The organism is Streptomyces sp. NPDC057543, from assembly GCF_042801895.1.
Lineage (GTDB): Bacteria > Actinomycetota > Actinomycetes > Streptomycetales > Streptomycetaceae > Streptomyces.
Genome location: NZ_JBHVFF010000030.1, coordinates 1 through 44418 on the forward strand (window position 1 = coordinate 1; position 44418 = coordinate 44418).

At 70.7% G+C, this 44418-nt stretch carries 38 protein-coding genes; 21 read left to right on the forward strand and 17 right to left on the reverse strand.

Features of this window, described 5'->3' with window-relative positions:
* Nucleotides 1-29 precede the first annotated feature (29 nt).
* Both ACFU8Q_RS08040 and ACFU8Q_RS08045 read right to left on the reverse strand, forming a co-directional pair.
* On the reverse strand, nt 30-521 hold the full coding sequence (locus ACFU8Q_RS08040; RefSeq protein ID WP_384449445.1) for a nuclear transport factor 2 family protein: 492 nt from the start codon (nt 519-521) through the stop codon (nt 30-32).
* 40 nt (nt 522-561) lie between these two features.
* Nucleotides 562-1419 (reverse strand): LLM class F420-dependent oxidoreductase, encoded by an 858-nt coding sequence (locus ACFU8Q_RS08045; RefSeq protein ID WP_384449448.1) that lies wholly within the window; start codon nt 1417-1419, stop codon nt 562-564.
* A 410-nt stretch (nt 1420-1829) separates the two neighbouring features.
* On the opposite strand from ACFU8Q_RS08045, the gene ACFU8Q_RS08050 reads away from it, so the two are divergent.
* Nucleotides 1830-2606 (forward strand): SDR family oxidoreductase, encoded by a 777-nt coding sequence (locus ACFU8Q_RS08050; RefSeq protein ID WP_384449450.1) that lies wholly within the window; start codon nt 1830-1832, stop codon nt 2604-2606.
* An 81-nt stretch (nt 2607-2687) separates the two neighbouring features.
* Here the strand turns inward: ACFU8Q_RS08050 and ACFU8Q_RS08055 are convergent, their stop codons facing one another.
* Together ACFU8Q_RS08055 and ACFU8Q_RS08060 are read right to left on the reverse strand one after the other, a co-directional pair.
* Nucleotides 2688-4331, reverse strand: a complete 1644-nt coding sequence (locus ACFU8Q_RS08055; protein WP_384449453.1) for a class I adenylate-forming enzyme family protein — start codon at nt 4329-4331, stop codon at nt 2688-2690.
* A gap of 114 nt (nt 4332-4445) precedes the next feature.
* Entirely contained in the window at nt 4446-4898 is a 453-nt protein-coding gene (locus ACFU8Q_RS08060) for a hypothetical protein (RefSeq protein ID WP_384449456.1), read from the reverse strand.
* Nucleotides 4899-4925: 27 nt separating this feature from the next.
* Between ACFU8Q_RS08060 and ACFU8Q_RS08065 the strand changes: the two genes are divergently transcribed.
* From ACFU8Q_RS08065 to ACFU8Q_RS08105, 9 genes are all read left to right on the forward strand, one after another.
* Nucleotides 4926-5234 carry a hypothetical protein gene (locus ACFU8Q_RS08065; protein WP_384449459.1) on the forward strand — a complete coding sequence of 103 codons (309 nt, stop codon included), beginning with the start codon at nt 4926-4928 and terminating at the stop codon, nt 5232-5234.
* 317 nt (nt 5235-5551) lie between these two features.
* Nucleotides 5552-7165 (forward strand): ABC transporter substrate-binding protein, encoded by a 1614-nt coding sequence (locus ACFU8Q_RS08070; RefSeq protein ID WP_384449462.1) that lies wholly within the window; start codon nt 5552-5554, stop codon nt 7163-7165.
* A 448-nt stretch (nt 7166-7613) separates the two neighbouring features.
* Nucleotides 7614-8582, forward strand: a complete 969-nt coding sequence (locus tag ACFU8Q_RS08075) for an ABC transporter permease (RefSeq protein ID WP_384449464.1) — start codon at nt 7614-7616, stop codon at nt 8580-8582.
* Nucleotides 8575-9609: an ABC transporter permease gene (locus ACFU8Q_RS08080; RefSeq protein WP_384449467.1), complete on the forward strand. Its 1035-nt coding sequence runs from the start codon at nt 8575-8577 to the stop codon at nt 9607-9609. Before ACFU8Q_RS08075 ends, ACFU8Q_RS08080 begins: the two co-directional genes overlap by 8 nt.
* The gene (locus ACFU8Q_RS08085; RefSeq protein WP_384449470.1) at nt 9606-10619 is read left to right on the forward strand and encodes an ABC transporter ATP-binding protein; all 1014 of its coding nucleotides are present in this window, start codon (nt 9606-9608) and stop codon (nt 10617-10619) included. The genes ACFU8Q_RS08080 and ACFU8Q_RS08085 overlap by 4 nt, the downstream gene beginning before the upstream one ends.
* Nucleotides 10616-11623 carry an oligopeptide/dipeptide ABC transporter ATP-binding protein gene (locus tag ACFU8Q_RS08090; protein ID WP_384449472.1) on the forward strand — a complete coding sequence of 336 codons (1008 nt, stop codon included), beginning with the start codon at nt 10616-10618 and terminating at the stop codon, nt 11621-11623. The genes ACFU8Q_RS08085 and ACFU8Q_RS08090 overlap by 4 nt, the downstream gene beginning before the upstream one ends.
* Nucleotides 11620-12864 carry an NADH:flavin oxidoreductase gene (locus ACFU8Q_RS08095; protein WP_384449475.1) on the forward strand — a complete coding sequence of 415 codons (1245 nt, stop codon included), beginning with the start codon at nt 11620-11622 and terminating at the stop codon, nt 12862-12864. Before ACFU8Q_RS08090 ends, ACFU8Q_RS08095 begins: the two co-directional genes overlap by 4 nt.
* 74 nt (nt 12865-12938) lie before the next feature.
* Nucleotides 12939-14357, forward strand: a complete 1419-nt coding sequence (locus tag ACFU8Q_RS08100) for an amidase (RefSeq protein WP_384449478.1) — start codon at nt 12939-12941, stop codon at nt 14355-14357.
* A 133-nt stretch (nt 14358-14490) separates the two neighbouring features.
* On the forward strand, nt 14491-15945 hold the full coding sequence (locus ACFU8Q_RS08105) for a glyceraldehyde-3-phosphate dehydrogenase (protein WP_384449481.1): 1455 nt from the start codon (nt 14491-14493) through the stop codon (nt 15943-15945).
* Nucleotides 15946-16197: 252 nt separating this feature from the next.
* Here ACFU8Q_RS08105 and fusA read toward each other — a convergent pair whose 3' ends face one another.
* Nucleotides 16198-18297 (reverse strand): elongation factor G, encoded by a 2100-nt coding sequence (fusA, locus tag ACFU8Q_RS08110; protein ID WP_384449484.1) that lies wholly within the window; start codon nt 18295-18297, stop codon nt 16198-16200.
* An 822-nt stretch (nt 18298-19119) separates the two neighbouring features.
* Here fusA and ACFU8Q_RS08115 point away from each other — a divergent pair.
* Nucleotides 19120-19752, forward strand: coding sequence for a class I SAM-dependent methyltransferase (locus tag ACFU8Q_RS08115; protein ID WP_384449486.1), 633 nt, complete (start codon nt 19120-19122; stop codon nt 19750-19752).
* Nucleotides 19753-19773: 21 nt separating this feature from the next.
* Here ACFU8Q_RS08115 and ACFU8Q_RS08120 read toward each other — a convergent pair whose 3' ends face one another.
* Together ACFU8Q_RS08120 and ACFU8Q_RS08125 are read right to left on the reverse strand one after the other, a co-directional pair.
* Nucleotides 19774-20100, reverse strand: a complete 327-nt coding sequence (locus ACFU8Q_RS08120) for a hypothetical protein (RefSeq protein ID WP_384449488.1) — start codon at nt 20098-20100, stop codon at nt 19774-19776.
* Between the two features lie 122 nt (nt 20101-20222).
* Nucleotides 20223-21122: a DUF2510 domain-containing protein gene (locus ACFU8Q_RS08125; RefSeq protein ID WP_384449491.1), complete on the reverse strand. Its 900-nt coding sequence runs from the start codon at nt 21120-21122 to the stop codon at nt 20223-20225.
* A gap of 165 nt (nt 21123-21287) precedes the next feature.
* Between ACFU8Q_RS08125 and ACFU8Q_RS08130 the strand changes: the two genes are divergently transcribed.
* The 5 genes from ACFU8Q_RS08130 to ACFU8Q_RS08150 all read left to right on the forward strand — a co-directional run bounded on the left by ACFU8Q_RS08130 (nt 21288) and on the right by ACFU8Q_RS08150 (nt 26037).
* The gene (locus tag ACFU8Q_RS08130; RefSeq protein WP_384449494.1) at nt 21288-22067 is read left to right on the forward strand and encodes a crotonase/enoyl-CoA hydratase family protein; all 780 of its coding nucleotides are present in this window, start codon (nt 21288-21290) and stop codon (nt 22065-22067) included.
* Between the two features lie 106 nt (nt 22068-22173).
* Nucleotides 22174-22908, forward strand: coding sequence for a FadR/GntR family transcriptional regulator (locus ACFU8Q_RS08135; protein ID WP_384449496.1), 735 nt, complete (start codon nt 22174-22176; stop codon nt 22906-22908).
* A gap of 152 nt (nt 22909-23060) precedes the next feature.
* Entirely contained in the window at nt 23061-23828 is a 768-nt protein-coding gene (locus ACFU8Q_RS08140) for a (Fe-S)-binding protein (protein ID WP_384449499.1), read from the forward strand.
* Nucleotides 23825-25408, forward strand: a complete 1584-nt coding sequence (locus ACFU8Q_RS08145; RefSeq protein WP_384449502.1) for a lactate utilization protein B — start codon at nt 23825-23827, stop codon at nt 25406-25408. The genes ACFU8Q_RS08140 and ACFU8Q_RS08145 overlap by 4 nt, the downstream gene beginning before the upstream one ends.
* Nucleotides 25405-26037 (forward strand): lactate utilization protein C, encoded by a 633-nt coding sequence (locus ACFU8Q_RS08150; RefSeq protein WP_384449504.1) that lies wholly within the window; start codon nt 25405-25407, stop codon nt 26035-26037. The genes ACFU8Q_RS08145 and ACFU8Q_RS08150 overlap by 4 nt, the downstream gene beginning before the upstream one ends.
* A gap of 41 nt (nt 26038-26078) precedes the next feature.
* On the opposite strand, the gene ACFU8Q_RS08155 is transcribed toward ACFU8Q_RS08150, so the two are convergent.
* The 6 genes from ACFU8Q_RS08155 to ACFU8Q_RS08180 form a co-directional block, all read right to left on the reverse strand.
* Nucleotides 26079-27983: a DUF2264 domain-containing protein gene (locus ACFU8Q_RS08155; RefSeq protein ID WP_384449506.1), complete on the reverse strand. Its 1905-nt coding sequence runs from the start codon at nt 27981-27983 to the stop codon at nt 26079-26081.
* Nucleotides 27980-29029, reverse strand: a complete 1050-nt coding sequence (locus ACFU8Q_RS08160; protein WP_384449509.1) for a hydroxyacid dehydrogenase — start codon at nt 29027-29029, stop codon at nt 27980-27982. Before ACFU8Q_RS08160 ends, ACFU8Q_RS08155 begins: the two co-directional genes overlap by 4 nt.
* Before the next feature lie 37 nt (nt 29030-29066).
* Nucleotides 29067-29945, reverse strand: a complete 879-nt coding sequence (locus ACFU8Q_RS08165) for a carbohydrate ABC transporter permease (protein WP_384449512.1) — start codon at nt 29943-29945, stop codon at nt 29067-29069.
* Nucleotides 29942-30946: a carbohydrate ABC transporter permease gene (locus tag ACFU8Q_RS08170; RefSeq protein WP_384449515.1), complete on the reverse strand. Its 1005-nt coding sequence runs from the start codon at nt 30944-30946 to the stop codon at nt 29942-29944. The genes ACFU8Q_RS08165 and ACFU8Q_RS08170 overlap by 4 nt, the downstream gene beginning before the upstream one ends.
* Before the next feature lie 79 nt (nt 30947-31025).
* The gene (locus ACFU8Q_RS08175) at nt 31026-32384 is read right to left on the reverse strand and encodes an ABC transporter substrate-binding protein (RefSeq protein WP_384449518.1); all 1359 of its coding nucleotides are present in this window, start codon (nt 32382-32384) and stop codon (nt 31026-31028) included.
* A gap of 102 nt (nt 32385-32486) precedes the next feature.
* Complete coding sequence (locus ACFU8Q_RS08180; RefSeq protein ID WP_384449520.1) at nt 32487-33653, reverse strand: substrate-binding domain-containing protein; 1167 nt, start codon at nt 33651-33653, stop codon at nt 32487-32489.
* 456 nt (nt 33654-34109) lie between these two features.
* Between ACFU8Q_RS08180 and ACFU8Q_RS08185 the strand changes: the two genes are divergently transcribed.
* Nucleotides 34110-34877 carry a sulfite exporter TauE/SafE family protein gene (locus ACFU8Q_RS08185; RefSeq protein ID WP_384449522.1) on the forward strand — a complete coding sequence of 256 codons (768 nt, stop codon included), beginning with the start codon at nt 34110-34112 and terminating at the stop codon, nt 34875-34877.
* Nucleotides 34878-34981: 104 nt separating this feature from the next.
* Here the strand turns inward: ACFU8Q_RS08185 and ACFU8Q_RS08190 are convergent, their stop codons facing one another.
* Together ACFU8Q_RS08190 and ACFU8Q_RS08195 are read right to left on the reverse strand one after the other, a co-directional pair.
* Nucleotides 34982-36511, reverse strand: a complete 1530-nt coding sequence (locus ACFU8Q_RS08190) for an amino acid permease (RefSeq protein ID WP_384449525.1) — start codon at nt 36509-36511, stop codon at nt 34982-34984.
* Nucleotides 36512-36616: 105 nt separating this feature from the next.
* Nucleotides 36617-37624, reverse strand: a complete 1008-nt coding sequence (locus ACFU8Q_RS08195) for a hypothetical protein (protein WP_384449528.1) — start codon at nt 37622-37624, stop codon at nt 36617-36619.
* A 443-nt stretch (nt 37625-38067) separates the two neighbouring features.
* Between ACFU8Q_RS08195 and ACFU8Q_RS08200 the strand changes: the two genes are divergently transcribed.
* From ACFU8Q_RS08200 to ACFU8Q_RS08210, 3 genes are read left to right on the forward strand one after another with little or no spacing between them, the layout of a single operon-like run.
* Nucleotides 38068-39501: an FGGY family carbohydrate kinase gene (locus tag ACFU8Q_RS08200; RefSeq protein ID WP_384449531.1), complete on the forward strand. Its 1434-nt coding sequence runs from the start codon at nt 38068-38070 to the stop codon at nt 39499-39501.
* A gap of 19 nt (nt 39502-39520) precedes the next feature.
* The gene (locus ACFU8Q_RS08205) at nt 39521-40975 is read left to right on the forward strand and encodes an NAD(P)/FAD-dependent oxidoreductase (RefSeq protein WP_384449542.1); all 1455 of its coding nucleotides are present in this window, start codon (nt 39521-39523) and stop codon (nt 40973-40975) included.
* Nucleotides 40972-42228: an FAD-dependent oxidoreductase gene (locus tag ACFU8Q_RS08210; protein WP_384449534.1), complete on the forward strand. Its 1257-nt coding sequence runs from the start codon at nt 40972-40974 to the stop codon at nt 42226-42228. The genes ACFU8Q_RS08205 and ACFU8Q_RS08210 overlap by 4 nt, the downstream gene beginning before the upstream one ends.
* 7 nt (nt 42229-42235) lie before the next feature.
* Here the strand turns inward: ACFU8Q_RS08210 and ACFU8Q_RS08215 are convergent, their stop codons facing one another.
* Nucleotides 42236-42718, reverse strand: a complete 483-nt coding sequence (locus tag ACFU8Q_RS08215) for a hypothetical protein (RefSeq protein WP_384449537.1) — start codon at nt 42716-42718, stop codon at nt 42236-42238.
* A 102-nt stretch (nt 42719-42820) separates the two neighbouring features.
* Between ACFU8Q_RS08215 and ACFU8Q_RS08220 the strand changes: the two genes are divergently transcribed.
* Nucleotides 42821-43615 (forward strand): cobalt-precorrin-6A reductase, encoded by a 795-nt coding sequence (locus tag ACFU8Q_RS08220; RefSeq protein ID WP_384449539.1) that lies wholly within the window; start codon nt 42821-42823, stop codon nt 43613-43615.
* Here the strand turns inward: ACFU8Q_RS08220 and cobF are convergent.
* Nucleotides 43584-44339, reverse strand: coding sequence for a precorrin-6A synthase (deacetylating) (gene cobF, locus ACFU8Q_RS08225; protein ID WP_384449545.1), 756 nt, complete (start codon nt 44337-44339; stop codon nt 43584-43586). The two genes, ACFU8Q_RS08220 and cobF, sit on opposite strands and share 32 nt — an antisense overlap.
* Nucleotides 44340-44418 lie beyond the last annotated feature (79 nt).

Below are 44418 nucleotides of genomic sequence, written 5' to 3' on the forward strand. Positions count from 1 at the left end.
GGCCGGTGACGGCATCGACGCGCGTCCGTTCAGCCGCGTGCCTTCTCGCCCCGCACCCCGTTGTGCAGCAGTTCGGGGGAGCCGGGGCGCCCGTCGAGGATGCGGTTGGTACGGGTGGCGACCCGCCAGCCGGTCCCGGTGCGCCGCAGATGCCAGTGGTTGGCCGTGGCCCGGCGGACGACGTACCGGCCCTCCTCGTGCACGACCATCAGCGAGTGGCACACCGCGACCGCCTCGTCGCCGTCGACCGTGATGTGCGGGGGGCCCACCACGTGCGCGCAACCTCCTCGGATCCAGCCCCGGTGGGCATCGGAGCGCACCATCGCCCGGATCTGCTCCTGACCGGCGAGGTAGACCTCGTCGATGTCGTACACGCCGTCCGGCTCCCAGAGCGCGGCGACCTCGTCCGCCGCCCCGCTGTCGACGAGCGGCCCGTACGACGCCATCAGGCGGGCGATCGCCCGCTCGTCCTCCAACTGCCGAAGCCGTGCCTCGAGCGCGGCGATCCGGTCATCCGTCATGGTTTCTCCTTGTCGCAACGGGGGCGGAGATCCGCGCAGTTCAGGTGAGATCGGCAGCGATCGCGGCCAACGCCTCGACCTGCTCGACGTAGTGGGCCGCCGACCCGGCGGCGAGGGAGACGCTCGCCAGCGTGGCGCCGGCCTCGGCGACCTTCCGCAGCGCCACCGCCGTATGCTCCCCGGCCCCGGCCGGATCGAGGGGACGGCCCGCGCTGAGGACGACCTCGAAGCCCTCGGGCAGGTCGGCCGCGTCGACCATCTCCCGCAGCTTCTCCAGCGGGAGCCCGAAGGGGACCCAACCGTCGCCGTACGTCGTGGCGCGGCGCAGCGAGCGCGGCGTGCGGCCACCGATCCACAGCGGTACCCGCTCCTGCACGGCATGCGGCTCCACCATGAAGCCCTCGAAGTCGAAGTGCGCGCCGTGGTAGGCCGGTTGGCGCTGCGACAGGCCGGCGCGCAGCGCCGCGACGGCATCGTCGGCGATCGCGCCACGGCCCTCGAAGGCCGCGCCGAGAAGGGCGAACTCCTCCTCCAGGCTGCCGACACCGAGCCCCAGGACGAGGCGGCCGCCCGAGATCCGGTCGAGGGTGCCGTAGCGCTTCGCGATGGCCAGCGGATGGTGGTAGCCGAGCACCAGGACCTGAGTGGCGAACCGGATGCGACGGGTGCGGGCGGCGAGGTAGCCGAAGGTGGCGAGCGGGTCCCAGTAGATCCCCCCGCGCTGCTCGGCGATGCCGGTGGGGACGGCCACGTGCTCGGAACAGGTCAGGTGGTGAAAGCCGAAGCGGTCCGCGGCCTCGGCGATCGCCCCGAGCTCCTCGATGCCGGCGGTGCGCTCCCAGGGGGAGTGGGCGCCGGGGACGGCGGTGACGACGGGACTGGTGATTCCGAGTCGCATGGGCACCTCTTTCGTACGGTACGGAGCTCACATCCAAACCGGTGAGGCGGGCACCGGGCGGGCCTCGTCCCGGTGGGCGGGAGACGTTCGCCGCATCCCGCTGTTCCGCTTTTCCGCCGTCCTGCCGTCCTGCCGTCTCGCTGTTCCGCCGTCCCGCTGTCCTGCCGTCTCGCTGTTCCGCTGTCCCGCTGCCCCGCCGTCCTGTCGTCCCGCTGTCCCGTCGTGCCGCCATGCCGTCGGCTTCCCGGTCACTGGGAACGGCCGCCCCCGGCTCCCGCACGCTCCCCGTAGCGTCGGGTGCGGACCCGAGTCCCGGACGAACGGTCCGGGATGCCCAGCCGGGCCGGCCCGCGCCGGGCTCCGGTCGGGCGGCGGTCCGCACGCCCGACCCTTCGACATGAGGAGATGCCATGACCCGCTGCGTCGTCGTGACCGGAGCCGGCTCCGGGATCGGAGCGGCCCTCGCCGCACTGCTACGGGCGCGGGGCGAGCGTGTGATCGGGGTCGACCTGCGGGGCTCGGAGATCGAGGCCGACCTGGCCACACCGGAAGGCCGTGCCGCAGCGGCCGTGGCCGCGGCGGGGACGGCCGGCGGAGTCGTGGACGCCGTGGTCACCTGCGCCGGCACCTCGGTGCCCGGCGAGGCCATGGTGACCGTGAACTACTTCGGCAGCACCGGGTTCGTGACGGCCCTGCAGCCCGCGCTCGCCGCATCGCCGGCCCCGCGCGTGGTGCTGATCGGGTCCATCTCCGGCACTCAGCCGTCCGACCCGGCCGTCGTGGCGGCCTGCCTCGCCGACGACGAGGAGACCGCCCTGATCCATGCCCGGGCGGCGATCGCGGACGGGCGGGAGTGGCAGCTCTACCCCTCGTCGAAGTCGGCGCTGGCCCAGTGGGCCCGGCGGACCGCCGTCGCCGAGGGGTGGGCCGGTGCCGGCATCCCGGTGAATGTGGTGGCCCCCGGCGTGGTGCTCACCCCGATGAGTGCGGGACTCTTCGACGATCCGGCGATGAAGCGGGCGATGGACACCGCCGTCCCGATGCCGCTGGGCGGCTACATGGAACCCGAGGCCGTGGCCCGGGCGGTGGCGTTCCTGGCCTCGGCCGAGAACACCCACATCACCGGGCAGGTGCTCTACACAGACGGCGGAGCAGAGGTGACGCTGCGCGGCCCGTCGGTGTTCTGAGCACCCGCGGCGCCGAGGTCCCTCCCGCCGTCCCGGACCGTGCGGGACCGGGACACCCGGGGAACCTCGGCGCCGGAGGCGTCAGGGCCGCACGGACGCGCGGATCACCTTGCCGGTCGCGTTGCGGGGCAGGCTCTCGGTGGTGAGCCGCCAGCGCGTCGGGACCTTGAAGTAGGCCAACTCGCCGACGGCGTAGGCGCGCAGGGCCTCATCGGTGACCGCGGATCCGGCCCTGGTCACCACGACGGCCGCCACTTCCTGGCCCAGGTCGGGGTGCGGGGCGCCGAGCACGATGCACTCCATGACGTCGGGGTGGGCGCTCAGCACCCCCTCGATCTCAGCGGGGTAGACGTTCTCCCCACCGCGGATGATCAGGTCGGAGCGGCGCGTGGTCAGATACAGCCGCCCCTCCCGCAGGCGGCCGATGTCGCCGGTGCGCAGCCAGCGGTCCTCGCCGATCGCGTTCCCGGTGGCCTCCTCGTCGTCCCAGTAGCCCAGCATGTTGAAGGCGCTGCGTACGCACACCTCGCCCTCCTCCCCCTCGGGAAGCACTTCGCCGAGGGGATCGCGGATCTCCAACTGGACACCGGTGACCGGTCGGCCGAGCGATCCGGGTGCCTCCGCGAGGTCCTGGGAGGTGGCCACGGCGATGGCGGTACAGGACTCGGTCAGGCCGTAACTGTCCACGAGTGAGTCCTTCGCGAAGGGCAGTTGCTCGCGCAGGCGCTCCTTGAACCGGGGTGAGGAGGGTGCGGAGGCCAGCGAGAACGCGGTCAGCGAGGACGTGTCGTACCCGCTGATGTCGCCGTGTTCCAGGAGCCGGTTGGCCATCGTGGGGACGGCGCCCCAGTTCGTGATCCGCTCACGCTCCACCATGCGCAGCACGGCATCCGCGTCGAAGGCGCCTTCGTACAGGGCGATCTTGCTGCCCGTCGCCAGGCGCGGCACGACCAGGTTGTGCAGGCCGGCGATGTGGAACAGCGGCAGGGCGAGCAGATGGACGCGGTCCATCGGGTCCAGCGGCTCGCCCAACGCCTTCAGCAGGGCGTCGTTCAGCCGGTGGTACTCCACGACGGACAGCAGGTTGCGGTGGGTATGGACCGCGCCCTTGGGGCGGCCGGAGGTGCCGGAGGTGTAGAGGATGACGGCCGGGTTGTCCTCGGCGACGTCCACGGAGGGCAGTGGCCCGTCGTCGTACGCGGTGGCGAAGCGGGGAATGTCCTCCGTGACCGAGAGCACCGGCACTTCGACACCGGCGAGCAGGGCGGCCCGCTTGGCGTCGGCCACGACCAGGGAGGGGGCCGCGTGCCCGATGCCGTACTCCAGCTCGCGCGCCGACCACCACGCGTTGAAACCGACCACCACGGCGCCGATCGACACCGTGGCCCAGAACGTCTGGATCCACTCGACCGAGTTGGCGGCGGCGATGGCGACCCGGTCGCCCTTGGCGACGCCGTGCTCCTCGCGCAGTACCCGTGCCAGCGAGGCCACCTGAGCGGCGTGCTCGGCGAACGTCAGCCTTCGGTCCGCCGTGACGACGTACTCCCGGTCGGCGAAGCGGACGGACTCGTGGAGCACTTCGTGCAGAGCACGGTGGCGATGGGTGAAGACCGGGAGACGGGTGCCCAGGACGTCGTCCTCGGCGAGTTCGAACCGGCCACCGGGGCCGGTGAGCCCGGCCATCACGGCGAGGGCGTCGGAGCGGGCGTCGGTGTCGCTGGTCATCGGGACTCCTCCGGGGGCATCGGGACTCCACTGGGATCGCGGTCGTGTCAGTGTCGGCCAGAGTGCGGCCTCCGGCGCCCGTGTGGTTCCGGTCAATGGGACACCTCGCCACGACTATTCGGGAACCGCTGACGACGGCCCGGTCGGGCACCGGAGCAGCGCGACCTGCATCTCCACCAGTTCCCGCACGGTCCGGGCGAGCGCCCCGGGGCCCGACCCGCCGTCGTGGTGACGGCGCTCGTGCTCCGCGAGCAGACGCAGGCTGACCATCGCGGACCACTCCAGGCGGCGCTCGACGTCGTCGTGGGGGAGATCCCTGAGCAGGGCATGGATCCGGCGGTGCACGAGATGGACCGAGGCGGGGGCGGTGGCGGTGTCGCGCCAGGCCGCGCGCACGGACGGCTCGTCGAGGGCCCGCGCCAGGAAGCGCAGGCAGTACGCGCTGCCCCCGGCGCCCTCGATGGTCTCGCCCCGCGGCCGGACGAGCAGGGTGACCAGGGTCCGCAGGTCCGGAGGGGGAGTGGCGACCTGCGCCCGTGCCACGAGCTCGGCCCGCCGCGCGTCCACCGGCGCGGAGCGCGCCGCGATGATGGCGTGCCGTGGACGGTGGGACGCCCCGGTACGTCCCGGCCGTTCGAGGACGACGCGTGGGAGCTCTACGACCTGCGCTCCGACTTCAGCCAGGCGCACGACCTTGCGCAACGGGCACCCGAGCGGCCGGCCGAACTGACCGCGCTCTTCACCGAGCACGCCGAACAGGTCGGGATCCTGCCCCTCCACGACGCCCGGGTCTCGCGCACCCCGATGCCCAACCTGGTCGAGGACCGCACCAGCTTCACCTTCCACGCCGGCACCGTCGGGATCCCGCAGAGCCAGGCCCCGCGCATGGTGGGCCGCTCCTGATCGGTCTCAACACCGGTTCCCCGGTCGGCGATCACCCGGTGATCAATCCGTTCCGGGGCGGGACCATCGCGCGCGTCGACATCGAACTCGACGGCTGACCCGGGCCCACGGGCCGGCCGGACCGAGGTCCGGCGACACCGTCGAGCCGGCACACCGGAACCCCTGATTCCGATGTGCCGGCAGCGCCGCTTCCGACGGTTCCCGGTGAGTGGGATGCGTCACGTCGGGCGGATTTCGCGAACCGTAGCCTCCCCCCACTCCACCCCCACCCCGATCTGCTCCCCGCTCTCCGCTCCACCCGAAAAATGGAGGAAGAAATGAAGCGAGCACCACGGGTTCGCACCCGCCTCGCGGTCGCCCTGATTGCCGGAGCGATGCTCACTTCGGCGTGCGCGTCCTCTGACGACAGCGGCAGCGGCAAGGACACGGCGGCCGAGCGCGGCCGCTACCGGTTCGGGCTTGTCGGCAAGCAGCCCGACGCGGGGGAGCCGGTCCGCGGTGGCACGCTGAACTTCGCCGACTACGCCGAGGCCCGCAGTCTCAGCCCGGCGGTCACCTACGCCACGGGTGCTTCGGGTGGCTCCGCGATGGCGGCCGTCTACGACGTGCTGGTGCGCTACAACACCGAGACCAAGAAGTACGAGCCCTGGCTCGCCCGGTCGCTGGAGAGCAACAAGGACGCCACGACCTGGACGCTCAAGCTCCGCAAGGGCGTCAGCTTCTCCGACGGCACGCCGCTGAACGCGAAAGCCGTCGTCGACAGCATCACCTGGTACCAGAAGAACAAGGGCGCGGACACCGCGCTGCTCGCGCCGAACATCGCCGGGATGAAGGCGGCCGACGACCTCACCGTGGTCTTCACCATGCGCACCTCCTGGGCCAAGTTCCCGGCGATGCTCGCCCAGGCCGCCGGCATGATCGTGGCCCCGGCCGCCTACGCGGGCAAGGAGTTCAAGCCGATCGGCGCCGGTCCCTTCACGCTCGACCGGTACGCGCCCCAGGAGGAGATGATCCTCAAGGCCAACACGAAGTACTGGAAGGGCAGGCCGCACCTCGACGCGCTCCGGTTCTACTGGCCGCAGTCGGACGAGGCCAAGCTCGACGCCCTCGACGACGGCACCGCGGACGTGACCTACATGCGCGGCCCCGACGTGGTCGACAAGGCCGTCAAGCAGGGCCACCCGGGCGAGTTGACGCTGACCGCCATGGGCAATGTGATCAACATCAACAGCCGTGCGGGCCGCCCCGGGCACGACGTCCGGGTGCGCAAGGCGATCGCCCTGGCCCTCGACCCGCAACTCGATGCCCAGCGGAGCTACAACGGCAAGGGCCTTCCGGGCAAGGAGCTGTTCCCGCCCGAGTCGCAGTGGCACTCGACGGTGAAGCCCCTCGGCGTCGACCTCGACGAGGCGAAGAAGCTCGTGACGGAGGCGAAGAAGGACGGCTTCGACGGCGCCGTCAGCTACATGGACGGCACCGACCCCGTCTCCCGGGCCAAGGCGGTCACCCTCAAGGCCATGCTCGAACGCGTCGGGTTCACGGTGAAGCTCGACCTCGAGGCCTCGATCGCGGACCGGGTCAAGAAGACCTACGTCGACCACGACTTCGACCTCAGCCGTGGCGCACTCAGCGTCTCCGAGGGCAACCCGTACCACCGCCTCCAGAGCGTCCTGAACTCGAAGAGCTTCGGGAACCCCGGAGGCTACGCCGACCCGAAGATGGACGCGTTGCTCGCGGAGTTGCACGCAGCGGTGACCGATGAGCAGACGCAGAAGGCCCTCGACGGCGTCCAGACCCTCGTCAACGACAAGGTTCCGCTGGCGAATCTGGGCGCCAGCGCGGGGTTCACGGCCTGGGGCAAGAACGTGCACGGCATCGTGCCCACCGAGGAGTACATGGCGCTGTTCGGCGAGGCGTGGATCAGCAAGTGATCCCCACGCCGCGCAAGTGGGCGGCGGGCGAGGCCACGACGGCCTCGCGGCCCGCCCGTACCACCGATGCACCCGTCGACGACGGCCGGCCCGGGCCCGGCGGACGGTCCCTGACCGGGCTACCGCCACAGGATCCCGGTCACCGGGACGCGACCCGGCCCGCCGGCCGCCCCGCCCCTAAGGTCCTTTGTTCGGATCAGGCCGGAGCAGGGAGCGGGGTCCGATGCCGTGCATCGCAAGGCGGAGGAAAGAGGCAGATGGGGTCTCCCCTGCTCGAGCGAAGCCGAGAGCTCGGGGAAGGAGCCACGGCGACCGACGACCACGCGGCGAGGCGCGGTGCAGGGGCACGCGAGCCCGGCGCGATCCGAACGAGAGGCCCAGGCGTCACCTCGATGTGGCGCGGCTCCCATCGGCCGACCCGCGGGCACCACGCAGATCAGGAGGAAGCATGAGTCTTGCCGCGGTGTGCAGGCTGGCCCTGAGGGCCGCCGAACTGGTGGGCGTACTGCTCATCGTGAGCATCGGGGTCTTCTCCCTGGTGACCCTGCTGCCCGGTGACCCCGCGGTCGACATCCTCGGAGCCGGGCACCCGCCCTCGGACTACGCCGATCTGCGCCACGAACTAGGCCTCGACCAGCCGCTCCTCACCCGCTACTTCGACTGGCTGGGGGGCGTCCTCCACGGGGACCTGGGCCGGTCGGTCGTACCGCCCCGGAGCGAGGTGGCCTCACGGGTTGTCTCCGCGCTGCCCGTGAGCGTCGAGATCGCCGTGCTGGGGCTGTTGATCGCGCTCGTCGTCGCCGTCCCGCTGGCCATGTGGTCGGCCTACCGCGAAGGCGGCCGGGCCGACCGGATCATCAGTGCCGGCACGTTCGGCGTGCTGTCGGTGCCCAGTTTCCTGGCCGGACTCCTGCTGGTCCTGGTGATGGTCACCTCGCTCGGCTGGTTCCCGCGTTCCGAATGGGTGCGGCTGGGCGACGGGGACCTGCTGGGCAATCTGCACCACGCCTTCCTCCCGGCACTGACCGTCGCCCTGGCGGAGCTCGCGATGTTCACCCGGGTCCTGCGCGGGGACCTGATCGTCACCCTGCGCGAGGAGTACATCCTCGCGGCCCGGGCCAAAGGGATGGCGCCGCTGCGCATCCTGGTCTCCGACGCCCTGCGCCCCTCGTCGTTCTCCCTGGTGACCCTGCTCGGCCTGAGCCTGGGCCGGCTGATCGGCAGCACCGTGATCGTGGAGTACCTCTTCTCCCTGCCCGGCATGGGGTCCCTCGTGGTCAACGCCGCGAACCAGGGCGACTACCCGATGGTGCAGGGCGCCGTACTCGTCATCGCCGCCATCTACGTGGTGATCAACGCCGCCATCGACTTCTCCTACGGCTGTCTCGACCCAAGGACGCGACGTGTTCATGTCTGACATCGCTCCGCGCACGCGGACCGCCTACCCGCTGCCCCTGCTGCCCGCGGTGGCGCTCGTCGTCATCGGCCTCGGCCTGACGGTGTTCGGTGCCACGACCACCACACTGATCGCACCCGTGAAGGCGGCGCTGGCGCTGACAGGCCTCGGCCTGCTGCTGAACGGTGTCTCACGCCTGGGCAAGGCCTGGGCCGGGCCCGGATTCGACGTGGTGTTCTGGTCCGCCGCGAGCTGGCTCGTCCTGCTCGGCCTGGCGATCCTCCTCACGCCCTGGCTGTCGCTCGCCGAGGACCGGGACGTGGCGGCCACCGTCACCGAACCGACCTTCGCGACCCCGGCGTTCACCGGACCCCACCCGCTCGGCACCAACGGTTTCGGGCTCGACCTGCTCGCCCGGTCCCTCTACGGCGCCCGGTCCTCGCTGCTGATCTCCCTGTCCGCGGTCCTCGTCGGTACCGTCGTCGGCGCCGTGATCGGGCTGGTGGCCGGCTACTTCCAGAAGACGGTGGACCGGGTGGTCGCCATCGCGACCAACTCGCTGCTCGCCGTGCCCCCGCTCATCCTGCTCATCGCGCTGGCGACCGTGCTGGAGCCGAGCCTGCGCAACGTCGCGCTCTGTCTGGCCCTGCTCACGGTCCCGGGCATGGTGCGGCTCAGCCGCGCCACCACGGTGGCCTACACCAACAGGGAGTTCGTTGTCGCGGCACGCGCGATGGGCGCGAAGCATTCGCGCATCATGGTGCGCGAGCTGCTGCCCAACGTACTGCTGCCGATCATGTCCCTTGCCATCGTGATGATCTCGGTCCTGATCGTCGCCGAGGCATCCCTCAGCTTCCTCGGTCTGGGCATCCAGCCGCCCGAGCCGACCTGGGGAAACATGATCGCCGAGGGTGAGGGGAACGTCTTCGAGGACCATCCGCACATCGTGCTGGTGCCCGGGGCCTTCCTGTTCCTCACCGTTTTCGCCTTCAACATCGTCGGTGAGAAGGCTCGCCGGCGGTGGGACCCCCGGAGCGTGAAGCTGTGACCACCCCACCCCTGCTCGACGTCACCGACCTGCGCACGGTCTTCCACACGCCGCGCGGAGAGATGCGGGCCGTGGACGGCGTCTCACTGTCCCTGTCCCCGGGGGAGACCCTCGGCATCGTCGGGGAGTCCGGATCGGGCAAGTCCGTCCTCGGACGCACCGTCATGGGCCTGATCAGCAACGGGCCCGCCACCTCGGTCTCCGGATCCGTGCTCATCGGCGGCAGGGACGTCCACGCGCTCACGCCGCAGCGGCGGCGTGGGCTGTGGGGCACCGAGGTGGCCATGGTCTTCCAGGACCCGATGACCTCGCTGAACCCGGTGAAGAAGGTCGGCACGCACCTGTCCGAGAGCGTGCGCCTCCACCTCGGCCTGAGCCGCGCCGAAGCCCGGGACCGGGCCGTCGACCTGCTCCGGCAGGTCGGCATCCCCGAACCCTCCCGGCGGGCCGGGCAGTACCCGCACGAACTCTCCGGCGGCATGCGGCAGCGGGTCGTCATCGCGATGGCGCTGGCCTGCGGTCCGCGCCTGCTCATCGCCGACGAGCCGACCACGGCACTCGACGTCACGGTCCAGAAGCAGATCCTCGACCTGCTGCAGGCGCTCGGCGAGCAGCTGCGCATGGCGACGATCCTGATCAGCCACGACCTCGGCACCGTCGCCGGACGGGCGGACCGGGTCGCGGTGATGTACGCCGGCCGCATCGTCGAGCACTCCGACACCGCGTCGGTGTTCGAGAGCCCCCGGCACCCGTACAGCCAGGCCCTGATCGCCTCGATCCCGCAGCTGGACACGCCCCCGCACACCCTGTTGCCGACCATCGAGGGCCGGCCCCCGAACCTGCTGTGTCCGCCGGCCGGCTGCCGCTTCGCCGCACGGTGCGGCTTCGCCACCGACCGGTGCGCGGACGAGGCCCCCGAGCTCGTCCCGCACAAACGCGCCGACGGCGTCGGCGTCGTCGCCTGCCACTACCCGCTGGGTGTTGCCACCGCCGAGGAGGCCACGGTATGACCGCGAACGGTGCCGTCGTGGAGACGCCGCGGCGGCGCGCGCTCACCGCCGAGAACCTGGTCGTGGAGTTCCCGGTCGGCGGCGGTCAGAAGGTGCACGCCGTCTCCGGGGTCGACCTCGAACTGGCGGCGGGGGAGACGCTGGGGATCCTCGGTGAGTCCGGCTGCGGAAAGTCCACCGTCGGCCGCGCCCTGATCCAGCTCCCGCCCCCCGATTCGGGCACCGTCAGTCTCGGGGACGTCCGGCTCGGCGGGCTCCGGCCGGAGGAACTGCGCAAGGCACGGGCCCGGATGCAGATCATCATGCAGGACCCGGTTTCCGCGCTGAACCCGCGCCGGAAGGTGAAGGACCTGGTGTGGGAGGGCCCCGCCATCTGGGGACACGACGGCTCCGACAAGGACGCCAGGGTCGACGAGGCGCTGCGGGCCGTCGGACTGGACCCGGAGACCGTGCGGGACCGCCGGCCCCACGAGCTCTCCGGCGGACAGTGCCAGCGGGTGTGCATCGCCCGCGCGCTGATGCTGGACCCGGAGGTCCTGATCTGCGACGAACCCGTCTCCAGCCTGGATGTGTCCGTGCAGGCCCAGATCCTCAACCTGCTCGAAACGACCACCCGACGCCACGGTCTGAGCATGGTGTTCATCGCCCACGACGTCTCCGTCGTGAAGAACATCAGTGACCGGGTGATGGTGATGTACCTCGGCAGGACGTGTGAGGTCCTGCCGTCGGACGGGATGCACCTGGAAGCCGTCCACCCCTACACCCGCCTTCTGCTCGCGTCCCTTCCCGAGGCCCAGCGCAGTGCCCGCACCGGCGACGCGGTCGAGGTGAAGGCGGCGGCCGAGCTGCCCTCGCCGCTCGACCCGCCATCGGGTTGCCGGTTCCGTACCCGGTGTCCGCTCACCACCGGCCTGTGCGCGGACGAGGTGCCCCGACTGCGGGAGATCGGGCCCGGGCACCGGGTCGCCTGCCATCACGTCGACTCAAGGAGGAACACCAAGTGACGAACACCGAGACCACCGGGGCCGCCGAGGCCCCCGAGGTCCTCGCCCCCGCCACCCTGGGGCCGGTCCGGCTGCGCAACCGGATCATCAAGGCCGCGACGTACGAAGGTCTCAGCCACAAGTCCCTGGTCACGCGGGACCTGGTGGACTTCCACGTCGCCTACGCCCGCGGCGGCGTCGGCATGACGACCGTGGCCTACTGCGCGGTCGCCCGGGAAGGACGCACCGACCGGCACCAGATCCACTGGACCGACGAGGCGATGCCCGGCCTGCGCAAGCTCACCGACGCAGTGCACGCCGAGGGCGCCGCGGTCTCGGCCCAGATCGGCCACGGCGGTCCCGTCGCCAGCCCCAAGGGGAACGGCCTGCCGGCCCTGGCACCGACGAAGCACTTCCACGCCACGACGCTGAGCTGGGCCAAGGAGACGACGCTCGACGACATCGCGCGCATCACCGAGGCCCACGCCGAGGCCGCCCGCCGCGCCATCCAGGCCGGTTTCGACGCCGTCGAGGTGCACCTGGGCCACAACTACCTGGCCAGCTCGTTCCTCAGCCCCCGGATCAACAAGCGCACGGACACCTACGGCGGCAACCTGGAGAACCGTGCCCGGTTCGCCCGGGAGATCATGCGGGCGGTCCGCGACGCGGTCGGCGACCGCATCGCGATCATCGCCAAGATGAACATGGACGACGGCGTGCCCGGCGGATTCTGGCTCGACGAGGCGATTCCGGTGGCCCAGTGGCTCGAACAGGACGGCACCGTCGACGCCCTGGAGATGACCGCCGGAAGCTCGCTGCTCAACCCGATGTACCTCTTCAAGGGCGACGCACCGCTCAAGGAGTTCGCCGACGTCATGCCGCAGCCGATCAAGCTCGGCGTCAAGCTGGTCGGCAAGCAGAAGCTGCGCAGCTACCCCTACACCGACGCCTATCTGCTGGAGGACGCCCGCCAGATCCGGGCCGCGGTGAAACTACCGATGATCCTGCTCGGCGGGATCACCGGCAAGCCGGTCATGGACCTCGCGATGCGGGAGGGCTTCGAGTTCGTGGCGATGGCCCGGGCGCTGCTGCGGGAGCCCGACCTGGTGAACCGGATCCAGGCCGACGCCACCACCCCGTCCCTGTGCATCCACTGCAACAAGTGCATGCCGACCAACTTCACCGGCACCCGCTGCGTCCTGGTCGACCGCAGCACCACCCGGCGTCAGGACTGGGGCAGGCCCGCCGGTTACGTGTCGTGAGGAGCGCCGCCCGGGGACGGGCGTCCTGACCAGCGAGCGCGAGGGCTCGGACAAACACAGCTGAGGAGGGGCCGATGACCGGCAGTTGGGACGCCGTGAGGACCGCGGCGGCGGTCAGGAGCGGTGAGGTGGACGCCCGCGCCGTCGTGGAGGACGCGATCGCCCGCATCGAGCGGCTCAACCCCGAGTACAACGCGGTGATCCACACCCGGTTCGACCGGGCCCTGGAGGAGGTCGACGCGGGGTTGCCCGACGGGCCGCTGCGCGGCGTACCGGTCCTGATCAAGGATCTCGGCACGGACGTCGCCGGCCTGCCCGCGACCGGCGGCAGCCGCCTCTTCGCCGAGGGCCTGGCCGCCCGTGACAGCGAGCTCGTGGCCCGGTACCGGCGCGCCGGGATGGTCGTGCTCGGCACCACCAACACCCCCGAACTGGGGCTCAACGCCAGTACCGAGCCGGCGTTGTTCGGCCCGACCCGCAATCCGTGGAGCACCGGGCACTCGCCGGGCGGCTCCAGTGGCGGGTCGGCCGCCGCGGTGGCTTCGGGGATGGTCCCGGTCGCGCACGCCAGCGACGGCGGAGGGTCCATCCGCATCCCATCGGCGGCCTGTGGTCTGTTCGGTCTCAAGCCCAGCCGCGGCCGGGTGTCCCCCGCACCGCGGCCCACCACGTTGTCGGGGCTGGTCTCCGCGCATCACGCCGTCACCACCACGGTGCGGGACAGCGCCCTGCTCCTCGACATCGCCGCGGGACCGCTCCCGGGGGACGCCTACGCCGCCCCCACGCCGGCCGACTCCTTCGCCGCCCTCGCACGGCGGGAGCCCGGACGTCTGCGGATCGGACTGGTCACCACACTGCCGGACGGCCCCCAGGTGCATCAGGAGTCGGCCGCCGCCGTGATCGCGGCGGCACGGCTGTGCGAGAGCCTCGGACACGAGGTCGGGGAGGCGACGGCCGCCTACCGGCCGGGGGACGTCGCCGGTGCCTCGGCCGTGCTGATGGGCAGCGGCTTGGTCGCACAGATCGACGCCCGCCTCGAACAGCTCGGCCGGCCGCTGGCCGACGACGACCTCGAACCGTTCACACGGGTGCTCTACGACAGCTACCGGGCCCTCACCGCCGCGGACGTCAGCCGGGCCCTCGGACGCATGCAGGAGATCGGCTGGGCGGTCGGCGCCGCGTTCACGACGTACGACGTGCTGCTGAGCCCGACGCTCGCCCGGCCGACGCCCCGGCTCGGCACGCTCGACACCGCCCGGCCGGAATCGATCTACGAACACGCCTCGGTCTACTCCGCGTTCACCAGCGTCCACAACGTCACCGGCATGCCGGCGATGTCCGTCCCCCTCGGCCGGGACGCCGACGGGCTGCCGCTGGGCGTCCAGTTCGCCGCCGACCTCGGGGGCGAGGGGCTGCTGCTCTCCCTGGCCGCGCAACTGGAACAGGCCGCGCCCTGGCCGGCGGCGCTGGTCTCGGAGGGGCCGGTCACCTGACGACCTGAGATCGTGCTAAATCAACTCAAAGTGGAAGATATTCATGCAGCTCCCCGCTCGGGCGGCACCGTTTGATTGATCAAAAAGGCGGCGGGTTAGCATATGAGCGCCGCCTAGCTCGAAAGATAAATCTGTGACTGTCAATGACGACTCGTTCACCAGTTGGAACAACCGCGAGGAGATCGCGGAGTCGATGATCCCGATCATCGGGAAGATGCACCGGGAGCGGGACGTGACGGTCCTGCTGCACAGCCGCTCCCTGGTGAACAAGTCGGTGGTCAGCATCCTCAAGACCCACCGATTCGCCCGGCAGATCGCCGGTGAGGAGCTCTCGGTCACCGAGACCATGCCCTTCCTGCAGGCTCTCACCACGCTGGATCTCGGCCCTTCCCAGATCGACATCGGCATGCTCGCCGCGACCTTCAAGACCGACGACCGCGGTCTCTCGGTAGAGGAGTTCACTGCCGAGGCCGTCGCCGGCGCCACGGGTGCCAACAAGATCGAGAGCCCCCAGGGGCGCGACGTCGTCCTCTACGGCTTCGGCCGCATCGGCCGCCTCGTCGCCCGCCTGCTCATCGAGAAGGCCGGCTCCGGCAACGGGCTGCGGCTGCGCGCCATCGTCGTCCGCGGGGGCGGCGGCCGGGCCGACGAGGATCTCGTCAAGCGTGCCTCGCTGCTGCGCCGCGACTCGATCCACGGCCAGTTCCAGGGCACGATCACCGTCGACGAGGCGACCAGCACCATCGTCGCCAACGGCAACGAGATCAAGGTGATCTACGCCAACGACCCGTCGGAGGTCGACTACACGGCGTACGGCATCAAGGACGCCATCCTCATCGACAACACCGGCAAGTGGCGCGACCGCGAAGGCCTGTCGCAGCACCTGCGCCCCGGCATCGACAAGGTCGTCCTGACCGCTCCGGGCAAGGGCGACGTCCCCAACATCGTGCACGGCGTCAACCACGATGCCATCAAGCCGGACGAGCAGATCCTGTCCTGCGCTTCCTGCACCACCAACGCGATCGTCCCGCCGCTGAAGGCGATGGCGGACGAATACGGCGTGCTCCGCGGCCACGTGGAGACCGTCCACTCGTTCACCAACGACCAGAACCTGCTGGACAACTACCACAAGGCCGACCGACGCGGCCGCTCGGCGCCGCTCAACATGGTCATCACCGAGACCGGTGCCGCGTCCGCCGTCGCCAAGGCGCTGCCCGAGCTCGATGCGCCGATCACGGGCAGCTCGATCCGCGTCCCGGTGCCGGACGTCTCGATCGCGATCCTCAGCCTGCGACTCGGCCGCGAGGCCACCCGCGAAGAGGTCCTCGACTACCTCCGCAATGTGTCGCTGACCTCGCCGCTCAAGCGCCAGATCGACTTCACCACCGCCCCCGACGCGGTGTCGAGCGACTTCATCGGCTCGCGGCACGCCTCGATCGTCGATGCGGGCGCCACCAAGGTCGAGGGCGACAACGCGATCCTCTACCTGTGGTACGACAACGAGTTCGGCTACTCCTGCCAGGTCATCCGCGTCGTCCAGCACGTGTCCGGCGTGGAGTACCCGACCTACCCGGTCCCGCTGGTCTGATCCCGGCGGAACCTCCGTTCCGCGACCCGGCAGGCAGGGCGGCGACCGATTCCGATCGGTATCCGGCAGCACCGCCACCCGCCACCGCTGCTGACCGCATGACTTCGGCGGTCGACAGCGGTGGCGGCGCGAAGTGTTCGGCGCGTGCGTGACGCGGCCCGCCCGCGGACGGACGGGGCGTCACGGCGCTCGACGCCGTGCTCCATGAGGTACGCGGCCCCGCCCGCATACGGACGGGGCCGCGCTCCGGGGCTACCGGCCCGTAGCCCCGTGGGGCACTTCGGCCGGCGCCGGTGCATAACCGGTGGCCCGGGTGGTGAAGGTTCCCCGGCCCTGCGTCCGGCTGCGCAGCCGGGTCGCATAGCCGAAGAGCTCCGCCAGCGGCACGGTCGCGGTGACCACCGACGTGCCGGCCCGCGCGGTCGAGCCCGAGATCCGGCCGCGCCGTGCCGCCAGGTCGCCGAGCACCCCGCCCACGGCGTCGTCGGGCACGGTGACGGTGACCTCCACCACCGGCTCCAGCAGCACCATCGCGCTGTTGCGCAGCGCCTCACGGAGCGCGAGCCGTCCGGCCGTCCGGAACGCCATCTCCGAGGAGTCCTTGGAGTGGGTCGCCCCGTCGGTCAGTGTGACCCGCAGCCCGGTCACCGGGTGACCGCCGAGTGGGCCCTCGGCGAGCGCGTCCCGGCAGCCGGCCTCGACTGCCCGTACGTACTCCTGCGGCACCCGGCCCCCGACGACGGACGACCGGAACACGAAGTCCACGCCGCGGCCGACATCGTGGTCACCCGCAGCCTCCAGCGGCTCCACGTCGACGACGACATGAGCGAACTGACCGGCGCCGCCGTCCTGCTTGACATGCCGGTACACCAGTCCGGACACGCCACGGACGACCGTCTCCCGGTAGGCCACCTGCGGCCGGCCGACGCCGACCTCCAGCCCGTGGGCACGACGGATCTTCTCCACCGCGACCTCCAGATGCAGTTCCCCCATTCCCGACAGCACCGTCTGACCCGTTTCGGGGTCGGTCCGGACCGTCAGTGAAGGATCCTCCTCGACCAGCCGTGCCAGCGCCGACACCAATCGGTCGGTGTCGACGCTTCTGCGGGCCTCGACCGCCACGGAGACGACCGGATCGGCCACGGAAGGCGGTTCGAGAACCAAGGGAGCCGCCGGTGCGCACAGCGTCGCCCCGGCACGTGCCGTCCTGAGCCCGATCACCGCGACGATGTCCCCGGCCACCGCCCGGTCCACGTCCGAGTGCTGTCCGGCCCGGACCCGCAGGATCCGGCCGATCCGCTCATTGCGCCGCGCACCCACGTCCAGCACCGCATCCCCCTTCCTGATCGTTCCCGAATACACACGCAGGTAGGTCAGCCGCCCCGTCGCGGTCGAGTTCACCTTGAACACCAGCGCGGCGAACGGCGCGGCCGGGTCGGCGGGCCGCTCCTGCTCCGCGCCGTCCAGGGTGCCGCGTACCGCCGGCACATCCAGCGGCGAGGGCAGATAGGCCACAACCGCCTCCAGCAGCGGCTCGATCCCGCGGTTGCGGTAGGCCGAACCGCACAGCACTACAACGCCCTCGCCGGTACGGGTCAGGTCGCGCAGCGCGGCGGCCAGCGTCCCTGCGGAGACCGTCGACTCCGCACAGAACTCCTCCAACGCCACCGGATGGAGTTCCGCCACGGTCTCCGCCAGCAGCCGACGGCGCCGAAGCGCCTCTTCCTGCAGGTGGTCCGGCACCTCCCCCTCCTCGCACGTGCCCCGGCCGTCGGCCCAGATCAGCGACCGCATGCGCAACAGGTCCACCACCCCGGTGAACCCGTCCTCCGTCCCGATGGGCAGCTGCACCACCAGCGGGAGCGTGTGCAGTCTCTCGCGTATCGACGCGACCGCCGCGTCGAGGTCGGCCCCGGCACGGTCCAGCTTGTTGACGAAGGCGATCCGGGGCACCCCGTGCCGATCGGCCTGCCGCCACACCGACTCGCTCTGCGGCTCGACCCCCGCGACGGCGTCGAACACCGCGATCGCGCCGTCGAGCACCCGCAGCGAACGCTCCACCTCGTCGGAGAAGTCGACGTGGCCCGGGGTGTCGATCAGGTTGATCCGGTGACCGTCCCAGTCACAACTCACCGCCGCGGCGAAGATGGTGATGCCCCGGTCGCGTTCCTGCGGATCGAAGTCGGTGACGGTCGTACCGTCATGGACCTCGCCCCGCTTGTGGGTGGTGCCGGTGAGGTAGAGGATCCGTTCGGTGACGGTGGTCTTGCCGGCGTCGACATGGGCGAGGATGCCCAGATTGCGAACGCCGGTCAGCGGACTGGTGGGTTGACGGTGCAGTTCGGTACGCACGGCCCATGGCCTTTCGGGGTGATCCGGATGCGGGGCGGCGCGATTCCCGGACGAACAGGCCTGCGGTCAGGCCACGCATGAACCCCTGATGCGGCGCACCGCATCGGTGCATGGCCGCACTGGCGGCCCAACACCACTGGGATAAGGGTCAGTTGGTCGTCAGGGAGATCCGGTACCGGCCGCGCAGCGGGCACCGGACGCACGAAGACACCAGGATCACCTCGTACCGTGACAGGGGGACGACGACGGCGGTGCGGTAACGCATGGCCGGTCTCCCCTCACTCCCCACGGTGCATGCCGCGATGATGTCGCTGCAGGCGATTCGTGGCGAGTGTAGTGATCCCGGTGCGGACAGGTCACCGGATTTTCCGCCCGACGCCGTGTCCGGCGACGACCCCGTGCGTCGGTCGGTCGACCGGAGGACTTCCCGTACCGGCTGTCCTCGGCGGCTCGGAATCTATACACGCTGTACCCGAATGTCGGCGCGATGCCCTCCGTACCTGCACACGGTTCGCGACTGCGCCCAGTCCTGGCGTGACCGGCTTGTTGAACTGAGCCACCGCCTGCATGCCGAGCCGGAGCCCGCGTTCGAGGAACACCGTTCCGCCGCGGCGATCGCCGCGCTCGCCGAGTCGGCCGGATTCACCGTGGAAACCGGTGCCGGAGGACTGCCCCGGCACCCGGCACTGAGGACATTGCCGCGCTCGCTTGCACCGGATGCCCCGATTCCCCATGTGACGTGCCCGGGTGGGGCGTTGAAGGCCGCCGCGAATGGTGAAACGATCCCGGGGACCCGCCGGGACATGGGAAGGATGCGCATCGATGGACGAAGAGCACGGCCTTCCGGCCGCGAAGGTGTTCGACGCTCTGGGCGCCGAGTACGAGCGCGCGTTCGCCGACTCGGCCACCCACCACGCCTCGCTGCACCGGTTGCTGGAGCACATCCCATCGCACAGCCGAGTCCTGGACGTGGGCAGCGGAACGGGCCGTCCGACCGCCCAGACCCTGGCCGACGCCGGTCATCAGGTGCTGGGCGTCGATGTCTCGCCCGTCATGGTCGACCTGGCGACCCGGCAGGTGCCCGGTGCGACCTTCGTATGCGCCGATATCCGCGAACTTCCCCTGGAGGAGCGGAGTTTCGACGTGGTGTGCTCGTACTTCTCGTTGCTGCAGATGTCCCGCGACGATCAGTCCCGGCTCCTGCGGAGACTGGGGCGACTGCTGCTCCCCGGTGGAGCCCTGGCCGTCGCCACAGTTCCGCTGGACGTGGAGGACGCCGATGTCGTCTTCATGGGGCAGAAGGTGCGGGCGACCAGCTTCGGCGCCGACGCGTTCACCGAACTGGTCGTCGCGGCCGGTTTCACGATCCAGTGGGAGCAGAGTGGTCTGTTCACCCCGGCGTACGAAGGAGCGATGGCCGAGCCCCAGTTGTTCCTGCACTGCGAGCGGGACTGACGCAGCGGGCCGGCCCGGTACTCAGCGCTCGCGCAGCAGCGCCCCGGGCCGGCGCGGCCGACGTACCGCAGCGCGCCGCGGCACCAGGATGCCCGGGTGCCTGCAGGCGTTCAGCGGGGCCTTCCAGCTGCGAAGCGCCTGCCTGCCGCATCGGCGCCACTGCGCGGGTGAGAGGGGCACGGGCTGCCCGCCCCTGGTGACCATCGCGTTGACCGGTGTCATCGGGTCCGTCGCCATGGTCTTGGCCAGCAGTACGCCGATCACCAGCGGCGCCAACGTCACGGCCAGGGCCGTACCGGCGGTGGTGACGTGCTGCATGCGGGGGCGGGGAGACGCGTCAGGAGCCATGGTTGTCATTCGACCAGCGACGGCCCGGTGGGGTATCGGACGACGTACTCAGACCGGTCGTCCTCTCGTACTCACACCGGTGCTGGGCGCCCGCCTCGCCGACGCGAACGTCCGCCGCGCTCCTACGCGGTGGTGCCGGAACCGGAGCCCGTTCCCGATGCGGCCTTGATGCCCTTGGTGATGTCGTCCATGACGGAGAGCTCCGGCGCCTTGGAGTTGATGTCGAAGCCGGAACGGACGACGACCAGCATGTCCTTGGAACGCGGGGACGGGAAGGCCAGCGACTGGACGTACCCGTCGTCACCGTTCTTCGTCACCACCTTCCAGCGCACCAGATAGCCCTGCTCTCCGGCCACGGTGACCGGACCGGACTTGAGCTCCTGATGCGAGGTGATGCCTCCGTAGATCTTTTCACCGTAGGACTCCGTGGCGTTGGCCGAGATGTCCTTCGTCGCCGTGGCCTTCGCCGTCGTGGTGTCGAGTTTCAGGGCTTTCGCCGGCATGGAGAACACTCCGCCGCGCACACACTTCTCGGACGTGTCGCCGGGGCACGCGTATTCGCCCGTGCTCACACCCGCGCCCGCGACTCCCGAATTGCCCGTCCATCCGTCGGGCACCGGCAGACTGATTCCGCTGGCCAGGTCCGTGGCGTAGCCGTCCTCGGTTCCCGGCAGCCGCTGCTCGGGTGCCCCGCTCCCGCCGCCCCCGCGGCCACCGCCTCCGGGCGCTCCCGGCCCGCGGCCGGGAGCGTCGGAAGGGGCGGTGGACGGGGCTGCGGCCGCGTCCTTCACCGAGCCGGAGGAATCGTCCGACAGCAGGAAAAGGCCGCCTCCGACGGCGGCGAGGACCACCACGCCGGCGGTGACGCCGACGCCGATACGCAGCCGGCGGCGCCGGATCGCGGCGGGCGGAACGCGGAGGTGGTCGGTCCACCGGCTGCCGTCCCACCAGCGCTCGTGAACGGGGCCAATTCCTGTATACCCGGGGTCTGGATGCCAGCCGGGCGGGCTCGTCTGGGTCACGCGGCTCAGAGTAGAACAGTTGCGTGAGAATCAGATGAGTCCACCGACCGGACCGCGCGCCTCACGGGGCGATCGCATCCGGCTGCCGCACGTGATGCGCGGCGGCGCGGCCGTCGCCTCGGCGGCATCGACCCGGCTTGTGCAACCCCTGTGGGAGGGCGAACGATGAACGAGAAACCAGCGGTACGGATCGAGCGCGACGGCCCCGTGTTCACGGTGGTCCTCAGCCGGCCCGGAGTCCGTAACGCCGTGGACGGACCGACGGCCGCCCGACTCGCGGACGCCTTCCGCGAGTTCGATGCCGACGCCGATGCGGCCGTCGCCGTGCTGTGGGGCGAGGGCGGTACGTTCTGTGCCGGTGCCGACCTGAAGGGCATCGGTACGGAACGCGGCAACAAGGTCCTGGCCGAGGGCGACGGGCCGATGGGGCCGACCCGCATGAACCTGACCAAGCCCGTCATCGCGGCGGTCTCGGGTCACGCGGTGGCCGGGGGGCTGGAACTGGCCGTCTGGTGCGATCTGCGGGTGGCCGAGGACGACGCGGTGTTCGGGGTGTACTGCCGCCGCTGGGGAGTGCCGCTGGTCGACGGCGGAACCGTACGGCTGCCGCGCCTGATCGGCGAGAGCCGGGCCATGGACATGATTCTCACCGGGCGCCCCGTCCCGGCCCCGGAGGCGTACGCCATGGGGCTCGCCAACCGGATCGTTCCGACCGGTGAGGCCCGGAACGCGGCGGAGCAACTCGCCCGGGAAATCGCCGCGTTCCCGCAACTCTGCCTGCGCCACGACCGGCTCTCGGTGCGTGAGCAGCACGGCCTGAGCGAGCCGGACGCCCTGACCGCGGAGTACCGCCACGGCCTGGTGCCGCTCACTGCTGGAGAGACGCAGGTGGGCGCCGACCGCTTCGGGGGCGGTGCGGGCCGCCACGGGTCCTTCGGCGACTGAACGATCCATCCTTTGGTCCGACCATACGTGTTGTGTGACATAGTGGAAGATCGGGTAGCGGACACGACGGCAACCGGACGATTCCGGCCGAGGCAGGGGGTGACGGATGCCCGTCGAGTGGCAACCCGTACGGCAGTCCCGTACGCATGAACTCGTTCTCCAGAGCATCGAGCAGCGGGTGTTCGCCGGAGAGCTCAAGGCCGGTGACCGGCTGCCGCCCGAGCGTGAGCTCGCGCCGGTGCTAGGGGTCAGCCGGTCCGCGCTGCGTGAGGCGCTGAGGGTGCTGGAGACCATCGGTGTGCTGGTCGCCCAGCCGGGCCGGGGGCCGGACGCCGGGGCGCGGATCGTGCGTAATCCGGACGACGCCCTCGGCAGGCTGCTGCGTCTGCACTTCGCCCTCGGCAGCTACAGCCTCCATGACGTCCTGGAAGCGCGCGTCGTGCTGGAGAGGTCGAGCTTCGAGGCGGCCGCGCGGCACGCCACGGCGGAGGATCTCGACGAGGCGGAGGCGCTGGTCGTGCGGATGGGGGAGCCCGATGTCCAGGTCCCCGAGTTCAACGACCTGGACACCCGGTTCCATGTGCACATCGCCCGCAGTTCCGGCAACGAACTGACCTCCACCCTCACCTCCGCCGTCCGTGAATCGGTGCGCCCGCTGATCCTGCGGGCCCTGGAGGAGGCCGAGGACTGGCCGGGCACGGCCGCCGCCCTGAACGCGGAACACGCCGAACTCCTGCGGCTGGTGCGTGCGGGTAAGGGGGCGAACGCCGCCGACCTGGTCGAACGGCACATCCGCAGCCTCCACGGCACGCTGGTCGACGAGAAGTCCGAGCGGTCGTAGGGGTCGGTCCCCGGGTGATGGGCGTGGGACGTGACGTGCGCTCATTGTGAATTGTCAGGGGCATGATCATCGCTGGCGCGCCGCACCCTTCACGTTCTGGACCGAGGCTAGTATGGTCGGACCATTAAATGGAGAAACGATCGGAGAGACCCATGCGTATCGGACTCTTCGCCACCTGTCTGGGAGACACGCTCTTCCCCGAGGCGGTGAAATCGACCGCGGTCCTGCTCGCCCGACTGGGCCACGACGTGGTGTTCCCGCCCGGGCAGACCTGCTGCGGCCAGATGCACGTCAACACCGGATACCAGCGCGAACCCGTGCCGCTGGTGCGGAACTTCGCCGAGCAGTTCGGTGACGCCTCGATCGACGCCGTCGTCATGCCGTCCGGCTCGTGCGCGGGCTCGGTCCGGCATCAGCACGAGATCGTCGCCGAGCGGTACGGGGACGCGGCGCTGCGCGCGGGTGTCGCCACCGTCAAGGCCAAGACGTACGAGCTGTCGGAGCTCCTCGTCGACGTCCTGGACGTCACCGATGTCGGCGCGTACTTCCCGTACCGCGTGACGTACCACCCCACCTGCCACTCCCTGCGCATGCTCCGCGTCGGTGAGAAGCCGCTGAGGCTGCTCCGCGCCGTCGACTCCATCGACCTCGTCGAGCTCCCCGAGGCCGACGCCTGCTGCGGTTTCGGCGGCACCTTCGCCGTCAAGAACGCCGAGACGTCGACGGCGATGCTCCAGGACAAGATGCGCAACATCGCCACCACCGGAGCCGAGGTCTGCACCGCGGGCGACTCGTCCTGTCTGATGCACATCGGCGGCGGACTCTCGCGCATCGCCTCGGGCACCCGCACCCTGCACCTCGCGCAGATCCTCTCCTCCACCCGCACCTCGCCGTACGTCCCGACGGAGGCCGTCCGATGAGCAGCACCTTCCTCGGCATGCCCGCCACCCCGCCCCGTTCCCCGTACGGGACCGGCAATCTGCGCGGCGACCGGACGTTCCCCGCCGCCGCCCACGACGAACTCCGCAACGAACAACTGCGCCGCAACCTCGGCAGGGCCACCCACACGATCCGCGCCAAACGCCTGAACGTCACCGGCGAACTGCCCGACTGGGAGCAGCTGCGCGACGCCGGTTCGGCCATCAAGACCGACACCATGAACCGGCTCCCCGAACTTCTGGAACAACTGGAGCGGAAGGTCACCGAGCGCGGCGGCACCGTCCACTGGGCGCGCGACGGAGTCGAGGCCAACGAGATCGTCACCCGGCTCGTCAAGGCGACGGGCAGCAGCGACGTCATCAAGGTCAAGTCGATGGCCACCCAGGAGATCGGCCTCAACGAGCACCTCGAATCGGTCGGCATCACCCCGTACGAGACGGACCTCGCCGAACTGATCGTGCAGCTCGCGCACGACAAGCCGTCGCACATCCTGGTCCCCGCGATCCACCGCAACCGCGACGAGATCCGGCAGATCTTCCTCAAGGAGATCCCGGGCGTCGACCCGGGCCTCGACAACGTCCCGGCGCATCTCGCCGCCGCGGCCCGCGCCTATCTGCGCGAGAAGTTCATGACGACCAAGGTCGCGATCTCCGGTGCCAACTTCGGCATCGCCGAGACCGGCACCCTCTGTGTCGTCGAGTCCGAGGGCAACGGCCGCATGTGCCTGACGCTGCCGGACTCCCTGATCACCGTCATGGGTATCGAGAAGGTGCTGCCGCGCCATCAGGACCTCGAAGTCTTCCTGCAGTTGCTGCCGCGCTCCTCCACCGGCGAGCGGATGAACCCGTACACCTCGATGTGGACCGGGGTGACGCCCGGCGACGGGCCGCAGGACTTCCACCTGGTCCTGCTCGACAACGGACGCACCGCGGCGCTCGCCGACCGGATCGGGCGCGAAGCCCTCAACTGCATCCGCTGCTCGGCCTGCCTCAACGTCTGCCCGGTGTACGAACGGGCGGGCGGCCACGCGTACGGATCGACGTACCCCGGACCGATCGGCGCGGTCCTCACCCCGCAGCTCGCCGGGATGCACGCGGCCAAGGACGACCCCAACAGCTCGCTGCCGTACGCCTCCAGCCTCTGCGGAGCCTGCTTCGACGCCTGCCCGGTCAAGATCGACATTCCGTCACTGCTGGTCGAGTTGCGCCACCAGCACACCGAACAGTCCGGCACGACGGCGGAGAAGCTGGCCATGAAGGCGGCGGCCGGAGTGATGAAGCGGCCGAGGCTGTTCACGGCCGCACAGAAGGGGGCGGCGATCGGCCGCGTCATCGCCGGACGGGACGGGAAGATCTCGCATCTGCCACCGCCGTTCAACGGCTGGAGCGACAGCCGCGACACCGCCGCCCCGCCGAAGCAGTCGTTCCGCTCCTGGCTGGCGTCGGCCGAGGGAGCCGCGACGATGCGGGCCGCTGCAGACGAGCACGAGAAGAACGCCGCTTACGAGCGCGAGAAGAGCGCCGCCGACGAGCACGAGAAGAACAAGAAGGAGGAGAAGTGACGACCGCTCGCGACACGGTGCTGGGCAGGATCAAGGACGCCCTGGCCCTCGCGCCCACCCCGGACACCACCGTCCCGCGCGCCTACCGTACCGGCCGTACCCTCCCCGACGACGAGCGCCTGGCCCTCTTCACCGACCGGCTCGTCGACTACAAGGCACACGTCCACACCTGCACCGCCGACCGCACGGCCGCGACCGTCGCCGAGGTGCTGCGGCAGCGCGGCGCCCGGCGGATCGGGGTGCCGGCCGGACTCGACCCGGCGTGGCTCGGCGTGTACGACGGTGAGGTCCAGCAGGACACCGACACCATCCCGGCGCCCCGGCTCGACGCCCTGGACGGCGTCGTCACCGCCTCGGCCGTCAGCTGCGCCGAGACCGGCACGATCTTCCTGGACGGCTCGCCCGACCAGGGGCGGCGGGCGTTGTCCCTCGTCCCCGATCTGCATGTGTGCGTGGTCGACCTGTCGAGCGTCGAGGTCGGGGTACCGGAGGCGGTGGCCCGGCTCGTTCCCGAGCGGCCTACGACGTTGATCAGCGGTCCCTCGGCCACGTCCGACATCGAGCTGGAACGGGTGGAGGGCGTGCACGGTCCGCGCACGCTGGTGGTGGTGATCCGGACGGACGTGTAGGAGCGGGGTCGCGCGGTCTGTCGGCCGCGCGACCCGGGTGCTCAGCCGTGTGTGACCGTCACCGTCGGCGCGAAGCCGACGCGTGTCGTGGCGGCGTCCTGCGCCCAGCGGACGTCCACCGAGTCCCCGTCCACCTGAACCCCGCTCACCACCGCGTCGAGCGGGGCCGCGTCGGGCTCCGCGGTCAGCGAGGCGAGCGCCACCAGCACCACCGTGCCCTCTGCGGCCGCGGACAGCCGGGGCACCACCGCCCAGCGCGTGTACGCCGTGCCCTGCGGGGCCCGTACCGCATCCCGCGTCTCCCAGCCGTGCAGGCCGTGCAGCTCGGACGCCACCGCGTCGTCGAGGCCCGTCGCCCAGCCCGTCTGCTCCACCCGGGCCCCGGCCGGCGCGCCGACCACCCGGTGCACCCGCAGCTCGTAACGGCCACGCACCACGGTGACGCTCTCCACCCGCATCCCCGGCACCATCGGCGCACCGGACGTGAACACCGGGCGGTGCCAGGACGCGGCCCACCCCCACCCGTCGCCGCCACCGGCGCCCAGCGCGCGGACGACTCGGCGACCGCTGCGCACCCCGGCGACGACCACGGCCAGATGGTTGTCCGCCGTGTTCGCGCTCGACGTGGGTCCGGTCACGGTGGAGTACGACTGACGGCTGTACAGCGGATCGTCCGCCACCCCCGACTCGCCCTCGTGCGGGCGCACATGGTCGCTGCCGTGGTTGTGCAGCCGTACGATCCCGTCCGCCCGGGTGGACTGGACGAGCAGTCCGGGCGCGGGCAGCGCGAGCACCCGGTCGGGGCCCTCGCTGGGTGCGGGCTCCTCGGTCGCCGTCCACAGTGGATGGCCGTCCGGGGCGAGCAGCGAGACGAATGCCTTGGACGCCCAGTACGGCGAGGCGGGGGCCGAGTAGTTCTGCAGTGTCGCCTCGTGCGGGCCGTGCCAGCCCAGGTTCAGCAGCCCGTCCGTACCCGTCGCCCCGCGGTCCAGGAAGTAGCGCAGCGACCCGTTGATCACCCGACGGGAGGCGCCCGGCGTGAGCGGGGTGTGCCCGGTGACGGCGCCGAGCGCGACCGACGAGGCGGCCGCGAAGCGGTACGTGAGCGAGCGCCCGAAGTGGATCGGCGCACCGTCGCCCCCGAACATCAGCGAGAAGCCCTCCAGGTGCTCGCGCAGCCGACCGCCGTAGTGCGCGGACAGCTCGGCGTCGCCCGACAGATGCGCGTCCAGGACGGGGTAGAGGTGCAGCGCCCAGCCGTTGTAGTGGTCGAAGGCGCGGCCGTCGCCGTCCGCGTACCAGCCGTCTCCGCGGTACCAGCCCTCCATCAGGTCGAGGGCGCGCTCCTTCGCGCGTGCCGTCTCCGCGTCGCCGCGGCCCACGGATTCGAGGAACGCGGCCACGGAGTAGGGGAACAGGTACCAGTTGTTGGGCGAGGGGGTGTGCCGCAGCGCGTCGCGCAGCCACTCCTCGGCACGGTCCCGCACACCGGACTCCAGGCGGTCCCAGAGCCACGGCCGGGTGAGCCGCAGTCCGATGGCGACCGACGCGGACTCGACCATCGGCTGACCGAAGACGGAGTGGTCGCGGATCAGTGGCCACGACTCGGCATCGTCCCGGCCGGGCGTACGGGTACCGGCGGTGAGGCCGTCGGCGTACCGGTCGAGCCAGCCGTGCGGGTCCTTGCCGTCCGCGCCCGCCACCCGGAAGGCTGCGGCGAGGAAGGTACGCGCGTACCCCTCCAGACCGTCGGAACGCACCCCGGACGCGGACGGCCTGCCCGGCAGGTCCAGCAGCGCACCGCCCGGAGTGGCCCATTTCCAGGCGGCCTTGAGCAGTCCGTCGGCCGCGGCCTCCCAATGCGCACGGGTGTAGCCGGTGTGAGGGCTCAACACCAGGTTGTCGGCGGGGAGTTCGAGGGTAGAGGTCGGGTGGGGTGCGGTCATGCGAGGAATGCCAGCCTTTCGCGTCGTACGGGATGGGTGAATCCGTCACCCGCGGCCCAGCGGCCGGCCTCGCCGACCGCCAGATCGACCAGTCGCCGCCATTCGTTGCCCTGGGAGCCTGCGAGGTGCGGGGTGATCAATGCGTTGTCGCACTCCCAGAGCGGGTGTGCGGCGGGCAGTGTGTCGGGTTCCGTGACATCGAGGATCGCCCGGATCCGGTTCTGCCGGAGGACGTCGGTGAGCGCGTCCTGGTCGATGACGGCGCCCCGCGCGGTGTTGATGAGCACGCCGTCCGGGCGCATCGAGGTGAGCAGTTCGCGGCTGACGAGCCCGCGGGTGGCCGGCAGCAGCGGGGTGTGGACGCTCACCACGTCGCTGCGCGCGAACAGTTCACCGAGGCCGACGGGCCGGACGCCGAGCGCGGCCGCCTCCGCTTCGGAGACGTACGGGTCGTGGAGCAGCACCGGCAGGTCGTAGGGCCGCAGCAGCTCGATGACGCGCCGGCCGATCAGCGAGGCGGACAGAATCCCGACGGTGCGGAGGTAGTTCCCGACGTCGGTGGAGGTGGCGAGCGCGTCGTCGCGGCGGCGCTCGGTCCGGTAGTCGCGGGCCCGCTCCAGCGCACGCTTGCCCGAGAGCAGGATCATCGCGACGGTGTACTCGGCCACCGGCAGGGCGTTCGCGGCGGCTGCCGACGACACCTCGATGCCGCGTTCCCAGCAGGCCTCGGTGATGTGACCGCGGATGGAGCCCGCGGTGTGGACGACGGCGCGCAGGTGCGGCGCCGCGTCCAGGGCGGCAGCGTCGAGCGGCGGACAGCCCCAGCCGGTGACCAGAACCTCCACGTCCGCCAGCACGGCGCGGGCCCGTTCGGTGGCGAAGTCGTCGAGAGCGGGCAGGGGCGCGAGGTCGCACACCTCGCCGAACGCGGCCAGGGACCGGGCGTCGAGGAGTGCGGAAGCGGCCTCCGGCTTCATGGCGGCGGCCGCGCGCGGCCGGTTCGGGCTTTCGGGGGCGGTGGGGCCGGTGGGTGTGGTGCTGGGCATCTTTCTCCTGATACGGGGATGGAGGGTGGCGACCCGGCTACTTGACGGCGCCCGCGGTGAGACCCGACTTCCAAAACCGCTGGAGCAGGGCGAAGGCGAGGATCAGCGGCAGGACCGCGAGCAGCGAACCCGTGATCACGACGGGGTAGTACTCGGGAGAGACGGTGGCGGCACTGTTCCAGGTGTAGAGCCCCAGGCTGACCGGATACAGGTGCTGGTCGGAGAGCATCACCATCGGCAGGAAGAAGTTGTTCCAGATCGCGGTGAGCTGGAAGAGGAAGACGGTCACCAGGCCCGGTCCCAGCATGCGCAGGGCGACCCGGAAGTACGTGGTCAGCTCCCCGGCGCCGTCCAACCGCGCCGCCTCCAGGACCTCGTCCGGTACGTACCCCCGGCTGAATATCCGGCCGAGATAGACACCGAACGGGTTGAAGAGCACGGGGATGAAGACCGACCAGAAGGTGTTGACCAGGCCGGTGCCGGACGCCATCAGATACAGCGGCAGCGCGAGCACCGTCTGCGGCACCATCACCGCTGCCAGCACCAGCCCGAAGAGCTTCTCCTTGTGCGCGAAACGGTACTTGTCGAAGGCGTACCCGCAGGCGATGCTCACCAGCGCACCGAGCGCGGCGCCGAGCACCGAGTAAAGGAGACTGTTTCCGTACCACCGCCCGTACAGTCCGCCGTCCATCGCGAACAGGTCCTTGAGGTTCCGGCCGAAGGAGAAGTGGTCCAGCGACAGCACATCGCTGCCGAACAGGGCGTCGCGGTCCTTTGCGGCGGCGAGCACCAGCCACAGCACGGGCAGCAGCGTGTACAACACCGAGATGCCGACGACGAGATTGACGACGGAGCGGCCGAGGAGTCGGGGCCGCGGGGCGGCGGTGGTGGTGCGGACGGTGCTCGTGGCGCTCATCGGGCGTCCTCCTCGGGGGCGCCGGCCCGGTTCGTCCAGCGGGTGACCCCGTAGGAGAGGGCGATCGTGCAGATGAGCAGGACGACCGAGGCGGCCGCGGCGAGACCGTAGTTGTTACGGGTGAACGCCGCGTCGTAGATGTACATGCTGGGCGAGAACCGGGAGTTGATCATCGGTGTGGCCTGGCCGAGCAGCATCGGCTCGGTGAACAGCTGAAGAGCGAAGATCAGGGTGAACATCGCGACCATCACGATCGACGAACGCACCAGTGGGGTCTTGACCTGGAGTGCGGTACGGACCGGTCCGGCGCCGTCGACCACCGATGCCTCGATGACTTCGCGGGGCACGGCCTGCAGCGCGGCGTAGAACACGACCATGTTGTAACCGAGGTTGCTCCACAGGGCGATGTTCACGATCGACGGCACGACGGTGTGCACACCGAGGAAGTCGATGGTGATGTCGGCCCGGGCGAACAGGTCGATCACCGGGCTCAGCCCCGGCGTGTACAGATACAGCCAGATGACGGCGGCGATGATGCCGGGCACCGCATGCGGCAGGAACAGTCCGAGCTGGGCCCAGGACCGCAGCCGTACCACCCCGGAGTCCAGCAGGAGCGCGAGGGCGAGTGCGCCGGTCACCATCAGCGGGATGTAGATCAGGCAGTACAGGACGACGGTGCCGAGACTGCTGAGGAACGTCGGGTCGGTCAGCACGGCGGTGTAGCTGCGCAGCCCGACGAACACCGTGCGTTCCGGGCCGAAACCGAGCCCCGGCTGGTCGTCGCCGAAGAAGCTGAGCCATACGGCCGTCCCGACGGGGATCAGGAAGACCGTCACGAGGAGGATGAAGAAGGGGGTCATCAGGGCACCGCACGCGCCGAGTTCACGGCGTCCGGCGGGCCTGCGCGCAGCGCGCGCCGACACGGTGGCCGATGGGGATCGCGACGGTTGCGCGGTGGGGCTCGGGGGGGTGGAAGCGGGCGCCGTGAGGGGTCTGGTCATCGGTGTCACCTGCCTCTCTGCTGCTGGGAAGGGGGAGGGCGGACGGGGGATGGGGATGAGGCCGGTGGAACGGCTCGGGTCAGCTGCTGTGTTCGGTGGTCGTGAGCCCCAGTGCCCTGAGGTCCGGCATGGTGCCCCGCTGGGTCGCGCGCACGGCGTCGATCAGCGAGCCCTGGCCACCGCCCACCCGGGCGAAACCGTCCTGCATCACCCGCTGGGTGGCGGACATCCGGGGCCCCCAGGTCCAGCCGTCCCTGATCTTGTGTGCCTCCTGTTCGAAGAGGGCGTAGATGTCCTGGCCGCCGTAGTAGCCGCGGTCGAAGGCCTCGCGGCCCACGGCGACGAGGGCGGGGGCGGCCGGATACTGGCTGCTGGTGCCACTGGAGAGCCTGGCGCGCAGCGCGTCGGGGTGTGAGACCTGCCACTCGATGAACTCCAGGGCGGCCTCGGGGTGTTCGCTGCTCGCCGTGACCGCGAAGGTGGACCCCCCGTGAGTGCCGAGCGCGGAATCGGACTCCTTCCACCGGGGCAGCGGCGCGATGCTCCAGTTGCCCTGCTGCGCGGGCCGGGCGTTCATCTGTGCCCCGGCGTCCCAGGCGCCGCTGAGCCGGACGAGGACCAGACCGTTGCTGACCTGGGCGTCGTACTGGCGGCTGTCGACCGCGTTCACGAAGACCAGGTCCTGGTCGATGAGCCGCTGCCAGTATGCGGCGACACGCCGGCTGGGCTCATCGGCGAGCGATACGTTCCAGGCGCCCGCCCGGGTGTCGAACCACTGGGCGCCGGCCTGCCAGGCGAACGAGGCGAACTGCGGGGCGCCGTCCGTGGCGAAGGTCGCCAGCCTGCGGCCGGGGGCCTTGCGGCGTACGGCGCGGGCCACGTCCTCGAACTCCTCCCAGGTACGTGGGACTTCGAGGCCGTATCGGGCGAAGAGGTCGGTGCGGTAGTGCATCACCATCGGTTCGACGTCCAGCGGAACGCTGAAGACGCGCTGCTCGAAGGTCGTCTGGCCGAGTGCCTGCGGCAGCAGCTTGGCGCGCAGGCCGTCACTGACCATGTCGGTGATCTCACGGGCGACGCCGTCGATCGCGAAGCCGGGCACCTGGGGGTATTCGATCGTCGCGACATCCGGTGCGTTGCCCGCCCGTGCGGCGTTGCTGAGCTTCGCGTAACCGCCGAGACCACCTGAGGGAATCTGCTGGAAATCGACCTGGACGGTGTCGTGAGTACGGTTGAACGCGTCCACCACCTCCTGGCTGCCGCGCAGGGCGGACCAGAAGGTGATGTGCGTAGCGTTCCGGCCGGCCTTGCCGCCCGTGCTGCTCGTGCTGCCTGATCCTGATGATTCGCCGCTGCCGCCGCAGGCGCTGAGCGCGCCTGTCAGAGGCAGGGCGGCGATCGTGGCGAGCACGGATCGACGGCTCCGTCGACCGGGCATGTGTGCCTCCCGCGGCTCCTGAATCGGGTCACGGGGAATCTTGATCGGCTGATCGGTTCGGGTCAATAGATCGCTCAGAAGAAAATCAAAGCGGTCAAACGCTCACTTGCTGCCAGGGGACGGTGCCTGTGCTGATCCGCGTACCACGAGCGTGGGCAGGAGTTCCGTCCGGCGCACCGGGCCGCTCTCTCCGGCCGCCCCGGACAGCCGGTGGAGCAGCAGCTCGGCGGCGGCCCGTCCGATCTCCGCCTTCGGTGGCGCCACCGCCGTCAGCGGTGTGCTGCCGAGGGCCGCGACCACGTCGTCGTACGCCACCACCGAGCAGTCCCGCGGCACATCGACACCGCTCTCCGCCAGCCGCTGCACCAGCATCAGCGCGTCCACGTCGCCGTGCAGCACGGCCGCCGTGGCGCCCCTCTCCCGCAGGAGAGCGGCGAGGTCGAGGGCGGTGCGGGTGTCGGACGCGGGGGCGGTCGGGTCGGCGGCTCCCGCAGCCGGTGCGTCGGGGGCGGGGCCGGGCACCGCGTCAGGGGAGCTCAGCACGACCGTCCAGTCTTCCACCTCCGGACGGGCCGCGGCGATCTCGGCGAACGCCGCACGGATGCTGCGCGCCGTCGGACTGTCGTCCCGGGCGGCCAGCACGATGCGCCGGTGCCCCAGCTGCACCAGATGCTCCACGGCCAGATGCGTCCCGTACCAGTGATCGGAACAGACGGAATCCAGGGCGTGCAGCGCGCTGCCCGGCCGGGGGCGCCGTTCCATCAGCACGGTCGGTACTCCCAGGCCCGCCAGCCAGCCGTAATCCAGCTCCTGCGAGCGCGCATTGCGCCAGCGGGGCGCGATCAGCAGCCCGCGCGCCCCGTCCGCCAGCGCCCGCTCCACGAGCGCACGTTCCGCGCCGGCCGACTGGTGCGCGATGTGCAGCGCGATCCGTATCCCGGACTCCTCCAGGACGGTCCGGGCACCGTGCAATGTCTCGTACAGGTACGTGTGCCGGTCCGGGACGACGAGGGCGACCGCCCCGCCGGTCCCGGCGGATTCGTCGCCCCGCGGCGCCGGGACCCCGGAGGCCGGCTGGGCATCCCCCAACGGCCGGGCCACCCCGTGCCCGCGCCGCAGCCGCCCGACCCGGGCCAGTTCCTCGACGTCCCGCCGGACCGTGACCACCGAGACGTCCAGCTCGGCCGCGAGCGCACTGACCTTGACGGCGCCGCGCGACTCCACCACCGCCAGGATTCTCTGTCGCCTGATCTCAACCGGCTCCCGCATCGCTGTGGCCCCCTCGCCGTACCGCCGCGTTGTGCGTTTGAACGCTTCCTGTGAGCGCTTGGGGCGCAGCATAGCGATCACCCCTCCGCCGTACAGGCGCGGGAAACCGTCCCACACACCTCACCGATCCCAGGAGGCACTCTTGCCGGCCCAGCGCAATGGCACCTCACGTCAGCGAACGTGACACGGGCAGTGGAGGGGAGGGGCGTATGGAGATCAGGAAGGCAGCGGTTCGGGAGGAAGACGCGAAGAAACGAACGCCAGACGATCGAGAAGCGGCCGACGCGCTGAGTCGGCGGATTGCCGGTGCGATCGCCGCACAGCGCGACCGGTACAAGGCGCGGTTGCCGCTCTGTCGTCGTACCAATTCATCCGGTGATCTGGTGAAAAGGCGGCTGCTGGAAGGAGGGTGCGACACAGAATCGGAAACGCGGGGGCCTACCATCTGTTCCTGGCATGGACACCCTCACACTCTGGCAACTGGCCGCGCTCGCCGCGGCATCCGCACTCGTCGGCTTTTCGAAGTCGGCCGTCAGCGGCGCCAATACGATCAGTCTGGCAGTCTTCGCGGCCGTACTCCCGGCCCGCGAGTCCACCGGAGTACTGCTCCCGATCCTCATCGCAGGCGACGTGCTCGCCGTTCTCATCTACCGACGGCACGCCCACTGGCCGACTCTGCTGCGGCTCTTCCCCGCCGTGGCCGTCGGCGTGGTGGCGGGAACGGCCTTCATGATGTGGGCCGACGACGCGGCCGTACGGACATCGATCGGCGCGATCCTGTTGTTCATGGCAGGTGTCACCATCTGGCGGCGGAGGCCCGCGGCCACGGGCGGGGAGAAGTCCGAGGAGTCCGGTGAAACCTCGGTGAGCGGCAGGATCAAGGCGGGCTCGTACGGGGTGCTGGGCGGCTTCACCACCATGGTCGCCAATGCGGGCGGCCCCGTCATGTCGCTCTATCTGCTTTCCGCCGGCTTCCGGAAGCTCGGCTTCCTGGGGACGTCGGCGTGGTTCTTCCTCATCGTCAACACGTCCAAGGTGCCGTTCAGTGTGGGCCTGGGCCTCATCGACGCGCAGTCGCTGCTGCTGGACGCCTGCATGCTGCTGTTCGTCCTCCCCGGCGCCTACATCGGCCGCAAGTGCGTGGACCGTATCAACCAGAAGCTCTTCGAGCAGCTGGTGATCGGCGCGACCGTCCTCGGCGGTCTCCAGCTGCTCCTGCGCTGACCGCACACGGCGTTCCGTACCGCCACCGCACACACCTCAGCCCTCCCCGACAGCGGCTCGCCGCGACCGGGAAGGGCTGAGAACAAGGCGTGGGCGGGGCAGGGTCAGACGATGCCTTCCTCGATCTCCGCCTGCTCACGGGCGTTCCCGTACGCCGACGGCGTGCTGTACGAACGGCGCGCGACGAACCACCACACCGTGGCCAGGGCCAGCACCGCGACCAGCGCGATCGACGCGTAGTTCATCGAATCGACCGTCACCGGGGACGACTGCGGAAGCAGGAACAGCACGGTCACGATGGCGACCCACACCACGGCGATCCAGCCGATCGGCTTGCTCCAGCGGCCCAGGTGCCACGGCCCGCGCTCGAACCGGCCACCGGAGCGCAGCTTCAGGAAGATCGGGATCGCGTAGGCGGGTGTGATGCCGATGACGTTGATCGCGGTCACCGCACCGTACGCGGTGGTGGAGTACAGCGACGGCAGTGCCAGCACTCCGGCGACGACGACCGACAGCCACACCGCGTTGACGGGCGTCTGGGTGCGCGCGCTCACCTTGTGCCACAGTGCCGAGCCCGGCAACGCGTTGTCACGGCTGAACGCGAACACCATCCGGCTGGCGGCGGCGACCTCGGCGTTGCCGCAGAACAGCTGAGCCGCGATCACGATCAGGAGCATGGCCGTGGCCCCGGAGGTCCCCAGCGCATCGATCAGGATCTGCGCCGGGGGCACCCCGGTCTTGCTGTTCTGGGTCCCCGCGTAGTCCTGGATCGCGAAGGTCAGCCCGGCGAGCAGGATGAACCCGGCGATCCAGGAGACCCAGATCGCGCGGACGATGCCCTTGGCGGCCGTCACCGAGGCGTTCGACGTCTCCTCCGACAGGTGGGCGGAGGCGTCGTAGCCGCAGAAGGTGTACTGGGCGAGGAGCAGGCCGATCGCCGCCACGTACAGCGGGTTGTGCCAGCCGGTGTCATTGACGAACTCGGTGAAGACGAACGACGGCGACTGATGGTGCGAGGGCACGATGGCCAGCACGGCGACGATCACCGCGACACCGGTGAGATGCCACCACACACTGATGGAGTTGAGCACGCTGACGAGGCGGACGCCGAACAGGTTCAGCACGGCATGCAGCAGCAGGATGCAGACAAAGATGATCATTGTCTTGCCCGGTGTGGGCGTGAATCCCCACTGCAGATTCATCAGCGCACCGGTGAACAGCGCGGCACCGTAGTCGATACCGGCGATCGCGCCGAGCAGCCCGAGCAGGTTCAGCCAGCCGGTGTACCAGCCCCACTTGCGGCCGCCGAGCCGGTCGGCCATGTAGTACAGCGCCCCCGACGTCGGGTAGGCGCTGGTGACCTCGGCGAGCGCCATGCCGACGCAGAGCACGAAGAGGCCGACACCGGCCCAGCCCCAGAGCATCACCGCCGGGCCACCGGTCGACATGCCGAAGCCGTACAGCGTCATGCAGCCGGACAGGATGGAGATGACGGAGAAGCTGATGGCGAAGTTGCCGAAGCCGCCCATGCGGCGGGCGAGCACCGGCTGGTAGCCGAGTTCACGCAGCCGCGTCTCCTCGTCCTTCGGTGGGGTGGCCTCCGCACCCGACGTGGTCGGGGTGGATATGGACATGAGAAGAACCTCCGTGAGCGGGATCGGGAAGGGACGGACAGGGACGGAAAGGGATCGGCTGGAAGGGATGATGGGGGCCGCCGTGCGGCGTCACCACACCCCGGCTCAGTCGTGCGGCCCCCGTTTGGGGTCGGGAGACACGGCGAGACAGCGGTTCCGGGCACGCAGGAACACTTCCTCGGCGCCTCCCGGGCTCTTGGGGTCACGTGTGCGGTACACCCAGGGAACCGAGGTGAAATAGGGACCGAGTTCCCGGAACACCGCTGCGGCGTCGGCGAATTGGAGTGCTCCCCACAGGGCGTGGGCCAGATGATTCAGATCGGGCAGGGAGTGGGAGACCGGAGCCGTGCGACGGAACCAGAGTTCCAGCGCCCGTGCCGCGTCCCGTTCGGCGTCCTCGGTGACCCAGTGGAGATCCAGCGCCTTCTCGTGCCCGTGCTCGCGGCGGTAGCGCTCGACCCGCACGTACAGCGGCAGCACATGCAGCGCGGAGCCGTCGGGCGCCGAAGAGGCCGCCCACTGGACGAAGTTGACCGCTTCGGAGAGCATGCCGCCCGCCTTGCGCGCATACACGAACTGGAGCATCCGGTGGTAGGCCTCGCGGTTGTACGGATCACGCTTGTCGGCCTCCGCCAGCAGTCCCCACGGGCCGGGGAAGAGCATCGGCCCCGGCGGATGGAGCCGGTGCTCCGCCAACTGCTGGTGCTCGTCCAGTTGGGACAGGGCCAGCAGGCACACCCAGGGCACGGGGTCCGCGGGCGAGGTGTGCGCGGCCGCCCGGCAGGCCCCCCAGGCCTCCTGCCACAGCTCCTGTGCGCGGTGATGGCCCTCGCGGTGGGCCCGCACGGCCCGCTCCACGACGACCCGGGCATGCATCACGGCAGCCGCGACGCTCCTAGGTTCCTCGGTCTGCCACGCCTGCACCGCGTCCGAACCGGCGGCAACCGCCCCGAGCACCTGTGTGCGTTGGGTCCACAGCGTCCAGTCCGGCGTACTCTCCAGCAGATTCCGCATCGACACCCAGCGCCCGGTGCGTAAATCCTGTAGAGCGACACGCAATTCATTGTCATGGCCGGCCGGGTGGTAGACCGGACGGAAATCATTGTTGGCCATGGACGCGTCCTGCCCCCGTGCAACGGGACGGCATGCGACGGCCGGAAGATCTCCTCAGCACGTCACGCAACCCGGCGGTGGCATGGAGCCCGTGCGGAAGCGGAGAGCCCGGGAGCCGGTAACTCGGCGTTCGGGGTGGGGTGTCGGTGTCATCAATCCTCAAGGACGTGGGGGGTGAGGCAGCTGTTGAAATGTGAACTGATCGAAAGCGTCCGGTTGTTGCTCGGCGGTGAGTGTAAGGCCAGTTGTGTCCGGCGCCGGACCGATTCGCGGATCTTACTCAAGTCGAGCTATCCATAAGGACGTTGATCAGCATTCGGCTGTTCCGGAAGTGCGCCCGGACGGGCCTTGACGTACGCGGTGGTCTGCACCACTCTGGGCGGCACAGTTCAGTGATCACGATTCCGTTCAAGCCGCAGAGCTTCCGCACAGCTGGAGTGTCGATGACAGGCCCGGTACTCGCCGTGGACCAGGGCACATCGGGAACCAAGGCTCTGGTGGTCTGCCCCGAGCGTGGCGTGATCGGTTCCGGTTCGGCGCCCGTACGGCCCCGGCACGGCGCCGGGGGAGCGGTCGAGGTCGACCCCGCCCAACTGCTCGACTCGGTCGTCGACGCCGGACGCCAGGCACTGCGGGAAGCGCGCGAGCCGGTGTCCGCCGTCGGTCTCGCCAATCAGGGCGAGACGGTGCTCGCCTGGGACCCGGACACCGGGCGGCCGCTCACCGACGCGATCGTCTGGCAGGATCGGCGCTCAGCCCGGATCTGTACCGAACTCTCCGCGTACGACGAAGAGCTGACACGGCTCACCGGGCTTCCGCTCGATCCGTACTTCGCCGCGCCCAAGATGGCCTGGATCCGCCGGGAACTGACCCGCGAGGGCACCGTCACCACCAGCGACTCCTGGCTCGTCCACCAGCTGACCGGCGCGTTCGTCACGGACGCGGCAACCGCGGGACGCACCCAACTGCTCGACCTCGACCAGGTCGGATGGTCACCCGCGGCCCTGGACATCTTCGGCCTCGGCGACGAACGCCTCCCCGCCGTCGTCGACTCCGACGCGCCCGTCGGTACGACGACCGCCTTCGGCGGCGAACTCCCGCTGACCGGACTCCTCGTCGACCAGCAGGCCGCCCTCCTCGCCCAGAACGCCCTGGACCCGGGCAACGCCAAATGCACGTACGGAACCGGTGCGTTCCTCCTCGCCCAGACCGGGTCCGCCCCGCGCCGCGGTTCCAGCGGACTCGTCAGCTGTGTCGCCTGGCGACTCGGCGGCCGTACGAGCTACTGCCTCGACGGACAGGTCTACACCGCCGCCTCCGCCGTCAACTGGCTCACCGGCCTGGGGGTGATCTCCGGCGCGGCCGACCTCGACCCGGTCGGCGCCGCCGTCCCCGACTCCGGCGGCGTCACGTTCGTACCGGCGCTCGCCGGACTCGCCGCTCCGTGGTGGCGCGGCGACCTGCGCGGCTCGGTGACCGGCCTCGGCCTCGACACCACCGCCGGCCACCTGGTGCGCGCCCTGTGCGAAGGCATCGCCGCACAGGTCGTCGAACTCACCGAGGCGGTCGCGACCGACCTGGGATCCCCGCTGACCTCACTCCGCGTCGACGGCGGCCTGACCCGCTCCGCACTGCTCATGCAGACCCAGGCCGATCTGCTGCAACGCCCCGTCGAAGTGTCCGCCCTGCCCGACGCCACCGCACTCGGCATCGGAGCCGTCGCCCGCCTCGGCCTCGACCCCGGGCTCCCGATCCGGCACGCCGTACCCGAATGGAAGCCCGCCGCCGTGTACGAACCCCGGATCGGCGCCGACGAGGCGGCCGAACGCCTCGCCGGATTCCGTGCGGCCGTACAGACCCTGCTGGAACATGCCTGACACGTCCGAGAGCCACGCGATGAACTGCACGATCACCACGACCGGAGACCTCACGGCAGGCCCGCCCGGGGATTCGGCGACCGAAGCGGCTGAACCTACCGAAATGCCGGTCTACGACGTCACCGTCGTCGGCGCGGGCGTCGTCGGCGCGGCCATCGCCCGCGAACTGGCCCGCTACCGGCTGCGTACCGCCCTCGTCGACGCCTCCGACGACATCGGCAACGGCACGTCGAAGGCCAACACCGCCATCCTGCACACCGGTTTCGATGCGGTACCCGGCTCGCTCGAAGCCCGCCTCGTACGCGAAGGGCAACACAGACTCCGCGCGTACGCGGCCGAGACCGGTATCCCCGTCGAACGCGTGGGTGCCCTCCTCGTCGCCTGGGACGAGGAACAACTGGCCGCGCTCCCGGCTCTGTTGGCGAAGGCCGAACGCAACGACTACCACGCGGCACGCCTCCTGGACGCCGACGAGGTGAGGATCCGCGAACCCCATCTGGGGCCGGGCGCCCTCGGCGCGCTCGAAATCCCCGACGAGAGCATCATCTGCCCCTGGACGACCCCGCTCGCCTACGCCACCCAGGCCGTACGGGCCGGCGTCCATCTGCACCTCAACTGCCGGGTGCGGCACATCGACAGCGGCGAGGACATCCACACCCTCACCACCACCCGCGGGACACTGCGCACCCGCCATCTGATCAACGCCGCCGGACTGTACGCGGACGAACTCGACCGGGAACTCGGCCACGACGACTTCACCGTCACCCCGCGCCGCGGCCAGCTTCTCGTCTTCGACAAGCTCGCCAGGGATCTCGTCAGCCACATCCTGCTGCCCGTGCCCACCGCCGCCGGAAAGGGCGTCCTGGTCGCACCGACCGTCTTCGGCAATGTGCTGCTCGGCCCCACCGCCGAGGAACTCGACGACAAGACCGCGACCGGATCGACCACGGACGGCATCGCCCTGCTGCGCGACAAGGGCCGTCGCATCCTGCCCGGACTGCTCGACGAGGAAGTCACCGCCGTCTACGCCGGACTGCGCGCCGCCACCGGCCAGGAGGACTACCGCATCCAGGACCACCCCGACCGCCGCTACATCGCCGTCGGCGGCATCCGCTCCACCGGACTCACCGCCTCCATGGCCATCGCCGCGCATGTCACCGAACTGCTCAGCGGCTCGGGCCTCGACCTCGGTACGCCGTCCGAACTACCGCCCGTCACCATGCCCAACCTCGGCGAGGCGTTCCCCCGCCCCTACCAGGATGCCGGACTGATCGCCGAGGACCCCGCCTACGGCACGCTCGTCTGCCACTGCGAACGGGTCTCCGCGGGCGAGATCAGAGACGCCCTCACCGGCACGATCCCGCCGCTCACCCGGGACGGCCTGCGACGCAGGACCAGGGCCGGAAACGGGCGCTGTCAGGGGTTCCACTGCGGGGCCGCGGTCCGCGCACTGTTCGAGGAGGCCCGGCCATGACACGGCACGAGCGGACCGTCGACGTACTGGTCATCGGGGGTGGTCCGGCGGGCCTCGGCGCCGGGGCCGAACTCGCCGCATCCGGTGCGGGCCGGATCGAGATCCTGGAGCGCGAACAGGTCGCGGGCGGCATCCCGCGCCACTGCTTCCACGGTGGGTTCGGCGACCGTGCCACCGGGGGAGGACCGATCCGCGCCATCGGGGGAGGCCGGACCGGGCCGGCGTACGCCCGGGAGTGCGTGGCCGCGGCCGAACGGGCCGGAGCCACCCTGCGTACCGGCGTCACCGTCACCGGCTGGGCCGGGCCGCTGACCGTCGACACCACCGCACCGACCGGACTCGAACGGATCAAAGCCCGCGCCGTCGTCCTCGCCACCGGCGCCCGCGAACGCCCCCGCAGTGCCCGCCTCGTACCCGGCGCGCGCCCACCCGGCGTCTACACCACCGGCGAACTCCAGCAGGCCGTCCATCTCCACCGGCAGCGGGTCGGCACCCGCGCTGTCGTCATCGGCAACGAACCGGTCAGCCGTGCCGCGGCCGACACCCTGCGCGTCGCCGGCCTGGACGTCGTCGCCATGGTCACCGACCAGCCGCCCTCCCGCCTCACGGCCCCGACCCGGTCCCGGGCCCGCACCCCGCTCCTCACCCATGCCACCGTCACCGCCCTGACCGGCCGCGACCGGCTCAGCGGAGTGGAACTGCGGCATCACGACGGCCGGATCACCACCCTGCGCTGCGACACCGTCGTCTTCACCGGAGACTGGATCCCCGACCACGAACTGGCCCGGCGTGCCGCGGTCGCCCTGGACCCCGGCACCCGCGGCCCCGCGTACGACGCCTCCTACCGCACGACGGAGAGCGGAGTCTTCGCCGTCGGCAATCTGCTGCACGGAGTGGAGAGCGCCGGCGTCGCGGCCGCCGAAGGAAGGGCCGTCGCCGCGCCCGTACTGCGTCACCTGGCGGCGGAAGCCTGGCCCACGGGCCGGCCGTCCCTCGCTGTCGACCCCCCACTGCAATGGATCGCACCGAACCTCGTCGGCCCCGGCGTGGACGCTCCGCTCCGCGGCCGCTTCAGCCTGCGCACCACCCGTAGACTCCACGCGCCGCTGCTCGTCGTCCGCCAGGACGGCCGGGTGCTCCACCGGCAGCGGCTGCTGCTGCCGGCCGTACCGGGCCGTCCGTTCCGGCTGCGCGCCGACTGGCTCGACCGGGTCGATCCGCACGGTGCGACCGTGCGGATCGCAGTGCGCTGACCGTACGTCAGGGAATCAGCAGCCAGTCGGAGCCGATCGCCGCCAGCAGGCCGATCCCCAGCAGCCAACTGCCCAGCCGTGTACGTCCGTTCCTGCTGAGTTCGATCACGATCCCGCACAGGATCAGCGCGAGCCCGTACACCCCGACCACCAGCACGGACGACCGGCTGGCGATCCGCAACGCGAGTACGACCGCCATCGCCGCCATGCCGACGGACGAGAGGACGATGCGCAGCCGTCTCGCCTGACGCGGCGTCAACCGTCGCTCGTCGGCCTCGGAGACGGCCTCGGACGCGATCTCCGGAACTGCCGCGGGCGCGGCCTCGGAGGCGGTCTCGGAGCTGGTCTCAGTGACGGCGTCGGTATCGCCCTCGGCCTCGGGAGCCGTGTCGGAAGCCGTCTCGGAAGCCGCCTGGGGAACCGTCTCGGGAGCGGTCTCGGAAGCGGCTATCGGGGTGTCCACGGCCTGGTCCTGGTCAGAAGTGCTCATGACGCCGGATCGTAATGGCTGCGGGCGCCCCTGTTCACCGCTCCGTACGTCCGGTGGCGATTGACGTAGGTGGTGACGGAGGAGGTGACGTAGGTTCGGGGCATGCCCGGACACCTCCTGATCCTCGGCGGAACCGCCGAAGCCCGACAGCTCGCCGCCGAGCTGACCGGGCCCGGCGGCGACGCGACGAGGCGCGTCACCACCTCGCTGGCCGGTCGGGTCGCCCGGCCCCGGATGCCAGCCGGCGACGTACGCGTCGGTGGCTTCGGCGGGCCCGATGGCCTTGCCGACTGGCTGCGCACCCGCTGCGTGGACACCGTCGTCGACGCCACCCACCCGTTCGCCGACACCATCAGTGCCAACGCCGCCACGGCCGCGAAGGCCACCGGTACCCGGTTGTTCGCGCTGCGCCGCCCTGGCTGGACGGCGCGCCCCGGCGACCGCTGGCACCCGGCCGACGACCTCACGGACGCCGCCGTACGACTGCCCGCCCTGGGCCGCCGGATCTTCCTCACCACCGGCCGCCTGGGCCTGGCCGCCTTCGTCACCGCCCCGGGAGCGGACCGGCTCCACTTCCTCGTACGGTCCGTGGAACCCCCGGAGCCCCCGTTGCCCCGGCACACCGACGTCCTCCTCGACCGCGGCCCGTACACCGTCGAAGGGGAGACGGCGCTGCTGCGTGACCACGCCATCGACGTCCTCGTCACCAAGGACAGCGGAGGCCCCGCCACCGCGGCGAAACTCACCGCGGCCAGGAACCTCGGTCTGCCCGTGGTCGTGGTCCGCCGCCCACCACCGCCCGACGGTGTGCCCGTCGTGCACGACGTGCCTTCCGCGCTCCAACTGTTGGGCCCGGAAGGCTGGTTCAGTCGCGACGCAGCAGATACGTATCCATGATCCAGCCCTTGCGGGCGCGCGCCTCGGCCCGCAGCTCCTCGATCCGGTCCGACACCTCGGCGAGGCGACCGGAGACCAGGATCTCGTCCTCGGTTCCCACGTACGCGCCCCAGTAGATGAAGAGGTCCTGGTCGAGATGGCGGGTGAACGCCTGCCGCGCGTCGAGCATCACCACCACGTCGTCGACCCCCTCGGGCCAGCCCTCGGCCAGCCGCCGGCCCGTCGTGATCTGCACCGGACGCGCCACCCGGTTCAGCCCTGTCCGGTGCTTGGCCAGCAGCGCGGAGACGCTGCTGATCCCGGGAACCACCTCGTGGTCGAAGGCGACCGCACCCCGGTCGAGGATCTCTTCGAGGATGCCGAGCGTGGAGTCGTACAGCGCGGGATCGCCCCACACGAGGAACGCCCCGCACTCGTCCTCGCCGAGATCCTCCGCGATGAACCGCTCGTACAGATCCGCGCGACGCCGACGCCAGTCGTCCACCGCGGGTGAGTAGTCCGACGTCCTGCGGTCCCGCTCCGGATCCCGCGCCTCGACGAGCCGGTACGCGGTGTTCTCCACGTGCACATCGAGGATGTCCCGCCGCAGCCCGGTCAGATCGGACTTCTCCTCACCCTTGTCGAGGATGAAGAACGCATCAGCCCTGTTCAGCGCCTTGACGGCCTGCAAGGTCAGATGGTCGGGGTCGCCCGCGCCGATGCCGATGACATAGATCTTTCTCACCGCACCGAGTCTGCCCCACGCTCCACCGTCCCCGGCGCCGGGGTCGAGGGCCCCGTCCGACGGACCGGCCCTACCGGTC

Coding starts and splice junctions, on each gene's coding strand:
- ACFU8Q_RS08090 (WP_384449472.1), top strand. CDS start 10,616: ATGACCGCGAACGGTGCCGTCGTGGAGACGCCGCGGCGGCGCGCGCTC.
- ACFU8Q_RS08040 (WP_384449445.1), bottom strand. CDS start 521: ATGACGGATGACCGGATCGCCGCGCTCGAGGCACGGCTTCGGCAGTTG.
- ACFU8Q_RS08050 (WP_384449450.1), top strand. CDS start 1,830: ATGACCCGCTGCGTCGTCGTGACCGGAGCCGGCTCCGGGATCGGAGCG.
- ACFU8Q_RS08160 (WP_384449509.1), bottom strand. CDS start 29,029: ATGCCCAGCACCACACCCACCGGCCCCACCGCCCCCGAAAGCCCGAAC.
- ACFU8Q_RS08055 (WP_384449453.1), bottom strand. CDS start 4,331: ATGACCAGCGACACCGACGCCCGCTCCGACGCCCTCGCCGTGATGGCC.
- ACFU8Q_RS08115 (WP_384449486.1), top strand. CDS start 19,120: ATGGACGAAGAGCACGGCCTTCCGGCCGCGAAGGTGTTCGACGCTCTG.
- ACFU8Q_RS08100 (WP_384449478.1), top strand. CDS start 12,939: ATGACCGGCAGTTGGGACGCCGTGAGGACCGCGGCGGCGGTCAGGAGC.
- ACFU8Q_RS08080 (WP_384449467.1), top strand. CDS start 8,575: ATGTCTGACATCGCTCCGCGCACGCGGACCGCCTACCCGCTGCCCCTG.
- ACFU8Q_RS08140 (WP_384449499.1), top strand. CDS start 23,061: ATGCGTATCGGACTCTTCGCCACCTGTCTGGGAGACACGCTCTTCCCC.
- ACFU8Q_RS08215 (WP_384449537.1), bottom strand. CDS start 42,718: ATGAGCACTTCTGACCAGGACCAGGCCGTGGACACCCCGATAGCCGCT.
- ACFU8Q_RS08135 (WP_384449496.1), top strand. CDS start 22,174: ATGCCCGTCGAGTGGCAACCCGTACGGCAGTCCCGTACGCATGAACTC.
- ACFU8Q_RS08120 (WP_384449488.1), bottom strand. CDS start 20,100: ATGGCTCCTGACGCGTCTCCCCGCCCCCGCATGCAGCACGTCACCACC.
- ACFU8Q_RS08070 (WP_384449462.1), top strand. CDS start 5,552: ATGAAGCGAGCACCACGGGTTCGCACCCGCCTCGCGGTCGCCCTGATT.
- ACFU8Q_RS08130 (WP_384449494.1), top strand. CDS start 21,288: ATGAACGAGAAACCAGCGGTACGGATCGAGCGCGACGGCCCCGTGTTC.
- ACFU8Q_RS08045 (WP_384449448.1), bottom strand. CDS start 1,419: ATGCGACTCGGAATCACCAGTCCCGTCGTCACCGCCGTCCCCGGCGCC.
- ACFU8Q_RS08180 (WP_384449520.1), bottom strand. CDS start 33,653: ATGCGGGAGCCGGTTGAGATCAGGCGACAGAGAATCCTGGCGGTGGTG.
- ACFU8Q_RS08190 (WP_384449525.1), bottom strand. CDS start 36,511: ATGTCCATATCCACCCCGACCACGTCGGGTGCGGAGGCCACCCCACCG.
- ACFU8Q_RS08195 (WP_384449528.1), bottom strand. CDS start 37,624: ATGGCCAACAATGATTTCCGTCCGGTCTACCACCCGGCCGGCCATGAC.
- ACFU8Q_RS08205 (WP_384449542.1), top strand. CDS start 39,521: ATGAACTGCACGATCACCACGACCGGAGACCTCACGGCAGGCCCGCCC.
- ACFU8Q_RS08185 (WP_384449522.1), top strand. CDS start 34,110: ATGGACACCCTCACACTCTGGCAACTGGCCGCGCTCGCCGCGGCATCC.
- ACFU8Q_RS08175 (WP_384449518.1), bottom strand. CDS start 32,384: ATGCCCGGTCGACGGAGCCGTCGATCCGTGCTCGCCACGATCGCCGCC.
- ACFU8Q_RS08145 (WP_384449502.1), top strand. CDS start 23,825: ATGAGCAGCACCTTCCTCGGCATGCCCGCCACCCCGCCCCGTTCCCCG.
- ACFU8Q_RS08200 (WP_384449531.1), top strand. CDS start 38,068: ATGACAGGCCCGGTACTCGCCGTGGACCAGGGCACATCGGGAACCAAG.
- ACFU8Q_RS08210 (WP_384449534.1), top strand. CDS start 40,972: ATGACACGGCACGAGCGGACCGTCGACGTACTGGTCATCGGGGGTGGT.
- ACFU8Q_RS08220 (WP_384449539.1), top strand. CDS start 42,821: ATGCCCGGACACCTCCTGATCCTCGGCGGAACCGCCGAAGCCCGACAG.
- ACFU8Q_RS08075 (WP_384449464.1), top strand. CDS start 7,614: ATGAGTCTTGCCGCGGTGTGCAGGCTGGCCCTGAGGGCCGCCGAACTG.
- ACFU8Q_RS08155 (WP_384449506.1), bottom strand. CDS start 27,983: ATGACCGCACCCCACCCGACCTCTACCCTCGAACTCCCCGCCGACAAC.
- ACFU8Q_RS08165 (WP_384449512.1), bottom strand. CDS start 29,945: ATGAGCGCCACGAGCACCGTCCGCACCACCACCGCCGCCCCGCGGCCC.
- ACFU8Q_RS08170 (WP_384449515.1), bottom strand. CDS start 30,946: ATGACCAGACCCCTCACGGCGCCCGCTTCCACCCCCCCGAGCCCCACC.